Origin of the sequence: Luteimonas dalianensis (assembly GCF_049339425.1) — a bacterium.
GTDB classification, from domain to species: Bacteria; Pseudomonadota; Gammaproteobacteria; order Xanthomonadales; family Xanthomonadaceae; genus Luteimonas; species Luteimonas dalianensis.
On the sequence record NZ_JBMPPO010000009.1, the window covers coordinates 1 to 54,265 of the forward strand.

General features: G+C 71.3%; 54 protein-coding genes, 1 tRNA gene and 1 pseudogene (1 of these 56 cut by a window edge). 24 read left to right on the forward strand and 32 right to left on the reverse strand.

The features are described 5' to 3' along the window. The first annotated feature begins 169 nt into the window (after window positions 1–169). The 3 genes from mutL to ACOZ90_RS13265 are packed head-to-tail and all read left to right on the forward strand — an operon-like array spanning window position 170 to window position 3,966. The gene (mutL, locus tag ACOZ90_RS13255; protein WP_422894121.1) at window positions 170–1,987 is read left to right on the forward strand and encodes a DNA mismatch repair endonuclease MutL; all 1,818 of its coding nucleotides are present in this window, start codon (window positions 170–172) and stop codon (window positions 1,985–1,987) included. 3 nt (window positions 1,988–1,990) lie between these two features. Beyond that, window positions 1,991–2,941 (forward strand): DUF1684 domain-containing protein, encoded by a 951-nt coding sequence (locus ACOZ90_RS13260; protein ID WP_422894122.1) that lies wholly within the window; start codon window positions 1,991–1,993, stop codon window positions 2,939–2,941. A gap of 29 nt (window positions 2,942–2,970) precedes the next feature. Then, window positions 2,971–3,966 carry a TraB/GumN family protein gene (locus ACOZ90_RS13265; protein WP_422894123.1) on the forward strand — a complete coding sequence of 332 codons (996 nt, stop codon included), beginning with the start codon at window positions 2,971–2,973 and terminating at the stop codon, window positions 3,964–3,966. Here the strand turns inward: ACOZ90_RS13265 and rnfB are convergent. The 3 genes from rnfB to ACOZ90_RS13280 form a co-directional block, all read right to left on the reverse strand. Next, window positions 3,927–4,382, reverse strand: coding sequence for an Rnf electron transport complex subunit RnfB (gene rnfB, locus ACOZ90_RS13270; protein WP_422894124.1), 456 nt, complete (start codon window positions 4,380–4,382; stop codon window positions 3,927–3,929). The two genes, ACOZ90_RS13265 and rnfB, sit on opposite strands and share 40 nt — an antisense overlap. 14 nt (window positions 4,383–4,396) lie before the next feature. After that, window positions 4,397–6,469, reverse strand: a complete 2,073-nt coding sequence (gene metG, locus ACOZ90_RS13275; protein WP_422894125.1) for a methionine--tRNA ligase — start codon at window positions 6,467–6,469, stop codon at window positions 4,397–4,399. A gap of 127 nt (window positions 6,470–6,596) precedes the next feature. Next, complete coding sequence (locus ACOZ90_RS13280; protein WP_422894126.1) at window positions 6,597–7,022, reverse strand: DUF2147 domain-containing protein; 426 nt, start codon at window positions 7,020–7,022, stop codon at window positions 6,597–6,599. A gap of 128 nt (window positions 7,023–7,150) precedes the next feature. On the opposite strand from ACOZ90_RS13280, the gene apbC reads away from it, so the two are divergent. After that, on the forward strand, window positions 7,151–8,020 hold the full coding sequence (gene apbC, locus ACOZ90_RS13285) for an iron-sulfur cluster carrier protein ApbC (protein ID WP_422894127.1): 870 nt from the start codon (window positions 7,151–7,153) through the stop codon (window positions 8,018–8,020). 88 nt (window positions 8,021–8,108) lie between these two features. After that, window positions 8,109–8,684 carry a dCTP deaminase gene (dcd, locus tag ACOZ90_RS13290; protein WP_422894128.1) on the forward strand — a complete coding sequence of 192 codons (576 nt, stop codon included), beginning with the start codon at window positions 8,109–8,111 and terminating at the stop codon, window positions 8,682–8,684. 54 nt (window positions 8,685–8,738) lie between these two features. Here the strand turns inward: dcd and pxpA are convergent, their stop codons facing one another. The 5 genes from pxpA to ACOZ90_RS13315 are packed head-to-tail and all read right to left on the reverse strand — an operon-like array spanning window position 8,739 to window position 12,297. Continuing rightward, on the reverse strand, window positions 8,739–9,500 hold the full coding sequence (pxpA, locus tag ACOZ90_RS13295) for a 5-oxoprolinase subunit PxpA (protein ID WP_422894129.1): 762 nt from the start codon (window positions 9,498–9,500) through the stop codon (window positions 8,739–8,741). Next, window positions 9,493–10,461, reverse strand: a complete 969-nt coding sequence (locus tag ACOZ90_RS13300) for a 5-oxoprolinase subunit C family protein (RefSeq protein ID WP_422894130.1) — start codon at window positions 10,459–10,461, stop codon at window positions 9,493–9,495. The genes pxpA and ACOZ90_RS13300 overlap by 8 nt, the downstream gene beginning before the upstream one ends. Next, window positions 10,458–11,180, reverse strand: a complete 723-nt coding sequence (pxpB, locus tag ACOZ90_RS13305; protein ID WP_422894131.1) for a 5-oxoprolinase subunit PxpB — start codon at window positions 11,178–11,180, stop codon at window positions 10,458–10,460. The genes ACOZ90_RS13300 and pxpB overlap by 4 nt, the downstream gene beginning before the upstream one ends. Next, on the reverse strand, window positions 11,177–11,608 hold the full coding sequence (locus ACOZ90_RS13310; protein ID WP_422894132.1) for an HIT domain-containing protein: 432 nt from the start codon (window positions 11,606–11,608) through the stop codon (window positions 11,177–11,179). Before ACOZ90_RS13310 ends, pxpB begins: the two co-directional genes overlap by 4 nt. 17 nt (window positions 11,609–11,625) lie before the next feature. Further along, window positions 11,626–12,297 carry a dienelactone hydrolase family protein gene (locus ACOZ90_RS13315; protein ID WP_422894133.1) on the reverse strand — a complete coding sequence of 224 codons (672 nt, stop codon included), beginning with the start codon at window positions 12,295–12,297 and terminating at the stop codon, window positions 11,626–11,628. A gap of 142 nt (window positions 12,298–12,439) precedes the next feature. On the opposite strand from ACOZ90_RS13315, the gene ACOZ90_RS13320 reads away from it, so the two are divergent. Together ACOZ90_RS13320 and ACOZ90_RS13325 are read left to right on the forward strand one after the other, a co-directional pair. Then, window positions 12,440–15,766: a hybrid sensor histidine kinase/response regulator gene (locus ACOZ90_RS13320; protein ID WP_422894134.1), complete on the forward strand. Its 3,327-nt coding sequence runs from the start codon at window positions 12,440–12,442 to the stop codon at window positions 15,764–15,766. 23 nt (window positions 15,767–15,789) lie between these two features. After that, entirely contained in the window at window positions 15,790–16,278 is a 489-nt protein-coding gene (locus tag ACOZ90_RS13325; protein ID WP_422894135.1) for an NUDIX hydrolase, read from the forward strand. Between the two features lie 13 nt (window positions 16,279–16,291). Here the strand turns inward: ACOZ90_RS13325 and ACOZ90_RS13330 are convergent, their stop codons facing one another. After that, window positions 16,292–16,957 (reverse strand): response regulator transcription factor, encoded by a 666-nt coding sequence (locus ACOZ90_RS13330; protein ID WP_422894136.1) that lies wholly within the window; start codon window positions 16,955–16,957, stop codon window positions 16,292–16,294. An 85-nt stretch (window positions 16,958–17,042) separates the two neighbouring features. On the opposite strand from ACOZ90_RS13330, the gene ACOZ90_RS13335 reads away from it, so the two are divergent. The 7 genes from ACOZ90_RS13335 to ACOZ90_RS13365 all read left to right on the forward strand — a co-directional run bounded on the left by ACOZ90_RS13335 (window position 17,043) and on the right by ACOZ90_RS13365 (window position 23,194). After that, the gene (locus ACOZ90_RS13335; RefSeq protein WP_422894137.1) at window positions 17,043–18,893 is read left to right on the forward strand and encodes a 3-hydroxybutyrate oligomer hydrolase family protein; all 1,851 of its coding nucleotides are present in this window, start codon (window positions 17,043–17,045) and stop codon (window positions 18,891–18,893) included. Between the two features lie 50 nt (window positions 18,894–18,943). Beyond that, window positions 18,944–19,585 carry a CDP-alcohol phosphatidyltransferase family protein gene (locus ACOZ90_RS13340; protein WP_422894138.1) on the forward strand — a complete coding sequence of 214 codons (642 nt, stop codon included), beginning with the start codon at window positions 18,944–18,946 and terminating at the stop codon, window positions 19,583–19,585. A gap of 64 nt (window positions 19,586–19,649) precedes the next feature. After that, window positions 19,650–20,768, forward strand: a complete 1,119-nt coding sequence (phaE, locus tag ACOZ90_RS13345) for a class III poly(R)-hydroxyalkanoic acid synthase subunit PhaE (protein WP_422894139.1) — start codon at window positions 19,650–19,652, stop codon at window positions 20,766–20,768. A 3-nt stretch (window positions 20,769–20,771) separates the two neighbouring features. Continuing rightward, entirely contained in the window at window positions 20,772–21,839 is a 1,068-nt protein-coding gene (locus ACOZ90_RS13350; protein WP_422894140.1) for a class III poly(R)-hydroxyalkanoic acid synthase subunit PhaC, read from the forward strand. A gap of 16 nt (window positions 21,840–21,855) precedes the next feature. Further along, window positions 21,856–22,050, forward strand: a complete 195-nt coding sequence (locus ACOZ90_RS13355; RefSeq protein WP_422894141.1) for a PspC domain-containing protein — start codon at window positions 21,856–21,858, stop codon at window positions 22,048–22,050. A 13-nt stretch (window positions 22,051–22,063) separates the two neighbouring features. Then, window positions 22,064–22,507, forward strand: a complete 444-nt coding sequence (locus tag ACOZ90_RS13360) for a hypothetical protein (protein ID WP_422894142.1) — start codon at window positions 22,064–22,066, stop codon at window positions 22,505–22,507. A 240-nt stretch (window positions 22,508–22,747) separates the two neighbouring features. Then, window positions 22,748–23,194: a hypothetical protein gene (locus ACOZ90_RS13365; RefSeq protein ID WP_422894143.1), complete on the forward strand. Its 447-nt coding sequence runs from the start codon at window positions 22,748–22,750 to the stop codon at window positions 23,192–23,194. Between the two features lie 17 nt (window positions 23,195–23,211). Here ACOZ90_RS13365 and ACOZ90_RS13370 read toward each other — a convergent pair whose 3' ends face one another. The 10 genes and pseudogenes from ACOZ90_RS13370 to ACOZ90_RS13415 form a co-directional block, all read right to left on the reverse strand. Then, complete coding sequence (locus ACOZ90_RS13370) at window positions 23,212–24,003, reverse strand: NRDE family protein (protein WP_422894144.1); 792 nt, start codon at window positions 24,001–24,003, stop codon at window positions 23,212–23,214. Window positions 24,004–24,058: 55 nt separating this feature from the next. Further along, a complete protein-coding gene (locus ACOZ90_RS13375) occupies window positions 24,059–24,724 on the reverse strand; it encodes a dihydrofolate reductase family protein (protein ID WP_422894145.1) in 666 nt (221 codons plus the stop codon). Then, complete coding sequence (locus ACOZ90_RS13380) at window positions 24,717–25,211, reverse strand: VOC family protein (protein WP_422894146.1); 495 nt, start codon at window positions 25,209–25,211, stop codon at window positions 24,717–24,719. Before ACOZ90_RS13380 ends, ACOZ90_RS13375 begins: the two co-directional genes overlap by 8 nt. Window positions 25,212–25,221: 10 nt before the next feature. Then, window positions 25,222–25,587 (reverse strand): DUF1428 domain-containing protein, encoded by a 366-nt coding sequence (locus ACOZ90_RS13385; RefSeq protein WP_422894196.1) that lies wholly within the window; start codon window positions 25,585–25,587, stop codon window positions 25,222–25,224. Next, window positions 25,585–25,932 (reverse strand): annotated as a pseudogene (locus tag ACOZ90_RS13390) (DUF1428 domain-containing protein); the annotation flags it as partial. The pseudogene ACOZ90_RS13390 and the gene ACOZ90_RS13385, both read right to left, overlap by 3 nt. Before the next feature lie 367 nt (window positions 25,933–26,299). Further along, window positions 26,300–26,386 (reverse strand) — tRNA-Leu (locus ACOZ90_RS13395). A 45-nt stretch (window positions 26,387–26,431) separates the two neighbouring features. Continuing rightward, window positions 26,432–27,025 carry a cysteine dioxygenase family protein gene (locus ACOZ90_RS13400; RefSeq protein ID WP_422894147.1) on the reverse strand — a complete coding sequence of 198 codons (594 nt, stop codon included), beginning with the start codon at window positions 27,023–27,025 and terminating at the stop codon, window positions 26,432–26,434. A 59-nt stretch (window positions 27,026–27,084) separates the two neighbouring features. Further along, the gene (gene tssA / locus ACOZ90_RS13405) at window positions 27,085–28,125 is read right to left on the reverse strand and encodes a type VI secretion system protein TssA (RefSeq protein ID WP_422894148.1); all 1,041 of its coding nucleotides are present in this window, start codon (window positions 28,123–28,125) and stop codon (window positions 27,085–27,087) included. Window positions 28,126–28,198: 73 nt separating this feature from the next. Continuing rightward, entirely contained in the window at window positions 28,199–30,034 is a 1,836-nt protein-coding gene (locus tag ACOZ90_RS13410; RefSeq protein WP_422894149.1) for a DUF7844 domain-containing protein, read from the reverse strand. Continuing rightward, the gene (locus ACOZ90_RS13415) at window positions 30,034–30,351 is read right to left on the reverse strand and encodes a DUF2388 domain-containing protein (RefSeq protein WP_422894150.1); all 318 of its coding nucleotides are present in this window, start codon (window positions 30,349–30,351) and stop codon (window positions 30,034–30,036) included. The genes ACOZ90_RS13410 and ACOZ90_RS13415 overlap by 1 nt, the downstream gene beginning before the upstream one ends. A gap of 165 nt (window positions 30,352–30,516) precedes the next feature. Here ACOZ90_RS13415 and ACOZ90_RS13420 point away from each other — a divergent pair, with 165 nt between their 5' ends. Continuing rightward, on the forward strand, window positions 30,517–30,783 hold the full coding sequence (locus ACOZ90_RS13420) for a DksA/TraR family C4-type zinc finger protein (protein ID WP_422894151.1): 267 nt from the start codon (window positions 30,517–30,519) through the stop codon (window positions 30,781–30,783). Between the two features lie 42 nt (window positions 30,784–30,825). Here the strand turns inward: ACOZ90_RS13420 and ACOZ90_RS13425 are convergent, their stop codons facing one another. Together ACOZ90_RS13425 and ACOZ90_RS13430 are read right to left on the reverse strand one after the other, a co-directional pair. Then, window positions 30,826–32,196, reverse strand: a complete 1,371-nt coding sequence (locus ACOZ90_RS13425) for an alanine/glycine:cation symporter family protein (RefSeq protein WP_422894152.1) — start codon at window positions 32,194–32,196, stop codon at window positions 30,826–30,828. A 92-nt stretch (window positions 32,197–32,288) separates the two neighbouring features. Beyond that, entirely contained in the window at window positions 32,289–33,032 is a 744-nt protein-coding gene (locus tag ACOZ90_RS13430; RefSeq protein WP_422894153.1) for a creatininase family protein, read from the reverse strand. A gap of 140 nt (window positions 33,033–33,172) precedes the next feature. Here ACOZ90_RS13430 and ACOZ90_RS13435 point away from each other — a divergent pair, with 140 nt between their 5' ends. Further along, window positions 33,173–33,985 (forward strand): fused MFS/spermidine synthase, encoded by an 813-nt coding sequence (locus ACOZ90_RS13435; RefSeq protein WP_422894154.1) that lies wholly within the window; start codon window positions 33,173–33,175, stop codon window positions 33,983–33,985. Between the two features lie 3 nt (window positions 33,986–33,988). On the opposite strand, the gene ACOZ90_RS13440 is transcribed toward ACOZ90_RS13435, so the two are convergent. Further along, the gene (locus tag ACOZ90_RS13440) at window positions 33,989–34,852 is read right to left on the reverse strand and encodes a hypothetical protein (protein ID WP_422894155.1); all 864 of its coding nucleotides are present in this window, start codon (window positions 34,850–34,852) and stop codon (window positions 33,989–33,991) included. Between the two features lie 105 nt (window positions 34,853–34,957). On the opposite strand from ACOZ90_RS13440, the gene ACOZ90_RS13445 reads away from it, so the two are divergent. The 5 genes from ACOZ90_RS13445 (at window position 34,958) to ACOZ90_RS13465 (ending at window position 42,917) form a co-directional block, all read left to right on the forward strand. Then, window positions 34,958–35,818: a M15 family metallopeptidase gene (locus ACOZ90_RS13445; RefSeq protein ID WP_422894156.1), complete on the forward strand. Its 861-nt coding sequence runs from the start codon at window positions 34,958–34,960 to the stop codon at window positions 35,816–35,818. Between the two features lie 138 nt (window positions 35,819–35,956). Further along, window positions 35,957–37,426: a hypothetical protein gene (locus tag ACOZ90_RS13450; protein WP_422894157.1), complete on the forward strand. Its 1,470-nt coding sequence runs from the start codon at window positions 35,957–35,959 to the stop codon at window positions 37,424–37,426. A 26-nt stretch (window positions 37,427–37,452) separates the two neighbouring features. Further along, the gene (gene tssM, locus ACOZ90_RS13455) at window positions 37,453–41,178 is read left to right on the forward strand and encodes a type VI secretion system membrane subunit TssM (protein ID WP_422894158.1); all 3,726 of its coding nucleotides are present in this window, start codon (window positions 37,453–37,455) and stop codon (window positions 41,176–41,178) included. Beyond that, complete coding sequence (gene tagF / locus ACOZ90_RS13460; RefSeq protein WP_422894159.1) at window positions 41,175–42,158, forward strand: type VI secretion system-associated protein TagF; 984 nt, start codon at window positions 41,175–41,177, stop codon at window positions 42,156–42,158. Before tssM ends, tagF begins: the two co-directional genes overlap by 4 nt. A gap of 3 nt (window positions 42,159–42,161) precedes the next feature. Next, window positions 42,162–42,917: an OmpA family protein gene (locus tag ACOZ90_RS13465; RefSeq protein WP_422894160.1), complete on the forward strand. Its 756-nt coding sequence runs from the start codon at window positions 42,162–42,164 to the stop codon at window positions 42,915–42,917. Between the two features lie 22 nt (window positions 42,918–42,939). Here ACOZ90_RS13465 and metX read toward each other — a convergent pair whose 3' ends face one another. From metX to ccmA, 10 genes are read right to left on the reverse strand one after another with little or no spacing between them, the layout of a single operon-like run. Beyond that, on the reverse strand, window positions 42,940–44,058 hold the full coding sequence (gene metX, locus ACOZ90_RS13470) for a homoserine O-acetyltransferase MetX (protein ID WP_422894161.1): 1,119 nt from the start codon (window positions 44,056–44,058) through the stop codon (window positions 42,940–42,942). Between the two features lie 18 nt (window positions 44,059–44,076). Beyond that, window positions 44,077–45,093 (reverse strand): tetratricopeptide repeat protein, encoded by a 1,017-nt coding sequence (locus tag ACOZ90_RS13475; protein WP_422894162.1) that lies wholly within the window; start codon window positions 45,091–45,093, stop codon window positions 44,077–44,079. Then, window positions 45,093–45,533: a cytochrome c-type biogenesis protein gene (locus ACOZ90_RS13480; RefSeq protein WP_422894163.1), complete on the reverse strand. Its 441-nt coding sequence runs from the start codon at window positions 45,531–45,533 to the stop codon at window positions 45,093–45,095. Before ACOZ90_RS13480 ends, ACOZ90_RS13475 begins: the two co-directional genes overlap by 1 nt. Next, on the reverse strand, window positions 45,530–46,084 hold the full coding sequence (locus ACOZ90_RS13485; protein WP_422894164.1) for a DsbE family thiol:disulfide interchange protein: 555 nt from the start codon (window positions 46,082–46,084) through the stop codon (window positions 45,530–45,532). Before ACOZ90_RS13485 ends, ACOZ90_RS13480 begins: the two co-directional genes overlap by 4 nt. Further along, window positions 46,081–48,027: a heme lyase CcmF/NrfE family subunit gene (locus ACOZ90_RS13490; RefSeq protein ID WP_422894165.1), complete on the reverse strand. Its 1,947-nt coding sequence runs from the start codon at window positions 48,025–48,027 to the stop codon at window positions 46,081–46,083. The genes ACOZ90_RS13485 and ACOZ90_RS13490 overlap by 4 nt, the downstream gene beginning before the upstream one ends. A gap of 42 nt (window positions 48,028–48,069) precedes the next feature. Continuing rightward, entirely contained in the window at window positions 48,070–48,552 is a 483-nt protein-coding gene (gene ccmE / locus ACOZ90_RS13495; protein ID WP_422894166.1) for a cytochrome c maturation protein CcmE, read from the reverse strand. Further along, window positions 48,549–48,719 (reverse strand): heme exporter protein CcmD, encoded by a 171-nt coding sequence (gene ccmD, locus ACOZ90_RS13500; RefSeq protein WP_422894167.1) that lies wholly within the window; start codon window positions 48,717–48,719, stop codon window positions 48,549–48,551. The genes ccmE and ccmD overlap by 4 nt, the downstream gene beginning before the upstream one ends. 43 nt (window positions 48,720–48,762) lie before the next feature. Continuing rightward, window positions 48,763–49,527, reverse strand: a complete 765-nt coding sequence (locus ACOZ90_RS13505) for a heme ABC transporter permease (protein ID WP_422894168.1) — start codon at window positions 49,525–49,527, stop codon at window positions 48,763–48,765. Window positions 49,528–49,543: 16 nt separating this feature from the next. After that, window positions 49,544–50,227, reverse strand: a complete 684-nt coding sequence (gene ccmB, locus ACOZ90_RS13510; protein ID WP_422894169.1) for a heme exporter protein CcmB — start codon at window positions 50,225–50,227, stop codon at window positions 49,544–49,546. Next, window positions 50,224–50,883 (reverse strand): heme ABC exporter ATP-binding protein CcmA, encoded by a 660-nt coding sequence (gene ccmA, locus ACOZ90_RS13515; protein WP_422894170.1) that lies wholly within the window; start codon window positions 50,881–50,883, stop codon window positions 50,224–50,226. Before ccmA ends, ccmB begins: the two co-directional genes overlap by 4 nt. Before the next feature lie 92 nt (window positions 50,884–50,975). Between ccmA and ACOZ90_RS13520 the strand changes: the two genes are divergently transcribed. From ACOZ90_RS13520 to ACOZ90_RS13530, 3 genes are all read left to right on the forward strand, one after another. Continuing rightward, complete coding sequence (locus ACOZ90_RS13520; protein ID WP_422894171.1) at window positions 50,976–52,124, forward strand: pyridoxal phosphate-dependent aminotransferase; 1,149 nt, start codon at window positions 50,976–50,978, stop codon at window positions 52,122–52,124. A 146-nt stretch (window positions 52,125–52,270) separates the two neighbouring features. Next, window positions 52,271–53,068, forward strand: coding sequence for an amidohydrolase (locus ACOZ90_RS13525; RefSeq protein WP_422894172.1), 798 nt, complete (start codon window positions 52,271–52,273; stop codon window positions 53,066–53,068). A gap of 100 nt (window positions 53,069–53,168) precedes the next feature. Continuing rightward, on the forward strand, window positions 53,169–54,265 hold the 5' portion of the coding sequence (locus ACOZ90_RS13530) for an NfeD family protein (protein WP_422894173.1). The gene runs 349 nt beyond the window's last position; 1,097 of the gene's 1,446 nt are visible here — the first part of the coding sequence; it begins with the start codon at window positions 53,169–53,171; its stop codon lies beyond the right edge, outside the window.

The following is a 54,265-nucleotide window of genomic DNA, read 5'->3' on the forward strand; positions in this document are numbered from 1 at the left end:
GCCCTTGGCGGGACTGTCTGCGCCATGGACGGCGCAGACAAGCCCCCATGGATGGGTTCACGGCGTGTCCCGCCAAGGGCATGCGGAGACCCGGGCCGCCCGCGAGCTCGTTCCTTGCCAAATGCCACGAAGCTTCGCGCCCATGGCGTGCTCCCTCTATCATCGCCGGGTGAATATCCAGCCGCTGCCCGATGTCCTGATCAACCAGATTGCCGCCGGAGAGGTCGTTGAACGGCCCGCTTCGGTGGTCAAGGAGCTGGTGGAAAACGCCCTTGACGCCGGTGCCACCCGGGTCGATATCGAGCTTGAAGAAGGCGGCGCGCGGCTGATCCGCGTGCGCGATGACGGCGGCGGGATCCCGGCCGAACAGCTGCCGCTGGCCGTCTCCCGCCACGCCACCAGCAAGATCGCCTCGCTCGACGACCTGGAGATGGTGGCCACGCTCGGCTTCCGCGGCGAGGCGCTGCCTTCCATCGCGTCGGTCAGCCGCTTCCTGATCGCCTCGCGGCAGGCTGGCGACGCGCACGGCATGGCGCTGCCGGTGGAAGGCGGCGTGGTGGGCGAGGTTGGCCCGCGCCAGCATCCGCCCGGCACCACGGTGGAAGTGCGCGAGCTGTTCTACAACGTGCCCGCGCGGCGGCGCTTCCTGCGCGCCGAGCGTACCGAGCTGGGGCATATCGAGGAATGGCTGCGCTCGCTGGCGCTGGCGCGGCCGGACGTCGAGCTGCGGGTCTCGCACAACGGCAAGCCGTCGCGCCGCTACAAGGGTGGCGGCGAGCTGTTCTCCGACGAGCGCCTGCATGAAACCCTGGGCGCGGAGTTCGCCCGCCACGCGCTGCGGGTCGAGCACGAGGGCGCCGGGCTGCGGCTGCACGGCTGGATCGCGCTGCCGGCGTATTCGCGCGCCAGCGCCGACCAGCAGTACCTGTACGTCAACGGCCGCAGCGTGCGCGATCGCAGCGTGGCCCATGCGGTCAAGCAGGCCTATTCGGACGTGATGTACCACGGCCGGCAGCCGGCCTACGTGCTGTTCCTGGAACTGGATCCGGCGCGGGTGGACGTGAACGTGCATCCGGCCAAGCACGAGGTGCGCTTCCGCGATTCGCGCCTGGTGCACGACTTCGTCTACCGCACGCTGCAGCAGGCGCTGGCCGATACCCGCGCCGGCCAGCAGGCCGCGGCGGCGGAATCCGCGGATGGCGGTGCGTTCGGTGGCGCCGGGGCGCCGGGGCGCGGGCCGCAGCCGTTCCAGGCCCATGCGCAGTCGGGCCTGGCGCTGCGCACCGACGAGGCGCGCGCGGGCTACGCCGCGCTGTACGCAGGCGCTGCGCCGCCGGTGCAGGCGGCACCCTGGCAGCCCGAGGCCGCGTCCACGTCGATGCCCGCGGCCGACGACACCGCGGCGCCGCCGCTGGGCTATGCGCTGGCCCAGCTGCACGGGATCTACATCCTCAGCCAGTGCGCGGACGGCCTGATCGTGGTGGACATGCACGCCGCCCACGAGCGCATCGGCTACGAGAAGCTCAAGCGCGCGCACGACAGCGAGGGCCTGCGCGTGCAGCCGCTGCTGGTGCCGCAGCCGGTGGCGGTGTCCGAGCGCGAGGCCGAGGTGGCCGAGCGCGAGGCGGCGACGCTGGCCGAGCTGGGTTTTGAAGTCTCGCGCAGCGGGCCGGGCGCGCTGCTGCTGCGCGGGGTGCCCGCGCTGCTGGCCGAAGGGGATACCGAGGCGCTGCTGCGCGACGTGCTGGCAGACCTGCGCGAGCACGGCGCCAGCCGGCGCGTGGCCGGCGCCCGTGACGAGCTGCTGTCCACCATGGCCTGCCACGGCTCGGTGCGCGCCAACCGGCGGCTGACGCTGCCGGAGATGAACGCGCTGCTCAGGCAGATGGAGGAAACCGAGCGCTCCGGCCAGTGCAACCACGGCCGGCCGACCTGGGCGCGCTTCAGCCTTGCAGAGATCGATCGCTGGTTCATGAGGGGGCGGTAGCCGATGGGAATGACAAGGGGACGGGAAATGCTGGCGGCGGCGCTGTTGCTGCTGGCGCTGGGCGGCTGTGATGCAGGGAGCAACGGCGGCGAAGACGGCCCGGCCGCGGCGGCGAAGGCGGCGGCCGATGCGGCGTTCATTGCCGCGCACGACGCCTGGCGTGACGAACGCCACGAGCAGCTGCTGGCAGCAGACGGATGGACGGGGCTGGTGGGCCTGCACTGGATCGACCTCGACGCCCATTACCTGGGCAGCGACAGCGGCATGCGGCTGGCGAAAGGGCCGCCCCGGCTGGGCCTGCTGCAGCGAACCGGCGGGCGGCTGTACCTGACCCCCGAGCGCGGCGTGGCGCTCAGCGTCGGCGGCGCGCCGGTGACCGGCCGGATCGAACTGCATGACGACCGCAGCCCCGAGCCGACCCTGGTCGACTTCGACGAAGGCCTGGGCCAGCTGGGCATCATCCGCCGCGCCGGCCGCCAGGCGGTGCGCGTGCGCCATCTCGAAGCGGCCACGCGCTCCGGGTTCACCGGCATCGAGGTCTGGCCGGCGGATCCGGCGTGGCGCATCGAGGGCCGCTTCGTTGCCCATCCGCCGGGAACGACGCTCGACATCGCGTCGATCATCGGCGGCACCGAGGCGATGGCCAATCCGGGCGTGGTCGAGTTCGGGCGCGACGGCCAGGCCTTCAGCCTGCAGGCGCTGGACGATGGTGAAGGCGGGCTGCTTCTGATCCTGGCTGATCGCACGTCGGGGCAGGGCAGCTACGGTGCCGGACGCTATCTGGACGCCGCGGCGCCGGATGCGGACGGCCGCGTGGTGCTTGACTTCAACCGTGCCTACAATCCGCCCTGCGCGTTCACCAACTACGCGACCTGTCCGCTGCCGCCGCCGGAAAACCGCCTCGATCTGGCCATTACCGCCGGCGAAAAGGCGCATGCCCCGCCTGCCGGCTGACCGACCCGACACCACTGGAGATCAAGGAAATGCTGAAAGGACGCCTCACCCGACGCCATCTCGTCCCCTCCCTGCTGCTGACGCTGTCCGCGTTCGCCTTCAGCGGCGCCGTGCTGGCCGAACAGCCGCAGCAGGCGACTGCCCAGGCTCCCGCAGCCGCCGCCGAGCCGCCGGTGCCGCTGCTGTGGAAGGCCAGCGCGGGCGAGCGCTCGGTGTACCTGCTGGGTTCGTTCCACCTGCTCAAGCCGGAGGACTACCCGCTGTCGCCGGACGTGGACGCGGCGTTCGCCGATTCCGACGCGGTGGTCTTTGAAATCCCGCCGGCCGAGCTGCAGTCGCCGGAGCTGGGCATGAAGATGGGCCAGGCGGCCATGCGCACCGACGGCACCCCGCTGGACAGCGCGCTGCCGGAGGAAACCGCCGCCGCGCTGAAGGCCTGGACGGAGGAGAACGCCGAGGCCCTGCAGCAGATGCAGCTGCCGCCGCAGGTGCTGCAGATGTTCCACCCGTGGTTCGTCTCGCTGATGGTCACCGTCACCGAGATGGGCAAGTACGGCCTGGATCCCGAACTCGGGCTGGACAACCACATGGCCGGCCGCGCGGCCGAGGCGGACAAGCCGACCTCGGGGCTGGAGACCTCGGAGCAGCAGATCGCGCTGTTCACCGGGATGACCCCGGAAGAGCAGGTGCAGTTCCTGCAGTCGTCGCTGGAGAGCACTGGCGAGGAGGGTCGCGCCGAGATCGCCCGCCTGCACGACGCCTGGCGCAACGGCGACGCGCAGTTCCTCTGGGACGAGATGGCGGTGGAAATGCGCAACGAGTTCCCGGCCGTGTACCAGCGCATCAACGTCGACCGCAACGATGCGTGGCTGCCGCAGCTGGAAGCCATGCTGGCGCCGGAAGGCAGCGGCAACACCTTGGTGGTGGTCGGCGGCCTGCACCTGGTCGGCGAGGACGGCGTGGTCGAGAAGCTCGAGGCGAAGGGCTACGAGGTCGAGCGCATCTGCACGGCCTGCGCGGAGTAAGGCACCATCACGATGCAGTCGACGGGGCAGGCGGGCACGCACAGCTCGCAGCCGGTGCACAGCGGTTCGATGATCGCGTGCATCAGCTTGCTGCCCCCGGCGATCGCGTCCACCGGGCAGGCGACGATGCACTTGGTGCAGCCGATGCAGTCGGCTTCCACCACCAGCGCGACCTGCGGCGGCTTGTGGCTGCCGCGGGCGCGGTCGTAGGGTTTGGCGGGCAGGCCCAGCAGCCGGGCCAGGGCCCGCGCGCCGGCGTCGCCGCCGGGCGGGCAGCGGTCGATGTCCGCCTCCGCGCGGGCGAGCGCTTCGGCGTAGGGCCGGCAGCCGTCGAAGCCGCACTGGCGGCACTGGGTCTGCGGCAGGATCCGGTCGATGCGTTCGACCAGATCAAGCGGGTCAGCTCCGCTGGCCATCCGCCATCACCGGGTCAGCGTACCGGCATGCCCGGCTGCGCGCCGTCGTCGGCGTCCAGCAGGGCCAGCGGGCCGTCGTCGAAGCCGGCGGACAGGATCATCCCTTCGCTCAGGCCGAAGCGCATCTTGCGCGGCGCCAGGTTGGCGATGAACACCACGCTGCGGCCCACCAGCTTCTCCGGCTCGCCGTAGCTGGCGCGGATGCCGGAGAAGATCTGGCGCTTGCCCAGCTCCCCGGCGTCGAGCTCGAAGCGCAGCAGCTTGTCCGAGCCCTCCACCAGCTCGCAGGCCACGACCCTGCCGATGCGCAGGTCGAGCCTGGCGAAGTCGGCGATGCCGATGACGCCGGGCGCCTCGGGCTCGGCTTTCGCGGGCGCGGCCTTCTTGCCGTCCTTCGCCTTCGTTTTCGCCGCCGCGGCCTCGGGGGCGGGGCCGGCCAGGGTGTCGCGGCTGGCCTCGACCATGGCGTCGACCTGCTTGGGATCCAGGCGGGTGAACAGCGGCTCGTAGGCGTTGATGCGGTGGCCCAGCAGCGGCGCGTCCAGGTCGCCCCAGGCGGCCAGCGGCGCGGCGAGGAAGGTTTCCACCCGGGCGGCGATGCCCGGCAGCACCGGCCGCAGCGCCGCGGCCAGCACCCTGAACAGGTTCAGGCCCTGGCTGCAGACCGCCTGCAGTTCGGCATCGGCGCCTTCCTGCTTGGCGATCACCCACGGCTTGTTGTCGTCGATGTAGCGGTTGGCCTCGTCGGCCAGGGCCATGGTCAGGCGCAGCACCGTGGCCGGTTCGTTGCGCTCGTAGGCCGCGCGGATCGGGCCCAGGCCGTCGACGAATCGCGCGTACATGGCGGGATCGGGCAGCGCGTCCGCGAGCCGGCCGTCGAAGCGCTTGTTGATGAAGCCGGCGCAGCGGCTGGCCAGGTTGACGAACTTGCCCACCAGATCCGAGTTCACCCGGGTCACGAAGTCCGACAGGTTCAGATCCAGGTCGTCGACGCCGCCCGACGACTTGGCGGCGAAGTAGTAGCGCAGCGCCTCCGGGTGCAGGCCGCTGTCCAGGTATGTGCGGGCCATGATGAAGGTGCCGCGCGACTTGGACATCTTGGCCCCGTCCACGGTCAGGTAGCCGTTGACGTGCAGGCGCGTGGGCACGCGCAGCCCGGCGCCCTTGAGCACCGCCGGCCAGAACAGGCCGTGGAAGTTGATGATGTCCTTGCCCAGGAAATGGTGCAGCTCGGCATCGCTGCCGGGCGCGAACTCGGACTCGAAGTCCAGCCCCTCGCGCTCGCACAGGGCCTGGAACCCGGACAGGTAGCCGATCGGCGCGTCCAGCCAGACGTAGAAGAACTTGCCCGGGTGGCCGGGGATCTGGAAGCCGAAGTAGGGCGCGTCGCGGGAGATGTCCCAGGCGCGCAGCCCGCCTTCGCCCTCCAGCCACTCCTGCAGCTTGGCCTTGACCCCGGGCACGGCCACGTCGGCGGCCAGCCACTCGCGCAGGAAGCCTTCGAAATTGCCCAGTTCGAAGAAGAAGTGCTCCGACTCGCGCAGCTCCGGCGTGGTGCCCGACAGCACCGACCTGGGCTCCTTCAGGTCGGTCGGCGCATAGGTGGCGCCGCAGTGCTCGCAGTTGTCGCCGTACTGGTCGGGCGTGCCGCAGCGCGGGCAGGTGCCCTTGATGTAGCGGTCGGGCAGGAACATGCCCTTGGCCGGATCGTAGAACTGCTCCACCGTGCGCCGGGCGATGTGGCCGGCGGCGTCCAGGCGGGCGTAGATCGCCTCGGTCATCGCCCGGTTGCGGTCCGAATGGGTCGAGCCGTAGTGGTCGAAGGCCACGCTGAAGTCGGCGAAGTCGCGCTCGTGTGAGGCCTGGATGCCGGCGATGAAGTCCTCCGGCGTGGTGCCCACCTTCTCGGCGGCGAGCATGATCGGGGTGCCGTGGGTGTCGTCGGCGCACACGTACCAGGCGGTGCCGCCGGCCATGCGCCGCGCCCGCACCCAGATGTCGGTCTGGATGTAGCCGACCAGGTGGCCCAGGTGCAGGTGGCCGTTGGCGTAGGGCAGGGCGGTGCTGACGTATGCGGTGCGGGACATGGCGTGGGGCGCTGGAAAGGCAGGCGATTATCGCATGCGGCCGCTGCCGGGGCCGGCCCGGTGCGGTTCGCGCACAGCAGCCGGCCCGGCAGGAGCCGGGCCGCGAGGCATTGCCGGGGGTGCCGGCCTACTCGCGCTGCCAGATCTGTTCGCGGCAGATGAACGTCACGCAGCCGGACACCCCCAGCCTGTCGTCGGCGTGCAGTTCCATCTTGGCGCGGTAGCTGCGGCCGTTGGCCGGATCCAGGATGGTGCCGCCGGCCCAGTCCCCGTCCTTCGGGGTCATCCCCCAGAGGATCGTCATGCCCTGGATGGGCTGATCCTTGCGCTCGCCCGAGCACTTGTCGCAGACCGGATCGGGACCCTTGTCGGACTGCAGGATCTCCACCACCGTGCCCTGCAGGGTGCCGTCGGCGGCGCGGCTGATCTCGACGATGGACTTGGCGTTGCCGGTGTCGTCGTCGATGGTCTTCCAGCGGCCCTCGGGGCCGGACTGGGCGACGGCGGCGAGCGGCAGCAGGGCCAGGCCGGCGAGGAAAGTTCGAATGCGCATTGCTGTTTCTCCTGATCCGGGAGGCCGGAAGGGAACGCCCGGCCCGTGTGGCCCTGTTATACCCGATCGGCCGGCAAGTCCTTGCCCCAGGTCAGGAACCCGGCAGCGGGGATCGGTAGAATGGCGCCATGCAGACAGACAACAGCAGCACCCCGGTACATCCGCGCGCGGTCCAGGGAGAGCTGAAGCCACTCCCCAACGTCCGCAACATCATCGCCGTCGGCTCCGGCAAGGGCGGGGTCGGCAAATCGACCACGTCCGTCAACCTCGCGCTGGCCCTGGCGGGCACCGGCGCCAGGGTCGGGATCCTCGACGCCGACGTGTACGGGCCCAGCATCCCGACCATGCTCGGGCTGACCGAACGCCCCCAGAGCCCGGACAACAAGTCGATCATCCCGCTGCGCGCGCACGGCATCGAGGCGATGTCGATCGGGCTGCTGGTGGAGCAGGACACGCCGATGATCTGGCGCGGCCCGATGGCCACCTCGGCGCTGACCCAGCTGCTGGGCGACACCCGCTGGGGCGGCGAGCAGGGCCTGGACTACCTGATCGTCGACCTGCCGCCGGGCACCGGCGACATCCAGCTGACCCTGGCCCAGAAGATCCCGGTGGCGGGCGCGGTGATCGTGACCACGCCGCAGGAAGTGGCCACCCTGGACGCGCGCAAGGCGCTGAAGATGTTCGAGAAGGTCGACATCGCCACCCTCGGGCTGGTCGAGAACATGGCCCAGCACGTGTGCAGCAACTGCGGGCACGTGGAGCACCTGTTCGGCCAGGGCGGGGCGCAGCAGATGGCCAGCCGCTACGGCGTGCCGCTGCTGGGCTCGCTGCCGCTGGAGAGCCGCATCCGCGAGCAGGGCGACGTCGGCTTCCCGCTGGTGGCCGCCCAGCCGGATTCGCCGGCCGCGCAGGCCTACCGCGACCTGGCCGGGCGGCTGCTGGAAGAGCTGGCAAAGCGGCCGCGGGCGAAGATGCCGATTTCCGCGTCGCTGCTCTGAGGGGGCAGCGTCACGGCAGGCCCGCTCCACGGAGCGGCGGGGATAGAATGCGCGGCTGGACTTCTGGCCGCGTGAGGGGCACTAGAGCATGAGCATCAAGAGCGACCGCTGGATCCGGCGCATGTCCGAGCCCGCCGGCGGCATGATCGAGCCCTACGAGCCGGGCCAGGTGAAGCACGTGGACGGCAACCGGATCGTCAGCTACGGCACCTCCAGCTACGGCTACGACGTGCGCTGCTCGCGCGAGTTCAAGGTGTTCACCAACATCAACTCGACGATCGTCGACCCGAAGGAGTTCGATCCCAAGAGCTTCGTCGACGTGGTCGACGATGTCTGCATCATCCCGCCGAATTCATTCGCGCTGGCGCGCACGGTGGAATACTTCCGGATCCCGCGCGACGTGCTGGTGGTGTGCCTGGGCAAGAGCACCTACGCGCGCTGCGGGATCATCGTCAACGTGACCCCGCTCGAGCCCGAGTGGGAGGGCCACGTGACCCTGGAGTTCAGCAATACCACCCCGCTGCCGGCACGCATCTACGCCAACGAGGGCGTGGCCCAGATGCTGTTCTTCCAGGCCGATGCGGATGACGTCTGCGAGACCTCCTACAAGGATCGCGGCGGCAAGTACCAGGGGCAGACCGGGGTGACCCTGCCGCGCACCTGAGGATTGCCGGGGGGAGGCGTCTCGCGGCTTCGCGCCCATGGCCGCCGCCGCCACTCACGAACCTGGCGTCCCCCCGGGCGTACCCACGCTCACGCCTTCGGCTTCGAGCGCGGCGCGCAGGGCCCGGGCGAACCCGGCCGCGTTTTCACGGTCGCCGTGCAGGCACAGGGTATCGGCATCAATGCGTACGCGGCTGCCGTCGATGGCGGGCACCGCGCCTTCGCGAAGCATGGTTCGAACCTGGGCCAGCGCGGGGGCCAGCCCTTCGATCACCGCGCCGTCCTCGCCGCGCGGAGCCAGCTGCCCGTTGGCCGCATAGCGGCGTTCGGCGAAGGCCTCCGACGCGACCCGGAGGCCGGCGGCGCGGCCGGCGCTGACCAGGCGCGAGCCGGCCAGCGCGTACAGCCACAGCGAGGCGTCGACGCTGCGCACCGCATCGGCAACGGCCTGGGCGAGCGCGTCGTCGCGGGCCGCCAGGTTGTAGAGCGCGCCGTGCGGCTTGACGTGGTGCAGGACGGCGCCGGCGCGCGCGCAGCTTTCAGCCAGGGCCTCGACCTGCCGCCGCATCAGCAGGTGCGTGCCCTCGGGGGTGACCGTGAGCTCCCGCCGCCCGAAATGGGCGCGATCCTCGAACGCGGGGTGGGCGCCGATGGCGACGCCGTGCTCCAGGCACAGCGCGACCGCGCGGCGCATGCTGGCCGCGTCGCCGGTGTGGCCGCCGCAGGCGATGCTGGCCGACGAGATCCACGGCGCGATCGCGGCGTCGTCGCCGCAGCCTTCGCCCAGGTCGCAGTTGAAGTCGATCCGCCTACGCATGCGCCTGGCTCCTGGCGTGGATGGCCAGCGCGATCCGCTGCAAGCGCTGGCGCTGTTCGCGCAGGGCCTGGTGGGCCTGCGCGGGCGTGCAGGCCACGAAGCGCAGCGCGTCGCCGGGCCGCAGCTGCGCCAGCCGCGGCCGGTCGGCCCGGATCACGTGGCCGACGCGCGGATAGCCGCCGTGGGTCTGGGCGTCGGCCAGCAGCACGATCGGCTGGCCGTCGGGCGGAAGCTGGACGGTGCCGGGGGTCACCGGCTCGGACGGCCGCAGGTCGCCGGGGCCGGGATCCAGCGCCGGGCCGCGCAGGCGCAGGCCCTGGCGGTCGCTGGCGGCCAGCACCCGCCATTGGGCATCCAGCAGCTTCGGCGGCGGCCGCGCGGCGTCGCCGCCGGGCAGGATCCGCACCGGCTGCGGCGAGGCTTCGAAGTCCAGCTCGGGGCTGGGGTCGACCCACCAGCCCGGGGCGTGGATGTCGCCGGTGTCGTTCGCGTCGTCCCGACCCGCGGCGAGCACGTCGCCTTCGCGCAGGCAGCGACCGGAGAATCCGCCGAAGCCGGTGGCCAGGTCGGTGCTGCCGCTGCCCAGCACGTCGGCGACTTCGAATCCGCCGGCCACGGCCAGGTAGGCGCGGGCGCCGGCCCGGCAGCGGCCCAGCGCCAGCTCCGCGCCGGCGGGCAGCAGCAGCGGCCGCCAGCCGGGCAGCGCGCCGCCGCCGGCCCCGGCGTCGATCTCCGCCCCGCACAGGGCAATGCGCGCGGCGTGTTCGAAGCGCAGCGTCGGGCCGGACAGGGTGATCTCCAGCACCGGTGCCTGCGGCGCGTTGCCCACCAGCAGGTTGGCGACCGCATGCGAGTACGGATCCAGCGCGCCGGCGCCGGCGACGCCGAGGTGGCGCTGGCCGCTGCGCGGCCCCGCCTGGATCGCGGTGGCCAGTCCGGGTGCAAGCACGCGGATGCTCACGTGGCGGCCTCCAGCCGTTCGAACCCGGCGTCGTCGATGGCGCGGAAGCGCACCCGCTGCCCGGGTGCCAGCAGGCAGGCCGCGTCGCGCGTCGGATCGAACAGCCGCAGCGGCGTGCGTCCGATGATGTTCCAGCCGCCCGGGCCCTGGCGCGGATAGATGCCGGTCTGGGTGCCGCCGATGCCGACGCTGCCCGCGGCCACCCGCACCCGCGGCGTCGCCCGGCGCGGCGCGGCCAGGCGCGGATCCAGTCCGCCCAGGTAGGGAAACCCCGGGGCGAAGCCCAGCATCGCCACCCGGTATTCGCCGCCGGCGTGCAGGGCGATCGCGGCCTCCGTGTCCAGCCCGGCCGCGGCGGCCAGCGCCTCCAGATCCGGGCCGAACGCGCCGCCGTAGCGGATCGGAATCACGGCCGGCTCCGGTTCGCCCGGTACCGCGTTGCCGGCGTCCACACTCAACCCCTGCGCGCGCAGCCAGTCTTCGGCCCGGGCCAGCGGCGTCTGCTCCATGTGCGGGTCGTCGGCATCGAGCATGTCGACGTCGACGAACAGGGCCAGGCTCGCGTGCGCCGGCACGATGTCGCGCAGCCAGCCTGGCCGCCGGGCGTCGATGGCGGCGGCCAGCGCGTGCACGCGGGCGTTGAGCGCCGGGTCGATCCGTTCGCCCAGGCGCAGCAGCAGCGCGTCCTCCCCGAGGTGCTCGATCCGCAGCCCGCTCACCGCTGCGGCAACGCGGCCTGCAGCATCGAAATGCGCTCGACCAGCGCCTCGGGCGAGTAGGGCCGCGCCGCGACCCGGCCCCACACCGGCGCCGGCCACGCCGGGTCGTGCTCGAAGCGGGCGATCACGTGCACGTGGAGCTGCGGCACCAGGTTGCCCAGCGCGGCGACGTTGAGCTTGTGCGGGCGGAAGCAGTCGCGCAGCAGGTGCAGGGCGAGGTCAATCTCGTCGCTCAATGCCCGGCGCTGCGCCGGATCCAGGTCGATCAGCTCCTGCGCGCCGGCGACCCGCGGCACCAGCACCAGCCACGGGTAGTTGGCGTCGTCCATCAGCCGCAGTTCGCTCAGCGGCAGGGCGTGCAGCGGATGCGAGTCCGCGGCCAGGCGCGGATCCAGGCTGTAGGCGTCGGGGGTGGAGTTTCGTGCCATGGGCCGTTCTCCGTGGTTCAGGCCAGCGCGCCCTCGAGGAACATGAGGGTACGCCGATGGGCCAGGGTGGCGCTGGCCGGATGGTGGTGGCGCGGGTCGACGTCGCGGTTGAAGGCGTGGCCGGCCCCTTCGTAGACATGGACGGTGGCCTCGGGCTGGCGCTCGCGGTGGGCCTGGATGTCGGCCTCGGGAATCGCTTCGTCATCGGCGCCGAAGTGGAACAGCATCGGCGCGCGCGGCTTTTCACCGAGCAGCGGCACCGTGCGCGCGCCGTAATAGCTCACCGCCGGCAGGCCCAGGCGGGTGTTGGCCAGCCAGGCCACGCTGCCGCCCCAGCAGAAGCCGACCACGGCGGTGGCGAAGCTCTCCGCGCGCAGCTGCGCCGCGGCGGCGGCAACGATGTCCACCGCGCGCTCCAGTCCCAGCTCCGCCGCCAGGGCGCGTCCCTGGGCAAAGCCGTCCTCGCCGTAATCCAGTTCCACGTGGGGCTGCACCGGCGCGAACATGTCAGGCGCCACGGCCACGTAGCCTTCGGCGGCGTAGCGCTCGACCACGGTGCGCATGTGCTCGTTGACGCCGAAGATTTCCTGCACCACCACCAGCGCGCCCCGCTGCGCCCCGTCCAGCGGATCCGCGCGCCAGCCATCGATGGTGCCGTGGCGGGTGGTGAGGGCGATGGCCCGACCCATGCCTGCCTCCGCGTTGCTGCCGTTGCCCCCGATTCTAGCCAGTCCGCGGCCGGCGTGGGCGCGCTGCGCTATCCTCGCCTGCGTCGCATGGGAGGTGACGCAGCGGCATGGGGCAGCAACCGGATCGGAAAGGCAGGCGGGCATGCTGAGCGTGGCGGTGGTGGTGGTGGCGGCGCTGCTGTGGCTGGGGGTGCTGTTCGCGGCGGCGCTGTACGGCGAGCGCCATCCCAAACTGCTGGCCGGGCAGTGGCGCCACGTGTACGCGCTGTCGCTGGCGGTGCACTGCACCTCGTGGACGTTCTACGGAACCATCACCCAGGCCGCCCGCCACGGCTGGCCGCTGCCGCCCACGTTCCTGGGCGCGATCATCTTCTACGCGGTCGCCTTCGCCTTCATGCTGCGGCTGGTGCGGCTTGCGCGCGAGAGCAACGCCACTTCGCTGGCCGACCTGATCGCCACCCGCCTGGGCAAGGATCCGTGGCTGGCGGCCACGGTCACGCTGGTGGCCGCGCTGGGCCTGATTCCCTATATCGCGCTGCAGCTCAAGGCGGTGACGATGAGCTTCGGCACCCTGACCGGCACCGCGGTGGTCGACGTGGCCCAGGTGCCGGCGTGGAGCGACAGCGCGCTGTACGTGGCGCTGGCGATGGCGCTGTTCACCATGCTGTTCGGCACCCGCCGGGTCAGCGCCGCCGAGCACAACCGCGGGCTGGTGCTGGCGATGGCGTTCGAGTCGCTGTTCAAGCTCGGGGCGATGCTGGCGCTGGGCGCGTTCGTGCTGTTCGCGCTGGGGCCGCTGCCCGAGGGGCCGCCCCCGCCGCCAGTGGCCGGCGGCGGGTTCATGCCGCTGGTGCTGCTGGGCGCGCTGGCGATGTTCATCATGCCGCACCAGTTCCACGTGGCGGTGGTGGAGTGCCGCGACGAGCGCCACGTGCGCACCGCGCGCTGGCAGTTCCCGTTGTACCTGCTGCTGATCGCGATCCCGGTGCTGCCGCTGGCGCGGGCCGGCACCGCGCTGCTGGGTGACAGCGTGCCCTCGGACATGTACGTGCTGGCGGTGCCGCTGTCGCAGGGCGGCGAAGGGGTGGCGCTGCTGGCGTTCCTGGGCGGGCTGAGCGCGGCCACCGGCATGGTGATCGTGAGCACGCTGACGCTGAGCCTGATGATCGGCAACCACTGGTTCGCGCCGGGACTGCTGCGCGGCGCGTGGGCGCGGCCGGGTGCCGCCGAGCGCGACCACCGCGGCGGGCTGCTGCTGCTGCGGCGGGTGGGGATCGTGGCGATCATGCTGCTGGCGTGGGGCTACGGGCGGCTGGTCGGCGACAGCGACGTGCTGGCCGACATCGGCGCGGTGTCATTCTCGGCGCTGGCCACGCTGGCGCCGGCGCTGGCGTTCGCGGTGTGGCGGCCGGGCACGCCGCCGCGGGCGGCGACTGCGGGGGTCGTCGCGGCGTTCGCGGTGTGGGCCTGGGTGATGCTGGTGCCGGCGTTTGCCGGGGGCGGCGACGCGCAGTGGCTGGCCAGCGGCCCGCTGGGGCTGGGATGGCTGTCGCCGGACGGGCTGTTCGGGCTGACCGGGTGGAGCCGGCTCGGCCGCGCCGTGGGTACCAGCCTGTTCGCGGGCACGCTGGTGACGGTGCTGGTGGGCATGGCCGACCGCCGCGAGCGCTCCGGAGGATCCGGCACGGCCGATCGCCAGACCCTGCGCAGCGCCGGGCTCCGGTTCCTGCCGCGCGGACAGGTGGAGCGGCTGCTGGCCGGTGCCCCGGCGGCCGGGCCGGTGCCGGTGGAGATCGCATCGCGCCTGGAGCGCGAGCTGTCGGCGGTGCTGGGCAGCGCCTCGGCGCGGCTGCTGCTGGACGCGGCGCGGCGCGAGGCGGGGCCGGATCTGGAGACGGTGGCGGCGATCGTCGGCGAGGCCTCGCAGGATCTGCGCTTCAACCAGCGGGTGCTGGAGGCGGCGCTTGAGAACATGAGCCAGGGCATCAGCGTGGTCGACGCCGAGCTGCGGCTGGTGGCCTGGAACACGCCTTACGCCGTCCTGTTCGGATATCCGCCCGAGCTGCTGCGGGTCGGGGTGCCGGTGGCCGAGCTGGTGCGCCACAACGCCCGCCGCGGGCTGGCCGGCGATGGGCGGATGGATGCCGAAGTGGAGAAGCGGCTGGAGCACATGCGCGCCGGCACCCCGTACGTGACCGAGCGGCGGTTCCCGGGCGGGGCGATCATCGAGATCCGCGGCAATCCGATGCCCGGCGGCGGCTTCGTGGCCACCTTCACCGACGTGACCGCGTTCCGGCGCAGCGAGGACGCGCTGCGCCAGGTCAACGAAACCCTGGAGCAGCGCGTGGCCGAGCGCACCGCCAGCCTGGATCAGGCGCGGCGCGAGGCCGAGCGCGCCAACGATGCCAAGAGCCGGTTCCTGACCGCGGTCGGCCACGACCTGCTGCAGCCGCTGCACGCGGCGCAGCTGTTCACCGATTCGCTGGCGCGGCAGCTGGAGGATGCGCCACGGCGCGAGCAGCTCGGGCAGATCCGCGGCGCGCTGGATTCCACCAGCGACCTGCTGACCGGGCTGTTCGACATGTCGCGGCTGGAGGCGGGCGGGCTGGTGCCGCAGCCGCGGCGGTTCCCGCTGTCGGAAGTGCTCGATCCGCTGGCCTCGGAGTTCGGCGCGCTGGCCGCGGCGCGCGGGCTGGGCTTCCGCTACCGGCCCAGTTCGGCCTGGACGAACAGCGACCCGCAGCTGCTGCGGCGGGTGCTGCAGAACTTCCTCGCCAATGCCGTGCGCTACACGGCCAGCGGCCGGGTGCTGCTGGGGGTGCGGGTGGAGGGGTCCGGCCTGCGGGTGGAGGTGCACGACACCGGCCCGGGCATCGCCGAGGCGCAGCTGGAATCGATCTTCGAGGAGTTCCGGCGCGGTGACGGCGCCGCCGGGCAGGGGCTGGGCCTGGGACTGGCGATTTCAGAGCGCATTGCGCGGCTGCTGGACGCGCCCTTGCGGGTGCGCAGCCGGGTCGGGCAGGGCACGGTGTTTTCGCTCTCGCTGGAACGGGTGGCCGGGGTGCGCGGGGCCGGCGCCGGCCCGACGCGGGCCAAGCTGGCGGATGCGCGGATCCTGGTGGTCGACAACGACCCGGTCGCGCTCCAGGCGCTGGCCGGCGTGCTGCGCGGCTGGGGCTGCGAGGTGGAAGCTGTGGCCGGCGGCGGGGCGGCGGAACAGGTGCTGGAAGCGCAGCCGTGCGGGCTGTGGCTGTTCGACTACCACCTGGATGACGGCGATACCGGCGTGGCCCTGCACGCGCGGCTGTCGCAGCGGTTCGGCCAGCGGCCGACGCTGATCCTCAGCGCCGATGACGGCGTGGAGGTGCGTCGCGACGTGCTCGACAACGGCCTGTCGCTGCTGTCCAAGCCGGTGCGCCCGCTGGCGCTCAAGTCCGTCCTCGACCGCATGCTCGCCGCCCAGGCGTAGGCGCGGCTGGATACAATGGGCGGATGCCTTACACGCCTATTGTCGCCACGCTCGGCTACGTGCTGTCTCCCGATGGACGCGAGGCGCTGCTTGTTCACCGCAACGCCCGCAGCGACGACCAGCACCTGGGCAAGTACAACGGGCTGGGCGGCAAGCTCGAGGCGGACGAGGACGTGGTGGCGGGCATGCGCCGCGAGATCCTGGAGGAGGCCGGCATCGCGTGCGAGGCGATGCGCCTGCGGGGCACGATCAGCTGGCCCGGCTTCGGCAAGGCCGGCGAGGACTGGCTGGCCTTCGTGTTCGTGATCGACCGCTGGAGCGGCACGCCGTTCACCTCCAATCCGGAGGGCAGCCTGGAGTGGGTGCCGCTGGACAGGATCCCCGAGCTCCCGCTGTGGGAGGGCGACCGCAACTTCCTGCCGCTGGTGTTCGACGATGACCCGCGCGCCTTCCACGGCGTGATGCCGTATCGCGACGGGCGCATGCAGTCCTGGAACTACTCGCGGGTCTGAGCCGCGCCCGGGTTCAGTCCTGCACCTGGCGCGCCGGGTCGCCGATTTCCAGCTCGCGCAATACCACGCCGGCATGGGTGCGGTTGCGCACGCCGAGCTTTTCGAAGATCGCCGACAGGTGCGCCTTCACCGTGCGCTCCTGCACGTCCAGGCGGTCGGCGATCTGCTTGTTGAGCAGGCCCTCGGCCACCAGGGTCAGCACCCGGAACTGCTGCGGGGTGAGGCTGGCCAGGCGCGCGGCCAGGTCGGCGTCGCGCGGCAGGGAGTCGGCGCGATCCACCGGCCCGCGCAGCGCGGGCGGCAGCCACTGCTCGCAGGCCAGCACGGTGCGGATGGCTTCGCGCATTTCGTCCAGGCCGGCGCTCTTGGGGATGTAGCCGGCGGCGCCGTGGTCGAGCGCGCGGCGGATCACCTGCGGATCCTCGTTGGCCGAGACCAGCACCACCGCCACCGCCGGGAACTGGGCGCGGATCGCGGCCAGGCCGGCCAGGCCGTGGTTGCCGGGCATGTGCAGGTCGAGCAGCACCAGGTCGATGTCCGGGCGCGTTTCCAGCAGCCCGATCACGCCGTCGAACTCGGCTGCCTCGCAGGCGACGGTGTCGGGCGCGGCCTCCAGCGCGGCCCCGCGCAGCGCGGCGCGGAACAGCGGATGGTCGTCGGCGATCAGCAGCGTGGGCATGGCGCGATTGTAGGCGGTGCCCCGCGGCGGCATGCTGGTACCAAAGTACGATGCCGGCACGGGAGGTCGCTGCTATCGTCGCCGCATGAAGGCACAATCCCGTCATGCGTACTCCCTCCGCCCCCCGCTCCGTGCCGCCGCGCCCGCGCTTGCGGCGCTGCTGCTGGCGGCCTGCGCCTCGGGCGGCCAGCCGGAAGTGGGGCAGGCCATGAGCTTCAGCGACCAGCGCAGCAGCGAGCACCGCGGCGCAGACGACCTGCTCAGCGGCGGGCTTGGGCTGGCCGGGCTGCGGGCCCCGGTTGCGCCGGCGTTTGCCGACCCCGAGCGGCCGAGCGTGGCGGAACTGCGCCGGCGCGCGCTGTGGACAAGCTGGCGCGGCATCGCCGACCTGCGGCCGGGCGGCCTGGGCGAGGGCTACGGCAGCCTGGAGCCGGTGCCGGGCCGCGAGTTCCATGCGCTGGCGCGGGTGCCGGGGGCGAACCATCCGCACCGGGTGATGCTGCAGCTGCCCGACGCGTTCGATGCGGACAGGCCCTGCGTGGTGGTGACCGCGTCGTCCGGTTCGCGCGGGATCTACGGCTCGATCTCGGTCGCCGGTGCCTGGGGCCTGCCGCGCGGCTGCGCGGTGGCCTATACCGACAAGGGCGCGGGCAGCGACTACTTCGATCTCGACGCAGGCCTCGGCATTGATGCGGCGGGCAACGCGGGTGCCGCGGGGCCGGACGCGGTGTTCACGCCCGATGCGGCGGACGGGGCAACGGGCGTCGCATTCGCCCACGGGCATTCGCAGGACAACCCGGAGGCCGACTGGGGCCGCCACGTGCGCCAGGCCGCGGACTTCGCGCTGGAGCAGCTCAACCAGGCGCTGCCGGCGTCGGCGCCGTTCAACCATGACAATACCCGCATCATCGCGGTCGGCATTTCCAACGGCGGCGGCGCGGTGCTGCGCGCGGCCGAGCTGGAAGGCAACTGGCTGGACGCGGTGGTCGCCGGCGAGCCGAGCGTGTACTCGGGCGGCGCCGGTTCGCGCAGCCTGTACGACTACACCACCGAGGCGGCGCTGCTGATGCCGTGCGCGCTGGCCGGCCGTGACGACCTCCCGGTGTCGCCGCTGACGCCCGCGGCCGATCCGCTCAAGGCCGCCCGCTGCGCGTCGCTGGCTGAGGCGGGGCTGGTGGAAGGCGCGGACATGGCGGCGCAGGCGGACTCCGCGTGGCAGCGCCTGCTGGACGCCGGCTGGAGCGAACAGGCCCTGCGCGCCGGCGCGCTGTCGGTGGACTTCGACCTGTGGCGCTCGGTCGCCGTCACCTACGCTTCGGCCTATGGCCGCTACCGCGCCGGCGAGCATCCCTGCGGCGTCGGCTTCTCGGCGCAGAACGCCGATTTCAGCCCGCGCCCGGCGACCGCCGCCGAGCGCGCGGCGTGGTGGAGCGATGCCGGCGGGATCCCGCCGGGCAGCGGGGTGGGGATCATCGACCCGAAGCTGGCCGCGCCGGATCTGGCCTGGGCCGGCCTGCAGTGCCTGCGCGCGCTGGCCGTGGAGCAGGGCGGGGACGCCCGGCGCGTACAGGCCGGAGTCCAGGCCACCCGCGCCGGCCTGCCGCGCGAGGGTCTGCCGGTGGTGCTGGTGCACGGCGTCGACGACGGCCTGATCCCGATCGCCTTCACCAGCGATCCGTACGCGGCCTGGGCGCGCGAGGCGGGCCGTGAGGTGTCGCTCTGGCGGGTGAACCAGGCCCAGCACTTCGACGGCTTCCTGGTGCTGCCGGACTATGCGAGCCGCTACGTGCCGCTGATTCCCTACGTGCACGCGGCGCTTGACCGGGTCGTCGCCCACCTGGACGGCGAAGGGCCGCTGCCGGCCGATGCAGTGATCACGCCCTTGCCCCGCGACGGCAACGCCGCGCCCACGCCGGCACAGCTCGCCATCCCCTAGATCACGCGCTCGCCACGCTGCAGCGAGCCGTTTTCTGGCACGATCTGCGGATGACGACGAACGAATCGAAGCCGCCGCGCGGCCGCCACTTCTCCATGCTGCGCGGCTTCCATCTGGCCGACTGGTTCACCCTGGCCAATGCGCTGTGCGGCACCTGGGCGGTGCTGGCGGCCATGCGCTACCTGGATCACGGCAATCCCGTCGACCTGATGCTGGGGATGTCGCTGATCCCGCTGGCATTCGTGTTCGACGCCCTGGACGGGCGCGTCGCCCGCTGGCGCAAGGTGGCCTCCACCCTGGGCCGCGAGCTGGATTCGCTGGCCGACGTGATCTCGTTCGGCGTGGCGCCGGCGGCGATCGGCTACGCCTGCGGCATGCAGGGCGGCTGGGACTGGCTGATCCTGGGCTACTTCGTCGCCTGCGGGGTGAGCAGGCTGGCCCGGTACAACGTCACCGCCGAGCAGCTGGCCGGTGACGAGGGCAAGGTGACCCACTTCGAAGGCACCCCGATCCCGACCAGCATGTTCATCGTGCTGGGCCTGGCGGCGCTGGCCTGGCAGGGCCTGGTCGGCGACGCGCTGTGGCTGGGCGCCTGGCAGCTGGGGCCGTGGCAGCTGCACCCGCTGAGCCTGGTGTACGCGCTGTCCGGAACCCTGATGATCAGCCGCACCCTGCGCATTCCCAAGCCCTGAAAAACCGCAACGCCGGCGACGCGGGCGGTTGCTATGATCGGGCCAACGATCGCGGGAGAGCATGATGGCGGACAACGACAGGCAGGGCCCGTGGGGCTCGCCGGATTTCGAGCAGCTGGCGCAGCGCTACTGGGGCGCGTGGAGCGAGAGCATGCGCGATGCGGCCGCCGGCGCGGCCGGCCAGGCCGGGGCCCGGGCCGGGATGCAGGCCTGGCATGACGCGGTGGACTGGTGGAGCCGCCAGGCCCACGGCAACCGGCTCGGCGTGAACGATACCATGGAGCGTTTCAACACCCAGGCGCGCGACTGGCTGGGGCAGATGCAGCAGGTCGCCACCCGTTTCGCCGGCCGCGACAGCAGCGCCCGCGACATCGCCGCGGCCTGGCGCGAGGCGATGGGTGCCAGCGGCGAGAACCCGTTCCCCGAGATGTTCCGGGCCATGCGCGGGCACGGCCTGCAGGGGCTGGATCAGTGGGTCGAGGATGCCTCGCCCTACCTGGACGCGATGCTCAGGGAGGGCCGGGGCTGGCTCGGCATGCCGGCCTTCGGCCTGGCCCGCGAACACCAGGAGCGCGCGCAGGCGCTGGCCCTGGCGCACGTGGAATACCAGGAAGCCAACAGCGCCTACAACGGGCTGATGCTCAAGGCCGGGCAGTCGGCCTTCGAGATCTTCGAGGAGAAGCTGGCCGAGCGCGAGGAGCCGGGCCGGCAGATCGAGTCGCCGCGGGCGCTGTTCGACCTGTGGGTGGACGCGGCCGAGGAGGCGTACGCCGAAATCGCCCTGTCGCCGGAGTTCCGCACCGTCTACGGCGACCTCGTGGACGCGCAGATGCGCGTGCGTGCGGGCATCCAGGCCCAGGTCGAGCAGGCCTGCGCGATGTTCGACATGCCCACCCGCACCGAGCTGGACGGCGCGCACCGCAAGATCGTGCAGCTCGAGCGCACCGTGCGCCGGCTGGGCGATGCGATCCAGGCGGCGCAGGCCGCACCGGCGCAGGCATCCGCCGCACCGGCTCGCCGGGCGGCGAAGAAGGCAACCGGGGCGGCGACGAAGCAGGCTGCGAAAAAAGCCGTGAAGAAGGCGGCGAAGAAGGCAGTGAAGAAAGCCGCGAAGAAAGCCACCACGAAGACCGCGACGAAAAAGGCCGCCGCGAAGAAAGCCGCCGCGCGCGGGGAGGGCTGATACATGTACGGACCGCTGAACATCGGGATCGACCGCGTGGCCCAGGAGGCCGCCCACGTGCAGCGCAAGCTCGGCGCCGGCCTGCAGACGCTGCGCGAAGTGGGCAACTTCGACTATGGCGCAACCGCCAGGCAGGAGGTCTGGCGCGACGGCAAAACCGTGCTGTACCGCTTCATCGGCGAGAAGGCGCCAACCGCCAAGGTGCCGCTGCTGCTCAGCTACGCGCTGGTCAACCGCCCCTACATGGTCGACCTGCAGGAGGATCGCTCGCTGGTGAAGGGCCTGCTGGCGCTGGGCGAGGACGTGTACATCATCGACTGGGGCTACCCGGATCGCTCGGATCGCTTCCTCACCCTGGAGGACTACATCGAGCGATTCATCGGCGGCGCGGTCGACCACCTGCGCGAAAGCTACGGCGTGGACGCGGTCAACCTGCTGGGCATCTGCCAGGGCGGCGCGTTTTCACTGTGCTACGCATCGCTGCATCCCGACAAGATCCGCAACCTGGTGACCATGGTCACCCCGGTGGACTTCCACACCGAAGACAACATGCTCTCGAACTGGACGCGCGGCATGGACGTCGACCTGTTTGTGGACACGCTGGGCAACGTGCCGGCGGACATGATGAATTACTGCTACCTGACCCTGAAGCCGTGGCGCAACTTCGTGCAGAAGTACGTGGGGCTGGTGGACATCCTGGATGACAGGAAGGCGGTCGAGGACTTCCTGCGGATGGAGAAGTGGATCTTCGATTCGCCCGACCAGGCCGGCGAGGCGTTCCGGCAGTTCGTCAAGGAGTTCTACCAGGGCAACGGCTTCGTCCAGGGCGGCATCAACATCGGCGGCCGGGAGGTGCACCTGGGGCTGGTCGAGATGCCGGTGCTCAACGTGTATGCCGAGAACGACCATCTGGTGCCGCCCAGCGCATCCAGGCCGCTGAAGGATCTGGTCGGCACCGACGACTACTCCGAGCTTTCCTTCCGCGGCGGCCACATCGGCATCTACGTGTCCGGCCGGGCGCAGAAGCAGGTGCCCACGGCAATCCACGAGTGGCTGGCCGAGCGCTCTTGAGCGGGAGGGATACACGATGAGCAAGCCGACGCTTTCGCGCACGGTCGAGGATCGCGTGCTGGCCGGCGTGGTCGGCGGCATCGCCCGGCGCTTCGGCTGGAGCCCGACCGTGCTGCGGGTGGTGTACGTGGTGGGCTCGGTGCTCTCGGCCGCGTTCCCCGGCATCCTGGTCTACCTGATCCTGTGGCTGCTGATGCCGGAAGGCGACTGAGCAGGGGCACGGGATGGCGGCAGGGCCCGGGATGATCGCGCTGCGCGTCCTGGGGATGCTGTGGACGCTGCCGAATACGCTGCTCGGGCTGGTGCTGGGCCTTGCCGGGGTTCCGCTCGGCGCACGCATGCGGCTGGATCGGCGCGAGCTGGCGGTGGTGTTCCGCCGATGGCCCTGGGGGCCGGGCGGGGCGATCACCTTCGGCAACGTGATCGTGCATACCGGCCAGTCGCTGGATCGCGCCTGCATGACCTACGCCCACAGGGCCGGGCACTGCGTGCAGCCGCAGGTGCGGCTGGGCGACCATGAGCGTGCGCACGTCTACCAGTACATGGTGCTGGGGCCGCTGTTCCTGCCGCTGTACCTGCTGTGCGGCGGGATCAGCGTGCGCAACCGCTTCGAGCGGGCGGCCGACCGCTACGCGCTGACCGGCCGCGGCTGGTGGCCGTGGGCGTAAGACGGTTTGCCGACGAACGGTCGCCTGGTTTTACGCGCCGGTAACAACGACTTCGATAGGGTGGAACCGTCGAAGAAAAAGCGGGAAGGCGAAAGCCGGAACGCAACAGCTTCGACAAAGGAAGGCTCAGCCATCCGGGGTCAAACCCGGAAGACTGGGCCTTCTGTTTTTGTGGCGCGCGGCGGTGCCCGGCGGCGCGCGATGCGTTAGGCTCGAAGCCCAGTTCAGCAGGCCGGCACGATGAGCGTTCGCGATGATGTCCCGCCGTGGTCCTTCTTCATCCCCGTCACCCTGGCCGTGATCGTGGGCGCGCTGGCGGCCGACGCGATCCGCCATGCCATCGGCATCGTGTTCGATCGTGGCGAGGTGACCGCCCAGGCCGGCGGCGACGACGCGGCGGATGCGGCAGATGCGACAGATGACGCCGAGCCGGCGCCTGCCGCCCCGCCAGTTGAGCCGGCACCGGCCGCTGCGTCGCGCACGGGTTCGGCGGCTGGAGACACCGCCGGGGCAGGGGAGCCTTCCCGCCGCGACGGTGTCCTGGAGCTTCCCGACTCGATGAGCGCGCGTCGCGACGGCGCGCCGGCCGCGTGCGTCAACGGCACCGTGGTCAACCGGGTGCCCGGCGGCTGGGAGCAGCTGGTGGAAGGCAATGCCACCGTCCCCTGCGTGATCGTCAACCGCTGATCCGCGGCGGCGGCGTTTCAAGCGGTCGGCAGTACCGTCGAGGACTCGCCCGTTGGCATGCCGTCCGCGTCAAAGCGGCGTTCGGCAAACAGGATGCCGCCTTCGCCCACCAGCACCACCGTGCTGCAGCGGGTGCCGTAGCGCGGATCCAGGATGAACGGCGGCGACAGCGTGCGCTCCAGTTCGATGCCCACGCCGGTATCGGGCAGGGTCTCGTCGGGGGCGACGCCCCTGTCGGCCAGGGCGGTGAACAGCGGTTCGATGTCCGGCGGGCTGTCCGCGACAGCCGCGGTGTCCGGAATCGCTTCGATCCACGCCTCCAGCGCGCGGGTGGCCAACATGCTCTTGGGCCAGGGCGCGTCGAAGGCGCCGTTGGACATGGCGTGGATGCCCGGCGCCACCGGCGCGTGCTGCGCCCGCGGCTGGTTGCTGGCGAAGGCGAGCTCGCGCCCGTCCCACAGCAGCAGGTTGAAGGGGCCGAACTGCGCCGACTCGCCCTCGAGCGCGCGCACCGCTTCCATCGCGCCGTCGCCTGCGCGCACGAAGTCGCGCACCAGCGAGCCGCGTGATCGCGGCGCCTCTTCCGGCGAGAGCCCGTTGCGCACGTTGGTGACCGCCGCCAGGCGCCCGAAGGTGGACGCCTGCAGCCAGCCGCCGCCGGCGACCAGATCGCGGCCGCCATAGACATGTCGCGCCTGCGGATCAAAGCCGGCCGGCGCGGTCGGGCGCGCGTGCAGCTCGTCGCGGTTGGCGATCATCGCCAGCGGATAGCGTGGATGGGCCTTCCAGGCCAGGGCGATCAGGCACATGGCCCGACTCTATCAGTCGCGCTGCCGGATCGACCGGGTTTCGAAGGTCATGGGCTCATGCCTCGCGCTTCATTCTGTCGCGCCTTGCGAGTTCGGCGGGGCTCGGCGTTTCTCTGGCGAAACTTCCGGTCGCTACCTCGTCCGCCTGCTCGTAGACGGTGATGACTGCCCCCGTCGAGGCGATGCGATGATCGACCAGGGTCAGCCCGGCCGGCGCCGCAGCACCGGAGAACAACCGTTTCCCGCGGCCCAGGATCACCGGTAGCGTGATCAGGAACAGGCGGTCGACCAGCCGAGCGCCGAGCAGGGCCGGGTACAGTTCACTGCTGCCCTGGATCAGCAGGTCGGGGCCGTCACCGCGCTTGAGTTCGGCGACCGTTTCTGCCGGGTTCCCGACCAGCGCCTGCGAGCCTTTCCAGGTCAACAGATCCGGCGTCCTGGTGACCACATATTTGCGGATGCGATCAAATTTCCGCCCGATCGGATCGTCTGTCTGAAAAGGCCAGTGGGCCGCGAAAATCTCGTAGGTTCTGCGGCCGAGCAGCAGGTCGTACTCGGGGGTGTCGATGACTTCACCGAGGAAGCCGGACAGCGTGTCGTCGAAGTGCGGGGCCGCCCAACCTCCGAAGCGGAAGCCCCCGGTGGGATCCTCGTCGGGGCCACCGGGCGCCTGGATGACCCCGTCGACGGAGATGAGAACGCCGCCGATCACCCTACGCATGGCCGGGGTCTCCCCGGCGCGCCGCCTCGATCGCGGCGATGTCGATCTTTTTCATCGTCATCATCGCCTGCATCGCGCGGGCGGCGGCTTCGCGGTCGGGGTCGGTCGTTGCCTCCAGCAATGCCTGCGGCGTGATCTGCCAGGAAAATCCCCAGCGATCCTTGCACCAGCCGCATTCACTTTCGCTGCCGCCGTTGTCGACGATGGCGTGCCAGTAGCGGTCGGTCTGGGCCTGGTCGCCGGTCACCACCATGAAGCTGACGGCCTCGCTGGGCTTGAACTGCGCACCGCCATGCAGGCCCAGGAAGCGGCGCCCCAGGACGGTGAATTCGACCGTCAGTTCGTCGCCATGCTTGCCGCCGGGGTAGTCGGCAGGGGCATGCATGGAGTCACCGACGTGGCTGTCGGGAAAGGTCGCGGCATAGAATTCCGCCGCCTCGCGGGCCTGGCCGTGGTCGAACCACAGGCAGGTGATCATCTCGGTCATCGTCGTTTCCTCAGTCGTCCAGGAGGGGTTCGAAGCCGCCATACACCATGCGCTTGCCGTCGAAGGGCATCCCGCCGTCCGGCATCATGCGCTCATCCTTCATCAGCTTCGGCCAGGCCGCGTCGCGTACCTGCCTGGATGGCCATTCGATCCACGAGAACACGATGCTCTCGCCGTCTGCGGCCAGCACCGCGCGCTTGAAATCGGTGACCTTGCCGTCCGGCACGTCGTCGCCCCAGGCTTCGAGCACGCGCAGGGCGCCGTACTCGAGGAATATCCCGGCGCACTTCTGCGCATGGTCGCGATAGGCCTCGCGATCTCCGGCCGATACGGGCAGCAGGTAGCCGTCGAAGTAGCCGCCGCGCCCGTTGCCCACGTCGACGAACGGATCGAAGCCGCCGAGGATCATCCGCTTGCCGTCGAACGGCATTTCCGGCAGCGCCTGCATCCGCGGGTCGCTCATCATCTTCTCGAACATCGCGTCGCGGGTGGCCTTGTCCGGGTACTCCATCCAGCTGAACACCACGGTTTCGTCTTCGCCAGCCTTGACCGCACCATGGAAGTCGTTGAGCTTGCCCCTGGGCACGTCGTCGCCCCAGGCCTCGACCGAACGCGTGGTGCCAAACTCCTTGAACAGCTGTGCCGCCAGGCGGGCATGCTCCAGATAGGCCTGCCGGTTGGCGGAGGGAACCGCGGCCACGAGGCCTTGTACGTAGGTCATGGGATGCTCCTGCAGAGGGTGGGGCCAGGTCACAGACGGTGCCCGGTGCTGGACATCTTGTAGCAGTTGGTTATAAAAAACAACTGCAAAGTCATAAAAAAGTAGTGAAGATGAGGGCCGGGTCGGGTGGTGGCATGACGATGCCTGCGGAGCCGCGCTTGTGCTGGAGTTCGTCCGAACGTGCGTCGGCGCGGGCTGTCGACGCCGGCAGGCTTACAGATCCATGCGCTGACCGGATGGGGCCTGGAGGCCGGGCCGGTTTTCCAGGGGATGGGTTGCTGGGCAGTGTGATCGCCGCTGCACGATCCGATGCGGCCGCTGTAGGCGGTCTCGGCCATGCGCAAGCTGCTGTCGATGACCGTGGCGCTGGTGCCGAAGGTGGGACTCGAACCCACACAGTATTTCTACCGGCGGATTTTGAGTCCGCTGCGTCTACCGGTTCCGCCACTTCGGCGCGGGTGGGCAGTATAGCGGCCGTGGAAGCGCCGAGGAACGGGATTCAGGCGGCCCGGTCAACCCGGAGTTCGGCACTGGTGCGCTCGAACCACGCGTCGTCCACCGGCACGAACCTGCTGCATTGCTCCATCGGCCCCTTGTACACGTGCAGGGAGATGGCGATACGGTCGGGGCTGGCGTTGCGGATGGTGTGGTACTCGTGCGGTGGGATCAGGCTGCCGGCGCTGCCGGGGCCGGCGCGCATGCCGCCGGCGGCGCGGAAGCGGTGGCGCTCGCCGTCGCGCTCCAGCAGTTCGTACTGGGTGATCTCCAGTTCGCCCTCCCAGACGCCTTCCACGCACCACAGGCCGCAGTGGTCGTGCAGGGGAGTGCCCTGGCCGGGGCCCCAGGTCATGGCCACGATGCTGTAGCCGTGAACCGGGCTGCGATAGAGCTCGCGCCGGGCGTAGTGGTCGGCGATCGGCCGGTGCACGCAATCGGGCAGGCGTACGCCCGGGTCGCGGATCACCTTGCACATGGCCTCGCGCAGCGCGGCCGTCACGGCGTGCTCGTCGCCCGCGGCCAGGGCCGCATCGACCGCGGCGACCAGCAGGTCGCGGCCCTGGAAGGGGGTGTCGGGCAGGGTGGTTTGGCTCATGTCCGGCATTCTACGTCGCGGTTGCGGCGGCGCTTGCTGCAGCGCCACATGCGGCCGGGTCAGCCGTTGAACTGCTCCTGCCCGCCGTCGACGTCCAGCATTTCCTCCATCTGCGAGAGGATGGTGTCGTCCTTGATCACCCGCTTGAGCCATACGTGCAGCGGCATCTCGCCCCAGCTGGCGGCCTTGTCCGCCAGGTAGGCGACCGGGCTGTGCGGCTCGGTGCGGCGGAAAAATTCGGCCACCTCGCGCAGCTGGGCCAGTGCCTGGCGCCGCGAGGTGATCGGGCCGCCGCTGCCGGCCGGCGCCTCACCGACCATGGCAGGCGAATCGGGCGCGGCCCCGGCATCGCCGGCTTGCCCGTCCACCAGCACGCCGGCATCGCGGGCGAAGCGGGTGACGGTGCGCTGCAGGTGGTCGAGCTGGTCGAGCACCGGGGTGAAGCTGGGGCCTTCGGTGCCCAGGCGCGCGTCCACCGCCGCCTGCAGTTCCTCCAGCGCGGCGCGGCAGTCGGGCACCTCGGCCATCAGCTGCATGTAGAAACCGTGCGGGGTGTCGCGGCGCGAGGCTTCCAGCACGTCCAGGCCGGGCTGGTCGCTGCCGCTGTCCTCGCTCCCGCGCGCGTGCGCGGCTTCGAAATCGCCCAGCCCGTAGCGGCCCTGCGGTGCCTGGGTGATCGGCACCGCGCGGATCCACTGCACCGCGTTGGCCAGCAGCCAGCCGAAGTTGCCGATGCGCTCCTCGTGCTCGGTGTCCTGATCCTGCGGGTGCACCTGATCCCAGTGCCGGTCGCACAGGCCGGCCAGGGTGCGGAAGCCGCCGGCCAGGCCGGGGAAGCCGTGCAGCCGCGCGTTGGCTTCGGTGAGCCAGGCGCCCACGCGCAGATCCTTGGTGCGGGTGCGCAGCAGCTCGTCGCACAGCCTGGCGGCCGTCGTCCAGTCGGCGTACTTGATGTCGGTGACCCACTCGCCCTGGTCGAGGGTGGGGTCGTCGGCGCGACGGGCTTCCTGGATCGCGTCGAATTCGGCGGAGAACGACAGGTCTTCGCCTGCGGGGCGGTCGTCGGAGATCGGGGCCAGCAGGTCATCCAGTTCCAGCATGGCGGGTGCTCGGTTGTCGGGTCGGGGAACGAATCTTACACAGCCCGGCGCTGCGGGGCAGCGGCGCGCGGGCTCACAGCTGCAGGCCGGCGTCTTCGCGGTGGAGCGTGCGCAGGCGCTCGCCGAGCAAGGCGAGGTTGGCCTCGCCACCCTCAAGCGTCGCCTGCCGCGCGGGTGGCAGCCACTGCCGGGCCAGGCGCTGAAGCTGTTCGCCGTCGTGCTGCCAGCGGGCGACGTGCGTGGCGGCGCGCTCGCGCAGCGTGCCGCGTTCAGCGTGCTGGGGCAGGCCGTAGCCAGCGTCCGGGAGCAGCGAGGCCGGGCGGGTCAGGGCGCCTTCGAGCTGGAGCAGTTCGCGCGCGGTGGCCAGCGCATCGCCGGCGGTTGGGGCATCGGCGCCGCGGCCGAGGAAGCGGCGCTTGAGTTCGTCGCGCGCCAGCAGCTCCTGGCGGCGCAGGGCGGCCTGTTCAAGCAGCAGCAGCGCCGCGCCGGAGCGCAGGTCGGCGCGCTGCAGCCAGGGCGTGCGCTGGCCGGGATCCAGCTGCAGCCAGTCCTCCACCCGCGCCTGCGGCAGACCGAGCGACTGGCGCGCGCTCTGGAACAGTTCGGCGTAGTACGCATCCAGCGGCTCGAAGCGATAGCCCAGCCGAACCGCTTCGGCGTGATCGGCAAGCACCGCATCATCGACCAGGTCGCGCTGCCGCAGCCGCCGCATCAGCCCCGTGGGAGTGATGCTGGCGAGGTCTTCGGTGGCCAGCCGCGGCACGCCGTCGTGCAGCAGCTTGAAGGTCTCCACCGCGCAGTTGTTGCCGATGAAGCGGTAGCTGCCGTCGTAGCTCCAGTGCACCCGCGCGGCGCGCTGCAGCAGGCTGGCGACCTCGTCGGGCGAGAGCCGCAGCGGCAGCGAGACCAGCCCGCGCAGCTCGACGCGGGCGTATTCCTCCACCACCTGGTCCAGCGGCAGCACGAACAGCCGCGACGGATAGGAGCCGGTGAGCCCGCGCCAGTTCGAGATCTGCACGTCGCCGACGAAGGCGCGGAACGAGAGCACGCGGTGGTGGGGCAGATCCAGGCGGCAGTCCGGGCCGGGCGGGCGGCCGGGCGCGCACACCACCAGCCGCAGCATGCTGTGGCCCCAGCGGCTCATGAAGCGCTCGTTGCCTTCGGCCAGCAGGTAGTCGACCTCGTAGACCCGCTCCGGATCCAGTTCCAGCAGTGCGTCGGCGGCCTCGGCGCCCGGATCCAGGAAGGGCAGGCCCGGCGCGCAGCCGGCCTGCCCGGGTGCGTGTTCGAAATGCGCATCGAAATAGGCGGCCAGGGCGGGGCGGCGGCAGGCGTATTCGGGATCCAGCAGCCAGTGTTCCAGGTTCACCGCTACGAACTCGGCCGGCTCCTGGAGCTCGTAGCGGTCGGGGCTGCGCTCGCTGAAGGCGTTGGTGCCCAGCCGCGGCAGCAGCCGGAACGGCCGCACCTGCCAGCCGGCCAGGTCGAGCAGGCGGTCGTCGCCGGACAGGCCGCCTGCGTCGCTGCGGTCGTGGAAATGGGCCAGCTCGTGGATCACCGCCACCAGTGCGGCGGGTGGGCTGCCGTCGTCGTCCGCCGCAGCGGCGTCCGCCATCCAGTCATCGAGCAGCGGGCCTGGCAGCAGCATGCGCGTGCCGACCGCGCGCCCGTGCACGCCGGCCGGCAGGTCGTCGCGCCACTGAACCCGGATCCGCTGCGGCAGCGACTGCGTCCACGACGCCGGCAGGCGCGCAACCGCCTCCTCCAGCAGCAGCCGGCTGGCGTCCAGCTGGCGGGCGTCCAGCCCGGTGTCGTCCAGCTCGAAGGCGGGCGCGGCCGCGCATACGCCTGTGGCACAGGACAGCAGCAGCGCCAGCGCGACCGCCGGCCACCGCCGCCGGCGCGGCATCACAGGGCCAGGATGGCCTTCGCCAGCGCCATGTCGCTGGCCGCGCGCACCTTGTCGTCGGCGCTGTTTTCGCGCAGGTGGCGCAGCGCCGCCTCCAGGTGGGCGCCGCGGATGCGGCCTTCGCTGGCGACGAACCCGGCCGCGTCCTCGCGCGCCTGCAGCACCACCTTGTCGTTGCCCGACGTCGAGCCCGAGGTGGCGCCGCTCGAAGCCGACGAGCCGCCGGCGGCGGAGCCGGCGGTGGTGCCGGCGAAGCTGCTCGCCAGGGCGGGGGCGGCGAGGATGAACAGGGCGCAGGTGAGGATGGGTCGCAGCATGGGGGTGTCCGACGGATGCAGTGGGGAAGCGCGACCGGCCCGGGCGCGCGCTGCAAGCCTAACCGATCCCGGTTGCGGGGACTTGTCCGCACCGCCCATCGTCCCGATATTCAGTCATGTCGCGGCACAGTGCCGCGGCGGCATCTGTTTTTGGAGGCAAGTGCAATGGCAACCGGATGGGCGGGCGACGGCGCGGTTCAGGATCAGATCGACGCCACCGTGAAGGACGGCATCAAGCGTGCGCGCAGCCGGCTCCGGCAGGGGCCCGGCCTGACGCACTGCGAGGAATGCGACGCCTCGATTCCCGAGGCGCGGCGCAAGGCGGTGCCCGGCGTGCGCCTGTGCGTGGCCTGCCAGGAGCAGCGCGACGCCGAGGAGGCCGCCGACGGCGGCTACAACCGCCGCGGCAGCAAGGACAGCCAGCTGCGCTGACCGTCGCGGCAGGCCGGGGCCATGCTCCCGGCCGCCCGCGAACTACTCCGCCTTGCGCCAGTCCGGATTGGCGAAGTACTTGCGCGTCTCGTTCGCCACCACGCCCGAGAGCAGCAGCAGGCCGATCAGGTTGGGCAGCGCCATCAGGCCGTTGGCGATGTCGGAGAACGTCCACACCATCTCCAGCGACAGCACCGCGCCCACGTACACCACCAGCGAGAACGCCAGCCGGTAGGGCATCACCCCGCGGCGCCCCACCAGCATCTCGATGCAGCGCTCGCCGTAGTAGCACCAGCCCAGCAGGGTGGTGAAGGAGAACACCAGCACCCCCACCGCGATGGTCACGTTGCCCCAGCCGCCGCCCATGGCCTGCTCCAGCGCCCAGGCGGTCATCGGCGCGCCGGCCAGGCCTTCCTGCGCCCACGCCCCGGTGACGATGATCGCCAGCGCGGTCAGGGTCACCATGATCAGCGTGTCGATGAAGGTCTGGGTCATCGATACCATCGCCTGGCGCACCGGCTGGTCGGTGAGGGCCGAGGCGGCGGCGATGGCGCCGGTGCCCAGGCCTGACTCGTTGGAGAAGATGCCGCGGGCCACGCCCATCTGGATCGCCAGGATCACCGCCGAGCCGGCGAAGCCACCGGCGGCCGAGGTGCCGCTGAACGCATCGGTGAACACCGTCGCCAGCGCATCGGGCACGCGTTCTGCGAACACCGTCAGCACCAGCAGGTTGGCGAGGATGAACAGCACGCACATCAGCGGCACCACGCTGGCCGCGAACCGGGCGATGCTCTTGATCCCGCCCAGGATCACCGCCGCCGCGCACACCGCCATGGCCAGCCCGCTCCAGGTCGGGGAGATGTTCCAGGTGGCCTCGAGCTGGGCCGCGGCGGTGTTGGCCTGCACCATGTTGCCGATGCCGAACGCGGCGATCGCGCCGAACAGGGCGAAGGCCACGCCCAGCGCCTTGCCCCAGGCCCCGCCGATGCCGTTGGTCAGGTAGTACATCGGGCCGCCGCTCTGCTCGCCCTTGGCGTCCACCTGGCGGTACTTCACGCCCAGCAGGCCTTCGGAATACTTGGTGGCCATGCCGACCAGGCCGGTCACCCACATCCAGAACAGCGCGCCCGGCCCGCCGATGCCGATCGCGGTAGCCACGCCGGCGATGTTGCCCACGCCGATGGTCGCGGCCAGGGCGGTGGCCAGGGCCTGGTAGTGGGAAACGTCGCCGGTGGTGGAGTTCTCCCTGCGCCGCACCAGCGCCAGCCACAGCGCGTGGCCGATGATCCGGAACTGCAGCCCGCCCAGGCGTACCGTCAGGTACAGGCCGGTGAGCAGCAGCAGGGGGATGAGCAGGAACGGCCCCCAGACAAACGAGCTGATCTGGTCGAGTACGGCTTGCAGTTGCTCCATCACGCGATCCCCTTGCTGGATGCCGGCCGCGCAGGCGCGGCGAGAGTCCGCACCTTAACAATGCCGGAGTGCGCGCGTATGCCCCGGAACGCCTACCCGGCGGCGATGAAGGCGCGGTAATCCTCGACGGTGTCCTCCACGCTGGCCTCGAACAGCCGGGTGCCGGCCTCCACGCTGGCCAGCGACGGATCCGAGCCGATGCGCCCGTCCGGGAAGCGGCGGCGGTAGTCGAAGGCATCGCCGATCGGGCCCTTGGGCGCGCGCCTTGGCTCCAGCTCCATCGGCTGGGCGCAGTCGGGGTAAGCGTGCCAGGTCAGCGAGATCTCCGACGGCGTGGCGTGGCTGCCTTCGCCCTCGCCGAACAGCTCCTGCGACAGCTCTCCAACCCGTTTGCCGGCAAACCAGTTGGCGATCTTCAGCCGGGGCCCAGGGCCTTCCACGCCCGAGAAGCTGGCCTCGGCGTTGTACTGCGCGAACGCCGCCTGCACCGTGGCGACGTTGCCGCCGTGGCCGTTGAGGAAATAGATCTCGCGGAACCCGTGCCGGGCCAGCGACTGCACCACGTCGCGCACCACCGCGATCAGCGTGTCCGGGCGCAGCGAGATGGTGCCCGGGAAGCCCAGGTGGTGCTGGGCCATGCCAATTGAAATGGTCGGTGCCACCAGCGCGTCGATGCGCTCGGCGGCCGCCTCGGCCACCACCTCGGGGCAGATCGCGTCGGTTCCCAGCAGGCCGTTGGGGCCGTGCTGTTCGGTGGACCCGATGGGGACGATGATGCCGGTGGAGCGGGCCAGGCGGGCCTCCACTTCCGGCCAGGTGCAAAGCTGCAGGCGCATGTGGTCACCATGTGGACGTGTGAACCAGCCAGCTTAGCCCGCCACCGGATACGGGTCCAAAGGCATCGCATCCAACCACCGTGCGATAGGCGCCTGCCTGCGCTACGCTGGTCGGCTCACCTGGGCGGGACGCGGCGCGGATGGCAGCAGAAAACAGCAACGGCACCGGTCTGGCGGCGCGGCTGGCGCAGATGCTGGGCGTGGTCCGCGACGCCAACGGCCAGCGCCTGGTGAAGCCGTTCGTGCGCCGCTACGACCGCTACACCTCGCTGCAGTTCAGTCGCAAGCAGACCCAGAGCCGGATGCTCACCGCCGAGCCGGACGTGCTGCTGATCGACTACACCCGCACCATGATGGCGGCGCTGCTGCTGCGGCCGGACCCGGAACGCATCGGCATGGTCGGGCTGGGCGGCGGCTCGCAGGCCAAGTTCTGCCACCGGCACCTGCCGCGGGCGCGGATCGAGGTGGTCGAGAACAACCCCGCCGTGATTGCCCTGCGCCGCAGATTCGCGATTCCGGACGATGACGAACGCCTGCAGGTTCACCTTGGGGATGGCGCGCAGTTCCTGCAGTCCAGGCGCGGCAGCTACGACCTGCTGCTGGTGGACGGCTACGACGAGCACGGCATCCCGGCCGCGCTGTCCACGCAGCAGTTCTACGACGACTGCCGCGACGCGCTGGCGCCGGGCGGGGTGATGTCGGTGAACCTGTTCAGCGCCGGCTCCACCGCGCACCTGGAGCTGATCGGCCGGAGCTTCGGCGGCAGGATGGTGGTGCTGGAGGAAACAAAGATGAGCAACCGGGTCGCGTTTGCGTGGACGCAGGACGCGCTGCCGGGTGGATCCGTCGATGCCGGGGCCGTGCTCGATGGACTGCCGGAAGAGGCCCGCCGCCAGCTCGGCCCGGCGTTCGCACGGCTGGCGCAGGCGCTGGAGGAAGCCGGCGCGCGGTAGACCTCAGCGCGCCGGGCAGGCCGGGTCGCGGCCGGCCCAGCGGGCGCAGACGTGGTCGCGGCAGTTGATGCCCTGCACGGTGTTGGCGGCCGGGCAGGCCTGCAGTTCGCGCTGGGCGCGGGTGAGGGCGGGGGCCTCCGCCTGGGCCGGCTGCGGCTGGCTCAGCGAGGCCAGGGCGGCGCTGGTTTCGCTGTGGGTGCGTTCGTTCTCGGCCAGGATGTGGGCCACCAGCGAATCCATCGAGCTGGGTGCGGCCTCGGCGCCGCCGTCCTGGCGGATGATGCCCAACAGGGTGGAGATCAGGTTGTTGTCGGCCTCGGCGGCCGCGCTGCGCGGCGCGGTGCGGGCGGGGGCGGCGCTGGCTCTGCGTGGCGTCGGGCTGGCCGGCGGGGCTGCGGTCGCTGTTGGCGGCTGTGCGGCGATCGATTCACCGGCCGCGTCTTTGCCGGTGCCGCCGGATCCCGGCTGGATCACCGCGAGCGGATTGGCGCGGACGGCTGGCGCAGGGTCGCCCGCGGGTGCGTCGATGATCCGGGCGGGCTGCTGGACGGGTGCGCTATCGTCTGCCGGCGCTTGCGCCGCTGGGGTGGATTGACCGACAGTCTGCGCCCCGCGATCGCGCCACGGATCGGCATCGCCGGGCGCCAGCAGGCGCGCGGTGGCCACAAGGACGAGAAGGATGACAAGCACGCCAGCCGCCAGCAGGAGCCAGCGCATGCGCTGCGTGCCGCGCGCGGCCGCCGCTTCGCCCGCTGCGGGCCGGCGGTTTTCCATGTCGGCCAGGATCCGGCTGGAAGGCCGGGCTGAAGATGCGCCCGCGCCGCTCCCGGCGACCAGGCTGGGTCGATTCGATCCGTCGATATTCAAGTGCAATCCCGCTCTTGACCGGCAGCTGCCGGAGGAAGTCCTTTTCCGCATTCTAGCCGGGGCGGTGGGAGCGTCAACGCCGGGGCAACCCGGGGGGTGGCGCGGATGATCGGGGTCTGGGTCGGCGTCGGATTCGTCGTGGCGTGCGTGGTGACGTGGCTGCTGGTGTTCCCGGAAGCGCGCGAGCGCCTGCTGGAAAGGATCGCCGCCAGCCTGTCCGCGGTCTTCGGCAGGGCGACCCGCGGAGGCGGGCGCATCGCCCGCGGCGCGGCCGGCTCGGGGCGCGCGGTGCGGGCCGGGGGAGAGGGCGTGGCGGCGGCAATCCGGCGCCACCGCGTGGTGCTCGCCGCCGCGGCGCTGCTGGTGTGCGTGCCGCCGCTGGTGATCCTGGGCCTGCGCCAGACGGTGGTGCTGGAGCGCTTCGACGGCCAGGACCTGTCGGTCTCGCGCTCCACCATCGCGGTGCTGCTGCGCGGCGAGCGGCTGGTGCCGCCGGCACCGCCGCCGCCGGAGGTGTTCACCTCCGCCGAGGTGCGCCGGGTGATGCCGGAAATCGTGACCGCCGACCGCCGCTGGGAGCGGATCGACCCCGACCTGCAGCAGCGGGTGCTGGCGATCTACCGGGTGATGGCGCAGCAGCACGGCATCCGCATGGTGCTGGTGGAGGGCTACCGCAGCCCCGAGCGGCAGGCGGAGCTGTTCCGCGAAGGCCGCGCCACCAGGGCCGGAGCGGGGCAGAGCTGCCACCAGTACGGGCTGGCGCTGGACAGCGCGCCGATGCGCGATGGCAGGCTGCAGTGGGACATGGAGGATCCGTGGACACGCAGCGCCTACTTCCTCTACGGCGAGCTGGCGCAGGAGGCCGGGCTGACCTGGGGCGGCAACTGGCGCATGGGCGACTTCGTGCACGTGGAGATGGGGGAGCAGTGCAGGGCCGCGCGACGGGCCCGCGCGCGGGCCGGGTGAAATTCGCAGGCCAGTCCTGCTATCGTTCCGGATCGGCTGCGCAAAGCGGCCGGCAACGGCAAAGATGGATGCCATGGATTGCGCGCTTCGGCGCGACGCAAGGAAAGCCGCAGAGGCGGCGGGCGCAGGGAGCGGGACGTGAGGGTATCGGGGGTCTGGCGTGCGGGTCTGATCGTGGCGGTGGTATTCGCCGCGGTCTGGGCGTGCGTGATCGCCTGGTGGCGCCTGGGCGAGGTAACCCCCGGTGCAACCCGGATGCTGGTGTGGCTGGTCGTGGTGCCGGTGGGAATCCTGTGTGCGCTGTGGATCGGTGCGCGGATCCGCCGCCGGCGCGCGGCGGGCGCCGGGCAGGAACCCGAAGCGGCCGCCGCCGGGGAGGCCCAGGCACCCGCAGACGCCGCCGCGCCGCAGTGGCCGCCCGGCATCCTGGCCGCCGCCGCGAACCTTGGCTGTGGTGGCGATGCCCGGGCGCTGGCCCGGGAGCCGGCCGGGCTGCCCCGGCCCGGATTGCACCCTGACCTGCGCGATCGTGACGGCCTGCCGGTGCTGGCCGCGTTCAGCGCCGACCTGGACGCCGCGGGCGTGGCCGATCGCTTGGGCACCCGCCCGGGGCAGCGGATCGCGGAAGAGCACCTGCGCGCGCTGGCGCTGCTGGAGCCGGTTGCCCTGGAGCTGTTCGACGCCGCGGCCCGGCTGCTGCCGGCGCCGCCGGCGGTCGAGGAGCGGGTGGTGGCCGGGCTGCGCCGCAGCGTGACCGCCGCGCCGCACGAGAGCGGCAGCGTGCACGTGGTGGCGCTGCTGCCGCAGGACATGCCCCCCGCGCTGCGAGCCGAGTGCGAGGGCTGGCTGCGCGGGCTGGCCGCCGACTGCGGGCTGGATCGGCGCCGCAGTACGTTTGAAGTGCTGGTCGAACAGGATGCCGAAGGCACCTGGCGGCGCATCGGCCGGCTGATTGAGCAGGCGCCGGCCGCGGACGCCGGATGGCAGCTGCTGCTGGCCGCCGCGTCGTCGGTCGGCGGGCGCGGGCTGCACGCGCTGATGTCCGCAGGCCGGCTGGCCCGCACCGGCAACGCCGAAGGGCTGGTGCCGGGCGAGGGCGCCGCCGGCCTGCTGCTGCGGCCGTCCACCGCGGCGCGGCCGCAGGCGGATGGGCCCGTGCCCGAGCTCGCTGCGCTGCGCAGCAGCCCGCTGCAAGCCGATGCGTCCGCCCGCAACGCGGCGCGCGCCACCGGCGAGCTGCTGGCTGCGGCGATGGAAGGCGCCGGCGTGGGCCGTGACGATATCGCCCTGGTGCTCAGCGACGCCGACCAGCGGCCCAGCCGTTCGGTGGAGGCGGCGGTGGCCGCGTCCGCCGCCTGTCCGGAGCTTGACCCGGTCAACGACTGCCCCGCGCTGGGCGTGGCCAGCGGCCAGCTCGGCCACGTCGGGCCGCTGGCGCTGCTGGCCGTTGCCGCCGAACGCGTGCGCGAGGCCGGCCAGCCGCTGCTGGCGCTGTCGCTGGCCTCGTCCACCACCCGCACCGCGGCGCTGCTGCGCATCGCCGCCGCCGAAACACTCGCCCAATCCCCCGCAAACGAACCCGGCGCCAAGCCCGGCCTGGCCGCCTGATACGGAAGTCCCCACCGATGTTCTCGATGTTCTACAGACTCAGGTACTACCTCACCGACTACCGCGTGCTGGCGGTGGTGGGCGTCGTCTCCGCCGCCGCGCTGATGGCCTTCGGCAGCGACGGCCTGGCCACCATCGGCATCTGGGCGATCGCGCTGATCGTGCTGATCGCGGCGATCTGGGCGCTGGTGTGGGTGGTGCGCAGGATCCGCGGCCGGCGCGCGGCGAAGAAGCTCGACGAGATGGTCGAGCAGGACGCCGACCGCGCAGTGGAATCGGCCAGGCCGGCCGCGCGTGCCGACACCGAGGCGCTGCGCGAGCGCATGCTGGAGGCGGTCAAGGCGATCAAGTCCTCGCGCATCGGCGTGCTCAAGGGCAAGGCGGCACTGTACGAACTGCCCTGGTACGTGATCATCGGCAACCCGGCGGCGGGCAAGAGCTCGGCGATCCTCAATTCGGGGCTGAAGTTCCCGTTCCAGGACAACCGCAGCAACGTCATCCAGGGCATCGGCGGCACCCGCAACTGCGACTGGTACTTCACCACCGAGGGCATCGTGCTCGACACCGCCGGCCGCTACTCGGTGAGCGTGGAGGATCGGCTGGAGTGGCTGACCTTCCTGGATCTGCTGAAGAAGAACCGGCCGCGGGCGCCCGTCAACGGCATCATCATCGCCGCCAGCATCGCCGAGCTGTCGGGCAGCAAGCCGGAGTTCGCGATCGAGCTGGCCAAGAACCTGCGCCAGCGGGTGCAGGAGATCACCGAGCGGCTGGAGGTGTTCGCGCCGGTCTACGTGGTATTCACCAAGGCCGACCTGATCGCCGGCTTCACCGAGTTCTTCCGCGGCATGGATCCGTCCGAGCGCGAGAACGTGTGGGGCGCGACGCTGCCGTTCGATCCGGAGGGGGAGAAGGCCGACGCGCTGTCCGCGTTCGACACCCGTTTCGACGAGCTCGCCGACGGCCTGCGCGAGATGAGCCTGGCGCAGATGGCGATGTCGCGCGGGCGCGAGGTGTCGCCGGGGCTGCTGACGCTGCCGCTGGAGTTCGTGGGCATCAAGCCGGCGCTGCGCACCTTCATCGCCACCCTGTTCGAGGACAATCCCTACCAGTACCCGCCGGTGTTCCGCGGCTTCTACTTCACCAGCGCGCTGCAGGAAGGCCACTCGGTGCACTACGCCTCCGAGCGGGTGGGGCGCGAGTTCGCGCTGCAGGCCGCGCCGCAGGCCGAAGCCGTCGAGCCGGCCGGGCAGACCGCGCACTTCCTCAAGGATCTGTTCCGCAAGGTGGTGTTCGCCGACCGCGACCTGGTGCGCCAGTACTCCAGCCCGTATCGCACCCGGCTGCGCTACGCGGTGTTCCTGGGCGCTGTGGCGGCGCTGGCGCTGGTGGTCGGGCTGTGGACGTGGTCGTACACCACCAACCGGCAGCTGGTGGCCAACGCCACCCGCGACCTGCAGCAGGCGGTGCGCGTGCAGGAGGATCGGGTGGATCTGGAGTCGCGCATCGACGCCCTGCTGCTGCTGCAGGATCGGATGGAGCAGCTGGCCAGGCACCGCCGCGAGCGCGGACTCACCAGCCGCCTGGGCCTGTACCAGGGCGACCGGATCGAGGACAAGCTGCAGGCCGAGTACTTCAACGGTATGCGCCAGGTGATGCTGGCGCCGACCAATGCGCGCATCGAGGCCTACCTGGGCGAGGTGGTGGCCCGCGGCGACCAGCTGGCCCAGGCCACGCCGGCCGACGGGGCGGACGCGCCGGGCCTGTACCAGGAGGCCTCGCCGACCGATGCCGATGACGCTTACAACGCGCTCAAGGCCTACCTGATGCTGGGCAACAGCGCGCGCGTGGAGCAGGCCCACCTGGCCCACCAGCTGACCCGCTTCTGGCGCGGCTGGCTGGATGCCAACCGCGGCCAGATGTCGCGCGAGGACGTGGCCCGCGCGGCCGAGCGGCTGATGGCGTTCCACGTCGCCCGCGCCGGCGAGCCGGGCTGGCCGCAGGTGGATACGCGGGTGTCGCTGGTGTCCGACGCGCGCGCCGTGCTCACCCAGGCCACCCGTGGCGAGCCCGCGATCAACCGCGTCTATGCCCAGGTCAAGGCGCGCGCGGCCACGCGCTTCCCCACCGTCACCGTCAACACGCTGGTGGGCGAGGAGCGCAACAGGGACGCGATCACCGGCAGCTATGCGATCTCCGGCGCGTTCACCCGCAAGGCCTGGGAGGACTACATCCAGGGCGCCATCGACGAGGCAGCCAACACCGAGCTGAGCACCACCGACTGGGTGCTCGACACCACCGAGCGCAGCGACCTGTCGCTGGCGGGCAGCCCCGAGCACATCGCCCGCGAGATGGAGGCGCTGTACAAGCAGGAATACGCGCAGGAGTGGCAGAAATTCCTGCAGGGCGTGGGGGTTGCGTCGTTCGCCAGCTTCGAGGAGGCGATCGCGCGGGTGAACGCCATCGGCGACCCGCAGAACTCGCCGCTGCGCGCGCTGCTGGAGGCGGTGAACGAGCAGACCATCTGGGACAACCCGGCCGCGCTGCAGGCGCAGGCCGGCGCGAAGACCGGCTTCGTGGCCTGGTTCCAGCGCACCATCCTGCGGCGCTCGCCCTCGCCGGCGGCGCAGGTGGATCCGGACACCGGCCAGCCCGGGCGCGTGCCGATGGGGCCGGTGGGCAAGGCCTTCGAGGGCTTTGCCCGGCTGGTGGCCGAACGCGACGGCAACCCGGCGCTGATCGACAGCTATTTCCAGACCCTGGGCGGCCTGCGTACCCGCCTCAACGCGATCCGCACCGAGGGCGAGCCCGGCCCGGGCGCGAGCCGGCTGATGCAGGCCACGCTCAGCAATGAAGGCTCCGAGCTCAACGCCGCGCTGGCGCTGGTGGACGAGCAGCTGCTGTCGGGGCTGGACGACGGCCAGCGCAGCGCGCTGCGCAGCCTGCTGCTGCGACCGCTGACCGAAACCTTCGCCGCACTGGTGCCGGTGACGGAAGCCGAGGTCAACCGCACCTGGGCGGCGCAGGTGTTCGAGCCGTACAGCACCGGCATCGGCCGGCGCTATCCGTTCGACCAGAGCGCCGACGTGGACGCGGCGGCCGCCGACATTGCCCGGATCTTCGGGCCTTCCGGGGCCGTGGCCGGCTTCAGCAAGGAGGCGCTGGGATCGCTGGTGATCCAGCGCGGCAACCTGCTTGAGCCACGCCGCTGGGCCGGCCTGGGCATCACCCTGTCCCCGGAGCTGGTGGCCGGCTACGGCGACTGGGTCAGCGGCCAGGCGGGCGGCGCGGGTGGCGAGGAAATCACCATCTTCCAGATCCGCCCCGAGCCGGCGACCGGTGCGGTTGAATACACCATCGCCATCGACGGGCAGTCCCTGCGTTACCGCAACACCCCGCCGGTGTGGGAGAGCTTCCAGTGGCCCAATCCCGGGGCCGTGCCGGGGGCGAAGATCACCGCGGTGACCAGCGACGGACGCACCGTGGACGTGCTGGATGCGCCGGGCGCGAACGGCTTTGCGCGGATGATGCAGGTGGCCCAGGTACAGCAGCGCGATGACAGCAGCACCCTGACCTGGAGCGCGCAGAACGTGTCGGTCACGATCGAGATGCGCACCCAGGGCCAGAGCGGCGGTGGCGGGGACTGGCAGCGCGGGCTGCGGCTGCCGGCCACGGTGGCCGGGCAGCCGGCGCCGGCCGCGGCGGTGGCAGGGGATGGAAGCCGACAGACGCAGGAAGCGGAGGAGGGGGCATGACCCAGACCATGACGGTGGCGGTGGGCTATTTCGGCAAGGTGCCGTCGCGCGGCGACTTCGTGCGCACCGCCGACAACCAGCAGCTGATGGCCCTGCTTGACCGCTGGGCCGGCAGCACCATCGAACAGCTCAGCCGCAATCCCGACTGGAAGCGGCTCTACGACCAGGCGCCGCCGCTGCACTTCGCCTTCCTCGGCTCGCGCAGCCGGCTGGTGGTCGGCGGTCACCTGCTGCCCAGCCATGATGCTTCGCAGCGGCGCTTCCCGCTGCTTTCGGCCATCCGCACCGAGGTGGCCAACCCGCTGGGCTTCATCGGCCGCAGCCCGATGGCGCTCAACCGGGTGTGGAGCGGGCTCTCGCGCCTGTCGCGCGAGGCCGCGGCCGCAGAGGACGCCGGGGAAGCGCTCAGGGCGCTGAGCGAAGCGCGCCATGAGCTGAGCGTGGATCCGGCCGCCTACGCCGCGCCTTTCGACGACTTCATGGAAACCCAGACCATCGGCTCGCTGCAGAGGCTGCTGCACGCGTCGGGCCACTCGCGCCTGCTGCTGCGCCATGCGCTGCCGGCGCTGGGCCTGCTGCTGCGCCCGGTGCTGACCGGCGCGGGCGTCACCATCGACAAGGGGCTGGAGCTGCCGTTGCCCGCCGACCCGCTGTACCGGCCGCTGGCCGCCGCGTTCTGGCTCGACATCGTGTCCGGCTTCCTCGCCCGCGGCGACTTCGAACTGGTGGCGCTGATCCGCGACGAACAGGCGCCGCGCATGATCCTGGGCTTCAACGGCGCCGACCACGAGACCCTGCGCGCGGCCATCGACCCGATGGCCGCCGACGAGCACCTGATCCGCATCGAAGGCGCGGACTGGGTGGAAGACCAGCTGGCCGCCGACTACGCGCTCAACAAGCTGGCCAGCTACGTCGACCGCGACGACCTGTCACTGAAGTCCGCGCGCGCGATCTTCGGCGAAACATTCCTGGGGGCCTGAACCATGCGAGCAACCATCTTTGCCGGCATCCTGCTGCTGGCCGCCCCGGTGGCCTACGCCCAGTCCGACCTGCAGCCGGTGATCGCCGAGGGCGTCGTCCCCGACCAGCCGACCAAGGCGCAGATCCTCGAGCGCCTGCGCGAGGTCTACGGCAGCGACCGGGTGGTGGATCGGATCCAGGTCGAATCGATCCCGGCCCCGCCCAACTGGGGCACCTACGTGGCCGGCATGATCGGCCCCGGCCTGCAGCGCATCTCCGGCGGCGAGCTCGCGGTCAACGGCCAGAGCGTGCGCGTCACCGGCCAGGTGGTCAACGAGGCCCAGCGCCAGCAGGTGGCCAGCGAGCTGAGCCTGGCCAGCAACAGCACCTACACCGTCACCAACGCGCTGGAAACCGGCGGCTCCGGCCAGGGCCTGCTCGACGCCACCCTGGGCGACCGCATCATCGAGTTCCAGAGCGGCAGCGCCCGCCTGACCGAGCTTGGCGAATACATCCTCGGTGAAATGGCCGAAAGCATGATCGAGATCGGCGAGGCCCGCGTCCAGGTCGTCGGCCACACCGACGACGTCGGCAACCGCCAGGCCAACCTGGCCCTCAGCCATGCCCGCGCCGAAGCCGTGCGCGAGCATCTCGTCGGACTGGGCGTGCCCCGCGAGAACCTGAGCGTGCTGGGCAAGGGGCCCGACGAGCCGGTCGCCGACAACGCCACCGACGAAGGCCGCGCCCGCAACCGCAGGATCCAGTTCCAGATCCTCTGACCCGCCGAGGGGCAGGCGGGCGTTACAGGCCGTCGAGGAAGTCCCTCACCACCGGCCCGAAGCGCTCGAAGTCCACCAGGAACGCATCGTGCCCCTGCGGTGACTCCAGCGGCACGAAGCCCGCGTCGGCACCGCCGGCGCGCAGCCCGTCGGCAATCTGCCGCTGCTGCTGAAGCGGGAACAGGATGTCCGTGTGCACCCCGATCGCCAGCGCCGTCTCCACCCGGATCGACGCGATCCCCGCGTCCGTATCCCCGCCGCCGCAGTCGCCGATGTCGTACCAGTCCATGCTCCGGCCCAGATACAGGTAGCAGTTGGGATCGAAGCGGTGCACGAACCGGCGCGCGTGCGCTTCCAGGTAGCTCTCCACTTCGAACTCCATCCCGAACGGATCCTCGTCGTCGCGCCGGTCGGAATCCAGCCGCACCCGCCCGAAGCGTCCGTCCCACTCCAGCGCCGAGCGGTAGGTGATCACGCCCAGCTTGCGCGCCATCCGCATCCCGGCTTCGGGATACTGCCCGCTGTCATCGTAGTTGCCGCCGTTCCACGCGGGATCGAGCCGGATCGCCTCGCGTTGCAGCGAGCGGATCGCGATCGAGAACGGCAGCGCCTGCGCCGCCCCGGAGATGTTGACGTGGTGGCGGGCGATGCCCGGATGCCGCTGCAGCAGCGCCAGCGCGCTCATCCCGCCCATCGAATTGCCCACCACGCAGGCCAGCTGGTCGATGCCAAGCGCGCGCACCACCGGCACCGCGGAGTCCGCGACGTCCTCGATTGACAGATCCGGGAAGCGCAGCCGCCACGGCCGGCCGTCGTCCGGGTGCGGCGAGGCGGGCCCGGTCGAACCCTTGCAGCTGCCCAGCGGATTGACGCAGATGACGAACCAGCGGCCGGTATCGATCGGCTTGCCCGGGCCGACCATTTCCTCCCACCAGCCCGGCTCCGGATTGGCCGCGTTGGCCGCCGCGTGCGCGTTGGGCGAAAGTCCCGGCAGGATCAGGATCGCGTTGCCGCGCTCCGCATCCAGCGTGCCCCAGGCTTCATAGGCCACGCGGGCGCCGCGCAGCTCGCCGCCGCGCTTCATGGGGAATGGATCGGGAAGGTCGACGAAGCGCGTGCCGGGCGGGATGAATTCGGTCATCCCGCAAGTTTAACGGGGCTAGTCGATCGCGCCGAGAACCAGTTCCACCTGGCCCTCGTGGGGCAGGGTGATGCGCACCGGCGGCGAGGTGACGTCGCCGGGCTGCGCCGTGGCCGTGCCGTCGCTGGAGATGCGTGCCACCACTTCGACTTCCGTGACCGTGGACAGCGCCTGGGTCGGCATCACTGCGTTGCTGTCGTCCAGCACCAGGGTCAGCGGCAGTTCGCGCACCAGCTTGCGCTGGGCGGCCACCGGCATCGGCGGGCCGTCCGGCACCCGGGCGATGACGAAGACGACGGCGTCCGGGTCAAGCCGCACGTTGGCCGCGAACTGCTCGTCCAGGGTCACCCGCACCTGCACCGCGTTGGGCGAGGCCGCCGGCCGTTCGGCCTCGGGAAGCGCGTCCAGCGGCTGCAGGCCCGCATCGACGCGGGCGGCGTTGACCTGTTCGAACAGGCCGGCGGCGGCCTGCGGCCCCAGCTGGGACAGCAGCGGCTCCCAGGTCTCGGCGGCCGCGGCGTGCTCGCCGGCTTGGCGCCGGGCGATGCCGAGCAGCAGGCGCGCGCGCTGGTGCTGCGGATCGCGGTCGAGCACGTCTTCCAGGATGGCAGTGGCCTGGGCGTCGAAGCGGTTGCCCGGGCTGGTGGCGGCCAGCGCGCCGGCGTACTCCACCTGGGCCGACAGATCCTCCGGATCCAGCTTCGCGGCCTGCTCGAAGGCATTGCGTGCGTCATCGGTACGGCCCATTTCGGCATAGGCGCGGCCCAGCAGGCGCCAGCCTTCGCCCTGGCGCGGGTCGCGTTCCAGCTCGGACTCCAGCAGCGCCACCGCCTCTTCGATCGTGGTCGGCGCCTGTTGCTGGCCCGGGTCGAGGCCCTGCGGCGTGCCCAGCGCCAGGTACAGGCCCGCGGTGAGCACGATGACGCCAACGCCCATGCCGATCGCCGTGCCCCGGGACTGGGCCAGCAGCGGCCGGGCCATGACCGCGGCAACGGCCAGCGTCAGCAGCGTCGCAAGGATGAGGAAGACCGCCATCACCACTCCTGTCCATCGTCGACGGGCACTTCGCTCCCGCCGCCGCCGCGGCGGCGCACGATCCGCACCACCACCACCACGCCGGCCACCAGCAGCAGGCCGGGGCCGAACCACAGCAGCCAGGTATTGGCCGACACCCGCGGCCGGTACAGCACGAACTCTCCGTAGCGGGCCACCAGGAAATCCTTGACCTCGGCATCGCTCATGCCCCGGCGCATCAGCTCCAGCACTTCGCGCCGCAGGTCGTGGGCGATCTGCGCGTCCGAATCGGACAGCGACTGGTTCTGGCACATCACGCAGCGCAGCTCGGCCACCAGGGCGCGGAAACGCGCCTCCTCGGCCTGGTCGTGGAAGACCAGCGGGGTCGGATCCTGGACGGCCTGGCCCAGCGCGATGCCGGGCGCCAGGGCGAGCAGCAGGGCGAGCAGCAGCGTCCTCATCCGCCTTCCACCTCTTCCAGCGCCGGGATCAGGCCGGTGCGCAGGCTGTCTTCGGTCATCGGGCCCACGTGCTTCCAGCGCACCACGCCCTCGCCGTCGACCAGGAACGTCTCCGGCGCGCCGTAGATGCCCCAGTCGATCGCGTAGCGGCCCTCGTAATCGGCCAGCACCAGCCAGTAGGGGTTGCCGAACTGCTCCAGCCAGCGCAGGGCATCTTCCGGCTCGTCCTTCCAGTTGTAGCCGACCATGCGCACGCGGCGGGTCTCGGCGAACTCGGTCAGTACCGGATGCTCGTCGCGGCAGCCGGGGCACCAGCTGCCCCAGACGTTGAGCACGTAGGGCTGCCCGCGCAGGTCGGCCGCGCTGACCGTGTAGTCGGGCGAGTGCAGCACCGGCAGCGAGAACTCCGGCGAGGGCAGGCCGATCAGCGGCGAGGGCAGGGCGTCGCGGTCGGGGTTGCGGCTCAGCCAGACGCCCACCGCAAGCAGGGCGGCGATCAGCCCGAACACGGCCAGCGGCAGCCAGCGGGAACTGCGGGCGGAATCGTTCATGGCGCTGCGGCCTCCCGCCGGTCATCGCGCGGCCGCGACTGGCGGCGGAAGCGGCGATCGAAGGCGACCACGATCCCGCCCAGCGCCATGAGGATCGCGCCCGCCCAGATCCAGCGCACGAACGGCTTGATGTGCGCGCGCACCGCCCATGAGCCTTCGCCCAGCGGCTCGCCCAGCGCCGCGTAGACGTCCACCAGCGGGCTGGCATGGATGGCCGCGTCGGTCATGATCTGGCCGCCGCTGGCGTAGTGGCGCTTTTCCGGATGCAGCATGCGGATCTCGCGCCCGTCGCGCAGGTACATCACGTTGCCGCGGTCGGCCAGGTAGTTCGGCCCCTGTACCCGCTCCACGCCTTCGAAGCGGAACTGGTGGCGGCCGACCTCGAGCGTCTGCCCCGGTGCCAGCGCCACCTCGCGCTCCACGTCCAGCGCCGACACCACCAGCGCTCCGACCACGAACAGGGCGATGCCCACGTGCCCCAGCACCATCCCCCACATCTCCGGGCTCATCCGCCCGCTGGGCGAGCGCAGCCGCGCCCATGCAAAGCGCAGCGTGCCGAACCCGACCCAGACCCCGGCGGCGACGGCCGCGGCCACCTTCAGCGGCGACTGCGGCGCGGTGAAGAACGCAAACGTGCCGACCACCAGCGCCAGCACCGCCCAGGGCGCCAGCATCCGCAGTGGCCTGGACGGCTCCTCGCGCTGCCAGCGGGTCAGCGGGCCGAACGGCACCAGGATCACCAGCGGCGTCATCAGGATGATGAACAGCAGCCCGAAGTAGGGCGGCCCCACCGAGATCTTGCCCATGTCCAGGGCGTCGGCCAGCAGCGGATACAGCGTGCCCAGCAGCACCATCGCCGTGGCCGCCACCAGCAGCAGGTTGTTGACCAGCAGCAGGGTCTCGCGCGAGGCGCCGGCGAACGGCTTGCCCGACTCGTTGTCCGGTGCCCGCAGCGCGTACAGCAGCAGCGACGCGCCCACCACGATGCCCAGGAACAGCAGGATGAACAGGCCGCGCGAGGGATCGGCGGCAAAGGTGTGCACGCTGGTCAGCACGCCCGAACGCACCAGGAACGCGCCCAGCAGCGACAGCGAGAAGGTGGCGATCGCCAGCAGCAGGGTCCAGCCGTGGAAGTTGCCGCGTTTCTCGGTGACCGCCTGCGAGTGGATCAGCGCCGCGCCGGCCAGCCAGGGCATGAAGCTGGCGTTTTCCACCGGATCCCAGAACCACCAGCCGCCCCAGCCCAGCTCGGAATAGGCCCACCACGAGCCGAGCATGATGCCCAGGGTCAGGAACGACCAGGCCACGTTCGTCCACGGCCGCGTCCAGCGCAGCCAGCGCGCATCCACCTTGCCGTCCAGCAGGGCGGCGATGGCGAAGGCGAAGGGCACCACGAAGCCCGCATAGCCCACGTACAGCAGCGGCGGGTGCACGATCATGCCCGGATCCTGCAGCAGCGGGTTGAGGTCGCGGCCCTCCAGCGGCGCCGGCAGCAGCCGGTCGAACGGATTGCTGGTGAAGATCATGAACGCCAGGAAGCCCAGCGCCACCGCGCCCATCACCCCCAGCACCCGCGCTGTCACCTTCGGCGGCAGCGACTGCGACCAGTGCGCCACGGCGGCGTTCCACACCGCGATGATCAGCACCCACAGCAGCAGCGAGCCCTCGTGCCCGCCCCAGACCGCGGTGATGCGATAGATCAGCGGCAGCAGCGAATTGGAGTTCTCGGCCACGTAGCGCACCGAGAAATCGGCCTGGATGAAGGCCCATGTCAGCAGCGCGTAGGCCAGCGCGATCAGCCCCAGCTGCAGCCATGCGGTGGGGCGGGCCAGCGACATCCACGCCGTGCTGTCGCGATGGGCGCCGGCCAGCGGCATCACCGTTTGCACCAGCGCCGCGACCAGCGCCAGCAGCAGGGCGACCTGTCCAAGTTCAGGCAGCATCGCGGCGGGCCCCGTCAGCGGTTGTGTCCAGGCCGGATCCCGTCACTGCCGGATGGCCTCGTCGGCGGGGGTGTCCACGCCGTACTTCTCGTGCGCCAGGCCCATCTTGTCGGCGACCTCCTTGGGCACGTAGGTTTCGTCATGGCGGGCCAGCACCTGCTCGGCAACGAAGGTGCCGTCCTGCATGCGGCCGGTGGCCACGATGGCTTGATCCTCGCGGAACAGATCCGGGAGGATGCCGGTGTAGACGACCGGCAGCTGGGCGTCGCCGTCGGTGACCATGAAGTGGGCGTCCATCGAGCCGGTGGCGCGCTCGAACGTGCCCTTGGCGACCATGCCGCCCAGGCGGAAGCGCGCCTCGCCGGAGGCCGCGGCCTCGCCGGCGCGGCCGTCGAGGATCTCGGCCGGGGTGTACAGGTAGGCCACGTTGCGCTGCAGGGCCATGGCCACCAGGGCGGTGGCCAGGGCGGCGGCGGCCACCAGGGCCAGCACGAACCACAGGCGGCGGCGTCGGATCGGGTTCATTGCGGGGGATGCTCCGTTTGGGCGGCGGCGCGGCGCGCGGCCAGCAGGCGGGCGGCGCGCAGGATCTGGCGGGTGCGGATGCGCGGGGCAACGAAGTCCCACAGCAGCACCACCACGAACACCAGGTAGGCGGCCAGGACGTAGCCGGCGTAGGTCATCTCGGACATGCCCCCATTTTCGCAGGTTCCGCGCCCGGCTTCTTGATCAGGATCATGCGGTTCCGGCTGGTGGCGTGGGCGCCGCGAGCTTGCGCACCCAGTCCTTGCCGGCCTCGCGGTACAGGTTGTCGGCGCGCGCGCGCGCCAGCAGCGAGCCGGCGAACCAGAACTTGGTGCCGATCACCATCCACACCAGCGGCGGCAGCATGCTCGGATCCATGGTGGATTCGCCGAACACGCGGATGGTCTGGCCCTGGTGCAGCGAGTTCCACCACACCACCGAGTAGCGGATCACCGGCAGCAGGGCCACGCCCACGATCGCCAGCAGCGAGGCCACCCGTGCGGCGGCCCGGCGGTCGTCTATGGCGTGGTACAGGCCGATCACGCCCAGGTACATGAACAGCAGGATCAGCTGGGTGGTCAGGCGCGGATCCCAGTCCCACCAGGTGCCCCACATCGGCTTGCCCCAGATGCTGCCGGTGGCCAGGGTGATCAGGGTGAAAGCGGCCCCGATCGGGGCGCAGGCCATGGCCAGGATCTCGCACAGCTTGATCCGCCAGATCAGCGCGATCGCCGCGTACAGCGCCATCAGCGCGTACACCAGCAGGCTCATCCAGGCCGCCGGCACGTGGATGTAGAGGATCCGGAAGCTGTCGCCCTGCTGGTAGTCGGCCGGCACCGAGAACAGCGCCAGGTACACGCCCGCGCCCATCACCAGCACGCCCGCCGCGTAGCACCACGGCGCCCAGCGGGCGGCGAAGCGGTCGAAGTAGGGGGGCGAGCCGAGTTGGTGGAACCAGCGGATGAGGGGATTCATTGTTCAGGCTGCAAGGTCAGTTGAGTGCGATCCGGATCGCGGTGGCGGCCACGACCGGTGCCAGCACCAGCGCCACCACCAGCCCGGCCGCCAGCAGCAGCAGGCCGCCCGACGGATCCAGCCCCTGGGACGCCAGCGCCACGCTGCCCGCGCCGAACACCAGTACCGGTACGTACAGCGGCAGCGCCAGCAGGGCCAACAGGATACCGGAGCGGCGCATGCCGACGGTCAGTGCCGCCACCACCGCGCCGATCAGGCTCAGCAGCGGGGTGCCCAGCGCCAGCGCGGCCATCAGCACCGGCAGTTCGACCCGCGGCAGGGCCAGGAGTTCAGCCAGCAGCGGCGCGGCCACCAGCAGCGGCAGGGCGGTGGTGGCCCAGTGCAGCGCGGTGCGCACCAGCACCAGCCACGCCAGCGGCACCGGGGCCAGCATCCACTGCTCCAGCGAGCCGTCCTCGGCGTCGCCGCGGAACAGGGTGTCCAGCGCCAGCAGGCCCGACAGCAGCACCGCCACCCACATCACCGCCGCCGCGACCCGGGCCAGCAGCGCGGCCTCGCCGCCCAGCGCCAGTGAGAACAGCACCACCACCAGCACCGCGAACAACGCCGGCTGCAGCGCATCGCCGCGGCGGCGCCACAGCAGCCGCAGGTCGCGCAGGGCCAGCGCGCCGCCGGCCTGGAGCAGCCCGGGCCGGGTCATGGCGCCGGCACCGGTTCGACCGCGCCGCCCAGCAGCAGCTCGCGGGTGCGCACCGGCGGCGCGGCGTAGGCGCCGTGGGTTGTGACCAGCGCCGCACCGCCCTCGCGCAGGTGGGCCTGGACGAGCCGGTTGACCAGCTCGATCCCGCCCAGGTCCAGGTTGGCGTAGGGTTCGTCCAGCAGCCACAGCGGCACCGGTGAAAGCCACGTCCGGGCCAGCGACAGGCGCTTCTTCTGCCCGGCCGACAGCTGCCGCACCGGGGTGTCCTCGTAGCCGGCCAGCCCGACCAGCGCCAGCGCCGCCTCCGGCGCCTGGCCGCGCTTGCGGCCGTGCAGCCCGCACAGGAACTCCAGGTTCTCCAGCACCGACAGATCGGCCTTCAGTCCAGGCAGGTGGCCCAGGTAGGCCATCGCCTGCGCGCGCAGCTGCGGACGCGCCGGCACGCCATCGATCTCGATTTCGCCCACGTCCGCCCGCAGCAGCCCCGCCAGCACCCGCAGCAGCGTGGTCTTGCCCGAGCCGTTGCCGCCGCGCACCAGCAGCGCCTCGCCGCCGTCGACCTGGAAGTCGAGCGGGCCGAAGACCGGGTTGTCGTTGCGCGTGAAGCGCAGGCCGCGTGCGCGAAGCAGGGGCGTACGGGTTGGCTGGTCGGGCATCCGGGTCCTGGCGCGCCCATGGATGGGCCAGCGGAGGGATCCGCATATTGTATCCAGTCGGCCGCGTCCGATGGCGGGGTTACACTCGCCCGATGAAGCCTGAAACCAAGCTGCCGCGGGTCGGCACCACCATCTTCACCGTCATGTCCCAGCTGGCCGCCGAACACGGCGCCGTCAACCTGGGCCAGGGGTTCCCCGACTTCGACGTCCCGCCGCGGCTGGTGGACGCCCTGGATCGCGCCATGCGCGACGGCCACAACCAGTACGCGCCAATGACAGGCATCCCGGCCCTGCGCCAGGCCATCGCCGACAAGGCGCAGCGCGTCTACGGCGCCGGGGTGGATCCGGATGCCGAGGTGACCGTGACCAGCGGCGCCACCGAAGCCATCTTCAACGCCATCCACGCGGTCGTGCGCGAAGGCGAGGAAGTCATCGTCCTCGACCCCGCCTACGACTGCTACGACCCCGCCATCGCCCTGGCCGGCGCCCGCGCCGTCCACGTCCCCCTGGATCCGCGCAGCTTCGCGCCGGACTGGGACCTGATCCGCGCCGCGGTCACGCCGCGCACCCGGATGCTGATCACCAACACCCCGCACAACCCCTCCGGGGCCATGCTTTCAGCGCACGACATGCGCCAGTTGGAGGACCTGCTCGAAGGCACCGGCATCTGGCTGCTCTCGGACGAGGTGTACGAACACATCGTCTTCGACGGCGCCCGCCACGAGACCGCGCTGCGCTACCCGGCGCTGCGCGAGCGCGCCTTCGTCGTCTCCAGCTTCGGCAAGACCTACCACTGCACCGGCTGGAAGGTCGGCTACTGCATCGCCCCACCGGCGCTCTCGGCCGAACTGCGCAAGGTCCACCAGTACAACGTCTTCTGCACCTTCGGCCCCGCCCAGCACGCCTTCGCTGAAATGCTCCAGGCCGAACCCGAACACGACGAACAGCTCGGCGCCTTCTACCAGGAAAAGCGCGACCGCTTCCGCGAGCAGCTGCTGGAAACCCGGCTGGTCCCGCTGGATGTCCCCGGCGGCTACTTCCAACTGGTCGACTACTCCGCCGTCAGCGACCTAGACGACGCGGCATTCTGCCGCTGGCTCACCGCAGAGCACGGCGTGGCCGCGATCCCGCTGTCGCCCTTCTACGAATCCCCGCCAGCCGGCCAGCGCCTGGCCCGCCTGTGCTTCGCAAAGAACCCCGCAACCCTGGACGCCGCAATAGATCGCCTGAAAAACCTCTAGATTCCCCCCAACCAACGAAGCGGCAGAACCCCCAGACAGCAGCGAGCCGCGCCCCGAAGCCCGCGAACCAACCCCAAAGCCGACAACCCCGCACCCCCGCAAGACAGCCAATCCACCCCCACACCGAACCGGGTAGCATTGAGCGCATGAACAATCTGCGCATTTCCCTGATCCAGGGAGAGACCCGCTGGCACGACCCCGCCGGCAACCGCGACTACTACGGCGAACTCGTCTCGCCCCTGCGCGGCCTCACCGACCTCGTCATCCTCCCCGAAACCTTCACCAGCGGCTTCTCCAACGACGCCATCGAAGACGCCGAAACCATGGACGGCCCGACCCTGGCCTGGATGCGCGAACACGCCGCCGCCATCGACGCCGCCATCACCGGCAGCGTCCAGGTTCGCGAAGGCGACAACGTCTTCAACCGCATGTTCTGGGTGACCCCCGACGGCAGCGTCCAGCACTACGACAAGCGCCACCTGTTCCGCTACGCCAACGAACACAAACGCTACGCCCCCGGCCGCGACCGCCTCACCGTGGAATGGAAAGGCTGGCGCATCTGCCCGCTGGTCTGTTACGACCTGCGCTTCCCCGTCTTCTGCCGCAACCGCTACGACGTCGAACGCCCCGATGCGCTCGACTTCGACCTGCAGATCTTCGTCGCCAACTGGCCCGCCGCACGCGCCCACGCCTGGAAGACCCTGCTGCGCGCCCGCGCCATCGAAAACCTCTGCTACGTCGCCGGCCTCAACCGCGTCGGCACCGACGGTAACGACATCGACTACTCCGGCGACAGCGCCGTCATCGACTTCCTCGGCAATCCCGCCAGCGAATCCGGGGGCGAGGAAGTCGTGACCACCACCACCCTGCTCGGCGCCGAGCTGGCCGCCCACCGCGAGCGCTTCCCCGCGATGCTGGACGGCGACCGCTTCGAACTGCGCTGAAAACACGCACCGGCATCACGCATGCGTTGCCGCCTCCTTTACGGTCGGGGGTGTTTACTGGTTCCATGACCGATCGGCTCGCCGGGGAATTGCCATGGCAATGACATCCAGGACGATCGCTTGGCTGCTGCTGTGCACGCTGGGGCTCGCGCTGGCGCTGCCGGCGGCGCACGGGTGGCAGGGCCAGGCCCAGGCGCCGGCCGGCGGCGGCGTGCTGCTGGTCGACATCAAGGGCGGGATCGGCCCCGCCACCCGCGACCACGTGCGCAGCGGCATCCGCCAGGCCGACCGCGACGGCGCCCGCGCCCTCGTGCTGCGCATCGACACCCCGGGCGGCCTGGACGCCGCCACCCGCGACATCAACCAGGACATCCTGGCCTCGCCGGTGCCGGTGATCGCCTGGGTAGCGCCCAACGGCGCCCGCGCGGCCAGCGCCGGCACCTACATCGTCTACGCCAGCCACGTTGCCGCGATGGCGCCGGCCACCTCGCTCGGCGCGGCCACCCCGGTATCGATCGGCGGCGGAGCGCCCGGCGGCGGCGAGCAGGCCGAGGAAGACACCGGCAACGGTGATGCCGAAGAAGGTGCCGATGAAGAAGAACCCGCCCAGCGCGGCGGCGGCAGCGCCTCCGAGCGCAAGGCGGTCAACGACTCGGTCGCCTACCTGCGAAGCCTCGCCAGCCTGCGCGATCGCGACCCGGTATTCGCCGAGGAAGCAGTACGCGAGGCGGCTACCCTGACCGCCAGCGAGGCGCTCGAGCGCGGGGTGGTGGAAGTGGTCGCCGCCAGCCTTGAATCGCTGCTTGAACAGGTCGACGGCCGCGAAGTCGTGATCGCCGGCACCACCTCCACCCTGGACGTGGCCGGCCAGGCGGTGACCGAGGTGGAACCCGGCTGGCGCGTGGCCCTGCTGTCGGTGCTGACCAACCCGTCCTTCGCCTACATCCTGCTGATAGTGGGCATGTACGGACTGCTGCTGGAAGGCTACAGCCCGGGCGCGATCCTGCCCGGCGTGGTCGGCGCGATCTGCCTGCTGCTGGGGCTGTACGCCCTGCAGGTGCTGCCGGTGAACTACGCCGGGCTGGCGCTGATCGTGCTGGGCATCATCCTGATGGCGGTGGAGCTGAGTACGCCCACCTTCGGCGTGCTCGGCATCGGCGGGCTGGTGGCGCTGGTGTTCGGCTCGGTGATGCTGTT

What these genes read in the sequence shown, in the direction of transcription:
- ACOZ90_RS13465 (WP_422894160.1), top strand. Translation starts at nt 42,162, where the DNA reads ATGCGAGCAACCATCTTTGCCGGCATCCTGCTGCTGGCCGCCCCGGTG.
- ACOZ90_RS13340 (WP_422894138.1), top strand. Translation starts at nt 18,944, where the DNA reads ATGACGACGAACGAATCGAAGCCGCCGCGCGGCCGCCACTTCTCCATG.
- ACOZ90_RS13380 (WP_422894146.1), bottom strand. Translation starts at nt 25,211, where the DNA reads ATGACCGAGATGATCACCTGCCTGTGGTTCGACCACGGCCAGGCCCGC.
- ACOZ90_RS13490 (WP_422894165.1), bottom strand. Translation starts at nt 48,027, where the DNA reads ATGCTGCCTGAACTTGGACAGGTCGCCCTGCTGCTGGCGCTGGTCGCG.
- ACOZ90_RS13265 (WP_422894123.1), top strand. Translation starts at nt 2,971, where the DNA reads ATGCTGAAAGGACGCCTCACCCGACGCCATCTCGTCCCCTCCCTGCTG.
- ACOZ90_RS13425 (WP_422894152.1), bottom strand. Translation starts at nt 32,196, where the DNA reads ATGGAGCAACTGCAAGCCGTACTCGACCAGATCAGCTCGTTTGTCTGG.
- ACOZ90_RS13365 (WP_422894143.1), top strand. Translation starts at nt 22,748, where the DNA reads ATGAGCGTTCGCGATGATGTCCCGCCGTGGTCCTTCTTCATCCCCGTC.
- ACOZ90_RS13435 (WP_422894154.1), top strand. Translation starts at nt 33,173, where the DNA reads ATGGCAGCAGAAAACAGCAACGGCACCGGTCTGGCGGCGCGGCTGGCG.
- metG (WP_422894125.1), bottom strand. Translation starts at nt 6,469, where the DNA reads ATGTCCCGCACCGCATACGTCAGCACCGCCCTGCCCTACGCCAACGGC.
- ACOZ90_RS13375 (WP_422894145.1), bottom strand. Translation starts at nt 24,724, where the DNA reads ATGCGTAGGGTGATCGGCGGCGTTCTCATCTCCGTCGACGGGGTCATC.
- ACOZ90_RS13360 (WP_422894142.1), top strand. Translation starts at nt 22,064, where the DNA reads ATGGCGGCAGGGCCCGGGATGATCGCGCTGCGCGTCCTGGGGATGCTG.
- ACOZ90_RS13330 (WP_422894136.1), bottom strand. Translation starts at nt 16,957, where the DNA reads ATGCCCACGCTGCTGATCGCCGACGACCATCCGCTGTTCCGCGCCGCG.
- ACOZ90_RS13350 (WP_422894140.1), top strand. Translation starts at nt 20,772, where the DNA reads ATGTACGGACCGCTGAACATCGGGATCGACCGCGTGGCCCAGGAGGCC.
- ACOZ90_RS13320 (WP_422894134.1), top strand. Translation starts at nt 12,440, where the DNA reads ATGCTGAGCGTGGCGGTGGTGGTGGTGGCGGCGCTGCTGTGGCTGGGG.
- ACOZ90_RS13355 (WP_422894141.1), top strand. Translation starts at nt 21,856, where the DNA reads ATGAGCAAGCCGACGCTTTCGCGCACGGTCGAGGATCGCGTGCTGGCC.
- ACOZ90_RS13315 (WP_422894133.1), bottom strand. Translation starts at nt 12,297, where the DNA reads ATGGGTCGGGCCATCGCCCTCACCACCCGCCACGGCACCATCGATGGC.
- phaE (WP_422894139.1), top strand. Translation starts at nt 19,650, where the DNA reads ATGGCGGACAACGACAGGCAGGGCCCGTGGGGCTCGCCGGATTTCGAG.
- ACOZ90_RS13310 (WP_422894132.1), bottom strand. Translation starts at nt 11,608, where the DNA reads ATGGCACGAAACTCCACCCCCGACGCCTACAGCCTGGATCCGCGCCTG.
- ACOZ90_RS13430 (WP_422894153.1), bottom strand. Translation starts at nt 33,032, where the DNA reads ATGCGCCTGCAGCTTTGCACCTGGCCGGAAGTGGAGGCCCGCCTGGCC.
- ACOZ90_RS13420 (WP_422894151.1), top strand. Translation starts at nt 30,517, where the DNA reads ATGGCAACCGGATGGGCGGGCGACGGCGCGGTTCAGGATCAGATCGAC.
- ACOZ90_RS13280 (WP_422894126.1), bottom strand. Translation starts at nt 7,022, where the DNA reads ATGCGCATTCGAACTTTCCTCGCCGGCCTGGCCCTGCTGCCGCTCGCC.
- ACOZ90_RS13370 (WP_422894144.1), bottom strand. Translation starts at nt 24,003, where the DNA reads ATGTGCCTGATCGCCCTGGCCTGGAAGGCCCATCCACGCTATCCGCTG.
- tssA (WP_422894148.1), bottom strand. Translation starts at nt 28,125, where the DNA reads ATGCTGGAACTGGATGACCTGCTGGCCCCGATCTCCGACGACCGCCCC.
- ACOZ90_RS13475 (WP_422894162.1), bottom strand. Translation starts at nt 45,093, where the DNA reads ATGGCGGTCTTCCTCATCCTTGCGACGCTGCTGACGCTGGCCGTTGCC.
- ACOZ90_RS13400 (WP_422894147.1), bottom strand. Translation starts at nt 27,025, where the DNA reads ATGAGCCAAACCACCCTGCCCGACACCCCCTTCCAGGGCCGCGACCTG.
- metX (WP_422894161.1), bottom strand. Translation starts at nt 44,058, where the DNA reads ATGACCGAATTCATCCCGCCCGGCACGCGCTTCGTCGACCTTCCCGAT.
- tagF (WP_422894159.1), top strand. Translation starts at nt 41,175, where the DNA reads ATGACCCAGACCATGACGGTGGCGGTGGGCTATTTCGGCAAGGTGCCG.
- ACOZ90_RS13415 (WP_422894150.1), bottom strand. Translation starts at nt 30,351, where the DNA reads ATGCTGCGACCCATCCTCACCTGCGCCCTGTTCATCCTCGCCGCCCCC.
- ccmA (WP_422894170.1), bottom strand. Translation starts at nt 50,883, where the DNA reads ATGCCCGACCAGCCAACCCGTACGCCCCTGCTTCGCGCACGCGGCCTG.
- ACOZ90_RS13410 (WP_422894149.1), bottom strand. Translation starts at nt 30,034, where the DNA reads ATGCCGCGCCGGCGGCGGTGGCCGGCGGTCGCGCTGGCGCTGCTGCTG.
- apbC (WP_422894127.1), top strand. Translation starts at nt 7,151, where the DNA reads ATGCAGACAGACAACAGCAGCACCCCGGTACATCCGCGCGCGGTCCAG.
- ACOZ90_RS13335 (WP_422894137.1), top strand. Translation starts at nt 17,043, where the DNA reads ATGAAGGCACAATCCCGTCATGCGTACTCCCTCCGCCCCCCGCTCCGT.
- ccmD (WP_422894167.1), bottom strand. Translation starts at nt 48,719, where the DNA reads ATGTCCGAGATGACCTACGCCGGCTACGTCCTGGCCGCCTACCTGGTG.
- ACOZ90_RS13485 (WP_422894164.1), bottom strand. Translation starts at nt 46,084, where the DNA reads ATGAACGATTCCGCCCGCAGTTCCCGCTGGCTGCCGCTGGCCGTGTTC.
- pxpA (WP_422894129.1), bottom strand. Translation starts at nt 9,500, where the DNA reads ATGCGTAGGCGGATCGACTTCAACTGCGACCTGGGCGAAGGCTGCGGC.
- ccmB (WP_422894169.1), bottom strand. Translation starts at nt 50,227, where the DNA reads ATGACCCGGCCCGGGCTGCTCCAGGCCGGCGGCGCGCTGGCCCTGCGC.
- ACOZ90_RS13480 (WP_422894163.1), bottom strand. Translation starts at nt 45,533, where the DNA reads ATGAGGACGCTGCTGCTCGCCCTGCTGCTCGCCCTGGCGCCCGGCATC.
- tssM (WP_422894158.1), top strand. Translation starts at nt 37,453, where the DNA reads ATGTTCTACAGACTCAGGTACTACCTCACCGACTACCGCGTGCTGGCG.
- ACOZ90_RS13325 (WP_422894135.1), top strand. Translation starts at nt 15,790, where the DNA reads ATGCCTTACACGCCTATTGTCGCCACGCTCGGCTACGTGCTGTCTCCC.
- ACOZ90_RS13260 (WP_422894122.1), top strand. Translation starts at nt 1,991, where the DNA reads ATGGGAATGACAAGGGGACGGGAAATGCTGGCGGCGGCGCTGTTGCTG.
- dcd (WP_422894128.1), top strand. Translation starts at nt 8,109, where the DNA reads ATGAGCATCAAGAGCGACCGCTGGATCCGGCGCATGTCCGAGCCCGCC.
- ACOZ90_RS13525 (WP_422894172.1), top strand. Translation starts at nt 52,271, where the DNA reads ATGAACAATCTGCGCATTTCCCTGATCCAGGGAGAGACCCGCTGGCAC.
- rnfB (WP_422894124.1), bottom strand. Translation starts at nt 4,382, where the DNA reads ATGGCCAGCGGAGCTGACCCGCTTGATCTGGTCGAACGCATCGACCGG.
- ACOZ90_RS13505 (WP_422894168.1), bottom strand. Translation starts at nt 49,527, where the DNA reads ATGAATCCCCTCATCCGCTGGTTCCACCAACTCGGCTCGCCCCCCTAC.
- ACOZ90_RS13445 (WP_422894156.1), top strand. Translation starts at nt 34,958, where the DNA reads ATGATCGGGGTCTGGGTCGGCGTCGGATTCGTCGTGGCGTGCGTGGTG.
- ccmE (WP_422894166.1), bottom strand. Translation starts at nt 48,552, where the DNA reads ATGAACCCGATCCGACGCCGCCGCCTGTGGTTCGTGCTGGCCCTGGTG.
- ACOZ90_RS13520 (WP_422894171.1), top strand. Translation starts at nt 50,976, where the DNA reads ATGAAGCCTGAAACCAAGCTGCCGCGGGTCGGCACCACCATCTTCACC.